We start from the raw sequence: 55,837 nt of genomic DNA on the forward strand, positions 1-55,837 counted from the left end.
CCATTATTGATTTTATTCCAAATCACGTTGCCCGCCAGTATCATTCAGAAGTAAAACCGAATGGGATCAGGGATTTCGGAGAGGATGATGACGTTTGTGTTTCGTTCAAACCTGACAACAATTTTTATTACATACCTAACCACGATTTTATTGTTCCGGAAGGTCATAAGCCTCCGGTAAATGTTGTCGCTCCCTATTACGAAAGTCCGGCCAAGGCTACGGGAAATGACGTTTTTAAGGCGCAGCCAAGTCAATATGACTGGTATGAAACCATTAAACTCAATTATGGTGTCGATTATCTGAATGGCCGGAAAACGTATTTTGATCCGATTCCATCCACCTGGGTCAAAATGTATGACATACTTCGTTACTGGACTAAAAAAGGTGTTGACGGTTTCCGATGCGACATGGCAGAAATGGTACCGGTTGAATTTTGGGGCTGGGTTATACCGGAAATCCAAAAAGTAAATCCGGATATAATTTTCATAGCTGAAATTTACAATCCGGCTGAGTATCACAATTATATAAAAAACGGAAAATTCAGTTATCTGTACGACAAGGTAGGTCTGTATAATTCGCTCAGACATTTGATGGAAGGTAACGGGAGCGTGGAAGATATTACCAGAATCTGGCTGCGGGAATCCGGTGATATCGCTGAAAATATGCTGCGTTTCCTTGAAAATCATGACGAACAACGGATTGCTTCCAGATATTTTGCGGGAGATCCTTGGATTGCTGTGCCTGCGATGACCTTGAGTGCGACCTTACATACGGGACCGCTAATGATTTACTTCGGACAAGAACTAGGCGTGAATCCTGTAACTTCCGAGGGATTTCAGGGAGAAGACGGACGGACTACTATTTTCGATTACTGGGGCGTTACTGAATTTCAGCAATATGTGAACGGCGGTAAATATAATCTGGAGAAACTGAATACAGACCAGCAGAAACTCCGGTCATTCTATGAAAGCCTGAACAAGTTTGTGATGCAGAATGAAGCTGTTTATGCCGGTGGTTTTTATGATTTGCAGTATATCAACATTGACGGACAAAGTGCCGGATATGATAAAACAAGGGTTTACAGTTATCTGCGCTATACGGATAATCAAAAACTGCTTTTCTTTTACAATTTTGATCTGGAACGTACAATCCATACGAACATTCGTGTTCCTGAGAATGCATGGACCGATACTTTGCAATTAAATGCAACTAGTTCATATACCATGAAACAGGTTTTCCCGATGTTAATTTTAACACCCAACATCAGACCTTCCGAGATTACGTCGACGGGTATTCCTGTAACGCTGCCGCCTAATTCAGTGTATGTGTACGAGATAGTAGAAAAGTAGACGAAAATATTATAGCTGAGGCAAAGCCGTGACAAAAGTTCGCGACTTTGCCTCTTCTTATGTCAACCCATGTGATAACTTATTTGAACTATGCGAATACAATATTGCACTATTGGTTAGCATTACCGGTCTGTTGCGAAAGAATGTCTAAATTTACTTTGTGGGTATACCAATTTTAGTTGGGCCACGCACTCACCAACACAGTAATTATTGAAATCAGGAAAAGGAAAGTACGGTTTATATTTCCGGAAGCTAATTTGGCAGAAAAGTGTCTCACTCAATGTAAACGCTTAACTTTTAATATAATATGAACAGCGTTTCTACACAAAGCCGTCTTAATTATTTCGGGAAATTTATAGAGATTATCCGAAGTTCATTCAAAACAAATACTAAGAATAAGCCTTTTGAAGATATCCTGGAAAACATTCTTACGGATCGAAGGGAAAAAGATCTTTTAGCCGAGCAAATCTATTCGATTCTATTATCTACCAAATTCGTATCACTTCTGACCGAAGCTGAAATTGGTTCTAACAGAGGTTTTTTTTCGGACGCCTCCACAAGATTAAGTTTTAAATTTCTTCCCCCAGTAGATGACCCCGTTGAATTACGTACACAGTTCGATAATTTCTTCAATGACAAAAAAGATTATCACTGGGTCCAGGCAATTCCGGACGAAAATTGGAGTAATTTCTTTGCAGATATTTTCAATGACATAAGCCCGGCATTACCCGAATATATAGAACGTGAGCTGTTAAACTCCATTCTTGTACTTGCACAGCGCGCTGCCAATTTGGGAATTGAACCGGAAGTTGTGTCTAAAATACCAAGAATTGACGATCTCGATTCTCCATTTCTGGGTTTGAACCGGGAGGTGATGCTGTATGTAGAAAAGACTTTAAACCAATATAATTACGACGAAGAAGGCCGCGACAGCGACTATAAGCATATTTTAGTCATGATCAGCCAGTGTAAAACGCAGGTTAATTACATCTATAAACACAAAGACGTTTTCGGGATCAGTCTTCAGCTGACTTATATGATGCGGCAGCTGGAACAATATCTGAAACGTTTGTCGCAACTGCTGGAACTGCTTCAAACAGAAGAAAAACAGCGGCAATGGGAGATCGTCACAGATCTTTTTAAAGAGTTTGTTTACGCAGAAAATACCAAGTATAGTCTTCGGAAACATTTCTCGATCAATCTGCAATTACTGACTTTTAAAGTAATTGAAAATACGTCGAAAACTGGTGAACATTACATTTCCTCGGACAGGTCAGGCTATTGGAGATTATTCAGAAAAGCACTTGGCGGCGGTGTCGTTGTTGGGTTGCTTTGCTGTAACAAGACGCGGTTATATTTTCAGCATTTGCCCATTTTCTGGGAAGCATTTTTTTATAGTCTGAATTATTCGATTGGTTTCATGATCATCCATATCCTTGGATTTACCATTGCTACCAAGCAGCCAGCGATGACCGCTTCGACAATTGCTGCGAATCTTAGCAATAACGGACAAAATCCAAATTGGCTTGAAACGACTACCCAACTTCTTATAAGACTTGTCAGGAGCCAGTTTATTTCGCTCATAGGTAATGCTTCGATCGCTTTTCCGGTTGCTTACGGACTGGATTGGCTTTACTTTTATTTCAATGGTTTTCATATTGCAGACCCAGCCAAAGCGCATAAATTAATCGGCGAACTGAATGCCTGGGAAAGCCTGGCCATTCCACATGCTGCCCTTGCCGGTGTATACCTGATGATCTCAGGACTAATTGCCGGGTATTATGAAAACAAATGGATCTACAATAAGTTTTCTCTGAGACTGGTTAACCACCCGGGATTAATCCGCTTGTTGGGACAAAAAAGATTGAACCGGGCGGCAAATTATTTCGAACATAATTTTGGGGCACTTACGGGAAATTTTGCACTCGGAGTCTTCCTTGGTTCCACAAGCGCGATCGGATTTACCTTCGGCCTACCGCTCGACATTCGCCATATCACCTTTGCATCCGGAAATTTTGGCATTGCTTTTGCTGGCTTAAATAGTGAGATTTCGACTGATCTCTGGATAAATTCTGTGATCGGAATTACCTGTATCGGTATCATGAATGTACTGGTAAGCTTTGGGCTTTCCATTGCATTTGCGTTGAAATCCAGAAACGCGAGATTTAGTGAGGTAAAAAGTTTGTTGGGAAATCTATCCTGGCAATTTTTCCACCATGGTTCCGCTTTCTTTTTCCCGGTGCAGGAAACAGTTAAAGAAAATGACGAATTGCCAGAAGCTTTTATTCAAAAATGAGAAGTTGTAAAATGGCGACCTATGATCAAATAAGTGATGTTATTTATAAAATGTGAATAAATTTGTCCTCACAGTTATAAAAAATACCATTTTGGCTTTCCAATGCATGAAATGGCACACATTTTAATATCTTGTTTTTAATTCACTCTATTATAAAGGTTATCACGTTATGAACAGCGGTAAATTATTACCTGCAATGAAAATAAATATCGCCCTTTTAACCGTAGCGGCGTTTTCTTTTTTAATATTTTCGACGAAAAAGTCAGCGGCACAATCAACGCCGCAGAGGGTTTTTGCACAGAAAATGGAGCTTCCTGGTAATGGCGACTTAGGCACGCAGGTTTTACGCATGGCTGAATCTTTTCTTGGAACGCCTTACGTCGCGAGCACGCTGGAAGGCAATCCGACTGAAAAACTTGTCTGCAGATTTGACGGGTTGGATTGTACCACACTCGTGGAAAATTCTCTGGCGCTGGCTATTTCCAAAAACGAAAATCTTAACTACGAAGGTTATAAAACGGAGCTTACCAAAATCCGCTATCGAAATGGTGTGATCGACGGGTATCCATCCCGTTTGCATTATGTTTTTGACTGGATGTATGAAAATGAAAAACGTGGCTTACTGGAAGATATAACAGAGAAGGTTGGCGGTGTACCTTTAAAAAAGACAATAAATTTCATGAGCACGCATGCGAATTTTTACCCGGCGCTGGATGCGACAGAGGTTTGGGAAAAAATAAAAGAACAGGAAAATATTATCAATAGCAGAGAACATTCCTATATTCCAAAAGCAGCTTTACAAAAAACCGAACCGCTTCTGAGAGATGGCGATATAGTCGCTTTCACTTCTTCGGTAGAGGGCCTCGACTGCAACCATATGGGTATCATTACAAAAATTGGCAGCCGTGCATACCTGCTTCATGCATCTCTTGCCGGCAAAAAAGTTATTTTATCATCCTTGCCGCTTGCTGAATATGTTGCTTCCGTTCCCAAGCACACGGGAATGATCGTGGCACGCATGACTGAACAATAAACCATGAATGAATTTCTGGAACTACTGGACTACAAGAACTCTCCATGGCTGATCATCCTGGTCGCGGGTTTGGCAGGTTTGGTATTGAGTGCTATCGTAATTAAAACGATTTCTATCACAGCAAGAAAAAAAGACTGGCCGGTTATCAAGGCTATTCATGAGAATCAAACAAGCGTTCTCTATTTTTTCATACCATTGCTGATCATTACGCTGATCACCAAAACATATATTTTATCCCATCCACAATATGCTTTCACCCATGCCATTAGTAAAATTGCACTGATTGCCGTAAGCACCTGGTTGATGACCCGCGTTGTCATCATTATCGAAAAAATATTGATTAGTAAGCTGGATTTTGATCAGCCTGACAATAACGATGCGCGGAAATTTTTTACAAAAATCAAATTTGTGAAAAGGATGATCATCATCCTGATTATCCTTATTGGGGTTTCTATCTTGCTTTTAAGTTTCGATAGTGTCCGGCAGTATGGTGTCGGGATTCTTACATCGGCGGGTATTTTTAGTGTTATTATTGGTTTTGCGGCGCAAAAGTCCCTGGCGAATTTGCTTGCCGGAATTCAGATTGCATTCACACAGCCTATCAAAATTGATGATGTTGTCATTGTAGAGGGAGAATGGGGAAGGATTGAAGAAATTAACCTTACCTACGTGGTTGTTAATATCTGGGATCTCAGAAGATTGATATTACCTATCACCTATTTTATTGAAAAACCTTTTCAAAACTGGACACGCAACGACAGCACTTTAATTGGCACCGCATTTTTCAATCTGGATTATCATACCCCGGTAGAAAAACTCCGGGAAAAACTTCATGACATCCTGCTGAATACCCCGCTTTGGGATGGAAAATCCTGGGCATTGCAGGTAACAGACACACAGGCACAATTTATGGTCATCCGCGCACTTATGTCCGCCAGAAATTCGTCTCAGGCATTCGATTTACGCTGTCTGGTCAGGGAAAAGATAATTGAATTTATCCGGGAGGAATATCCTGAATCACTACCAGGTTTGCTGATCGAAGATAAGAAAAATCATCAGCCTGGAATGTCAAATAATTCTAATAATTTGTAAAAAAATGCCCCTAGAATTCCGAGGGGCATTTTTTGTCTTACTACTCACCTCTCAATTTAACCTATTACAGTTAAGTATTGATTCTTTCTGGCTGCCAGCGAAAAATCTGACAGCGCTTGATAGTTTTCAAATCCTATCAATTCTGTTTTTCCTCCTGCCTGTTCATAACGGTTAAGAAGGGTTATAATTTCATGATCGTTTGGTCAACCTAATTCACTTTGGAAAAACAGACTATAATATTTTTCCTTGCGATATTCCTTCCAGATTTGTTTTCGGGTAAGGTAATTTTCAAAAACCGCGGCAATCAGAACACAAAATACCTTCCGGGCAATTTTATGGAACAAAAAACCACTGACCTTGTTAAAGGCGCATTAAGGCCGAATTAAAAACAAATTAAAATGAAGTGAGTAGTTAAAACGGAGGAAATTTAAGAATAAAAGTACTTCCCTGCCCAATCTTCGATTCGACCTCGATGCTCGCCCCCTGCATGGTGATAATACGTTTTGTAAGTGCCAGGCCTATACCATAACCGGCCTTGCTCATGGTTTTTGAACTGCGATAAAAAGTATCAAAAACAAATGGTAATTCCGCAGCGGCTATCCCGGTGCCTATGTCCTTGAAAGAAATTTTGATCAGGTCTTTATCAATTTCCAGAAAAACGTTAACCGTGTTATTATCTGAATATTTGCAGGCGTTGTCCATCAAATTCATGAAGGCAGTTTTCAGAAGACTTTCATCTCCATACCGAAGCAGCTCTTCTTCATTTTCCGGTATCTGGCCATAGTTGATATCCACATGATATGCTGGATTTTTTTGCTGGATTGAAGCCTGAGCCTGCCACAAAACTTCATCAATCCTTATCTTTGAAAAAGTTACCCGAAAGGCATGCTCTTCTGTCCGCGCCAGTTCCAGCAATCTGCTCACCAGTTCGTTCATTTCCTTTGCCTCCTGAAGTATACCTTTCAGCGCATCTTCATAATATTCCGTTGTTCGTGCTTTCATCAGCGTTACTTCCACCTCGCTCATGATCAGCGCTAACGGCGTCCGTAATTCGTGCGAGGCATGAGATACAAAATTCTTTTGGGCCACAAACGCAATTTCCAGCCGGTTAAGCATGAGGTTAAATGTTTGCGCAAGCAAAGCCAGTTCATCCTTTTCACGGCCAACAGTCACTTTATCATGTAAATTTCCGGCAGAAATATTATTCACCTGTGCGATTATATCAGAAACAGGTTTAATCGCATCCGTTGAAAACTGCCAACCTGCAACCGCAACAAGAACCAGCGAAAGTAACCAGCCGATTAACAAAATTTCCCTCAACCTTTTCAGCTGATCTGTACCTAAATGGTCGTTCGCAATCGCGACAACAACCCAGGGTCTGCGATGATCCTGCAAAATATGCCTGATGACGATGACCTCTTTTTTCGCATGTTTGGTATGAATTTCCTTACCATTACGCGCATCAAAAAGCATTTGCCGTGTCATCGGGAAGTCATAAGAACCGCTGTTAAAAATAACGGAGTCTGCGCCATCATAGATCGTTATCTCTTCATCGAGCAGGACTGTATTATTTTCCTTTTCAATTTTTGCAATATCCGCCTTACTTATTCCCTTACTCGCCTCTACCAATTGCGCGATCGTCTGACCTCTCTCATTGAGAAAAGAGTAAAATTGTTTCTCCCGGTACTGATCGTAGAAATAGTAGATAGACAAACAGAAAAGTGCCATGATGGAGCCAACCAACATGGTAAAAAGTAGCGTCAGACGGCTTTTGATGTTCATTCTTCCTTGAAAATATAACCCATTCCAACAACCGTATGGATCAACTTGGTATCATAATCCTTATCAACTTTTTTACGTAAAAAGTTAATATACACGTCGATCACATTGGTTCCGGTATCAAAACGAATATCCCATACCTGTTCTGCGATGTCAACGCGGGAAACTACTCTTCCACGGTTTCGCATTAAATATTCAAGCAAGGCAAATTCTTTGGCTGTCAGATCAATACGGTTTCCGCCTCTTCGCGCGACTTTTTCGTCCAGATTCAATTCCAGATCTGCCAGTTTTAGTACTTGACTGGACTGTTCCCGATTACTGTTTCGCTGCGAAAGAACTTTGATGCGGGCAATTAATTCTCTGAATTCAAAAGGTTTTACCAAATAGTCGTCACCACCAGCTTCAAACCCGTCCAACTTATCGTCGATGGTACCCAGGGCCGTTAAAAATAAAATGGGTGTAGTTAATCCGTCGTTGCGTAACTGTTTTGCGAGATCGTAGCCGTTGATAATCGGGAGATTTACATCAAGAACAATGACATCAAATCGATAGTTAGACGCCATTTTTTTCCCAACCTGACCATCATACGCCAACTCAACTTCCCAGGATTGTTCTTCAAGACCACGTTTCAAAAAACCAGCTAACTTTGGCTCATCCTCAACAATTAATATTTTCATATCTTAACGTTATTCTGAATATTTTCATCAAATGTTGCATAGATTTTAGACAATTCATAAAAAAGGCCACTCGATAAACCGAGTGGCCTTTTGACATATATCCACACCATTAAAGAAATTGTATCCAAGCGAATACTACCTTTAATTATTATGCAAACTATTACTTTTTCTTATTATTTAATACTTTAATTACAAGAAATACAAAATTTCCTATAACTCAGATCAATAGTAATCACTATCGCTTCCTGTGCCCGAGCGGTCGTCAAATGCACCAAAATCATCTTCTTCTTCAAGCTGCATTCCTTTCAAAGCCTTCTTGATCAGACCGATTTGACCAGCATGATATACGTCGTGCTGAATTACCCCATGGATCATGGTATAATACGAATAGTCCCTTCCTGGTACAAATTCTTCCAGGAAACTATCATTTTCAATCTTTTCCAGTTCAGAAACCAGTTCCTCCTGCGACAAACTTAATTCCATTTGAATGGCCTCCCACTCGAAATCATCGACAATCGGGATTTTTTTCCAGTCTTTATCCAGTGTTTTGATATCAAATTCCTCATCACCCTGAATTTTCCGTACCGCAAAAATCCGCCATGTGGTCATGTGATAAACGATTTCTGCAATCGAGTGTGTATTTGCGCTTAACCGAAGCTCGGCCATTTTAGGCGTTACATCACGCAAAGCTTCTACGACAGACGGGCCATACCAGGCTTCCTCACTTTCATAAGTATCGTTGAGAACATCTATGATCCTTAAAATTTCTTCTTTTGCTTCCATATATTTTTTGTTCTAAGCTCGAATTACCAGGGGTATTTAAGATTTTTTAATATTACTAAAATAAAGCAACGAACAGGACATTGGCAAATAAAGTTCGTAGTCTGCCAATTCTATTCCTTAAAGATTTCTTTACGACTGCTCCAAGGCTGTTTGTAATTCAAAATATTTTCCGTTTTACAACCAAATGACTTTTCAGATAGTCCCTTATCAACTATAAGGCGTGGAAATATAAAAAATAACCGCGCTAAAATGAGAAAAATAAAATGATTCAAATTTAAAATTCGTTAATCAAATAACTAAAACGCAAAGTAACGCTATGTTAAGAAAAGCATCATATTTAATTATTTCTGCCACGCTTTGGCTGACCTCATGTAGTAATGATCCGGTAAATGACTTATCTGACCTTGACTCACAGGTTTTTATAACCAACCATGATAAAAGTGCCAATTTCAAATCTTTCAAAACATTTAGCATATCAGATTCCGTAACCGTTGTACAGGACAGCAGATCAGGAACTGCACTGACCAGTATTGACCGGGATCTTTTGACCCGCATTATAACCAATATGCAAAATCTTGGATACACTTATGTAGCCGTAGACAAAAAACCTGATGTGGGGCTGACGGCCGCCAGAATTACCAACACTTATTTAAATGTAGCATCCAATCCCTATTCTTCATATTGGGGCGGATATTATGGAGGGTTTTACGGATATCCTGGGTATTATACTTATGAAACCAGCGAGAGTTATTGGGCTATTTCAATGCTGGATCTGAAAAACGCTGATAGTACTGCAGAAAGATTAAACGTTATCTGGGACGCACAAATCCGCGGCGGAGGCCTTGCCAATCCGGATTATATTGATCAAATGGTGGATTCGGCCTTTGGACAATCCACTTATTTGAGTCTTAAATAACTCCGGCGGATTCGCTCAATAAATTTAACTATCGCGGTTTTCCCGTGTATTTTCAATTGAATTTAAAATGAAAAAAATAATCTTAGCAGCACTCCTACTGGCTGCAATACTTCCGGCCTATGCACAGGAACAAGCACCAAAACTGTACACATTAGCCTCTCCTTATGATCGTTACACGCATTATCAGGTAACTGCCAGATATACGGGAGCGATTCCGGTTGGTTCTTTTTCAAGCAATTATATTGACAAAACTTCATTTGAAAATTATTCAATCGCACTGGAATGGGTTTTTCAAAATTCTTTCTCTGTAGGTGGCGAAGTGGGGTATTCTTTTTTCAAAAAAAGAATACCGAGAGCTACTTATCAGCAAAGTGATGGAAGTGAAATTTCTGCGGTTCAGACCAGGACACTTATGCAGTATCCTATTCAGGCGTTTGTAAATTACAGTTTCGCGCCTAAAAATGCGAGGGTGCAGCCTTATGTGCAATTAAGCGCCGGTGCCAGTATTCTGGACTACACATTGTATTATGGAATTCTTGCAGAGCAACAGCAAAAAATTCGCCCAACCTACGGAATTGGAGTGGGGTCTAAATTTCTCTTCAAAAAAGATGGTAACTTCGGCGCCGATATCAGGGTAAAATACCAGGGAACTTCCTACGACTACGACTACGTAGACAACGGAGTTTCGTCAGTAAATGCCTCGGTAGGTTTGTTTTACCGTTGGTGGTAGACAATTTTCAGCCATTACACACTTTGTCTTAATTTTCAGTTTTGCATAAAAAAAAGATTTTGTCGAAAACATCAATTATCTGGATCAGCACCGTTCTTGCCGTTTTTGCGGGAACAGGATTCTGGGCATGGAACCGGTTTGGGCCTTCACAAGGTAAAACATACACTGAGATTTCAACTTTACCCGTTGCGATCACGATTGATTCAGCATCCAATGCCTGTGACCTCACGGTGCGTCGATACAAACAAATTGGCAGGGAAATGCAGTTTGAGCTCGCTGCAAATGCCGGCGGACTCGCTCCATACCGCGTCGAAATTTCGCAAAATGGCAAAATACAAGTATTCGAAAAAGTGCCGCACCGGACATCCATGTGGCTGACACTGGAAAATTTGAACCTCAATGCCGGTAAGACTAAAATAAAAGTGAGCAGTCTGGGACAACCTGGCTGTGAGACAATAGCGGAATTTGAATATAATAAAAGGCAGGACAATGAGATTTTACCTGCTGAAAAGTGGATCAGGCAAGGCAGTAAAGACAACTGGCTGGATATTCGGCCCGTTTCAAAAGACAATAAAGTATTCCTCAAAGATTTCGCTAATTATCAGGATGGCCGGACAAGGGTGATCATGATTGACAATATTGTTGTGACTGGTCTTGAAAACGGTGTTGAAGTGCAGCCCGGTTATCTTTATACCGTCACGGCCAAGTGGATCGATGCGCCATATAACGATTGGTGGAATCCTCTGAAAAACAGATCTCTTCGTCAGCAGAACATCTGGATTTCTCCGCAAGGTTTAAAAAAGGAAAATACAGCACTCACAAAAATCGATATGCCTGGGTGGTTTTCCCCGTCACGTGAAATTAACGTTCATTTCGATACACAATTTCCTGAATTTCAGCCAATTCCTGGAAAGTTGGTGATGCATTACCGTTTGAATAACTGGGTGTCTCCACAGAATTATTTCAAACGAGGAATAACACATTTGTCTGCTTTTGAAAAAGATGTTCCCTATGAAAAGCTTCACTGGACAGTCCCACCAAGTTTTTTCCAGGACAAAGATCAGGCATGGTTTGGAAAGTTGTCGCGCGAGGAAGTTATAAATGCAGCCAATACCGTTCCGGGATATGGCGTATATGCCTTTGATTTTGAATTCTGGAATCAGCATTATCCGCCCGAAGTAAAACAGCGGTTGATCTGGTTTGCTGAACAAATCAAAAAAAATCATCCGAAAATGAATCTGTTTGATTACTGGGGAGGAAGCGCTTACACCAATCAGCATTTTAATACGATGAGTGATAAAAAGCCGGCAAATTTCCTTAAAGAATACACAGATCCGCATCCGAACCATACCAATTTTGATCCATTGAAAAATGGAGATAGCTTTCAGAAATTCTATAATATTTCGCCGACAGATGTTTACCCAAGACCAACTTCCGTTGCTGATGAGCAGGGAAATACCCAGAATAATTTCACCTTACTTTCTGGTATACACGCGTTGCGAATTAATAAGCTGATACCATTCCAGAAAAATAACAAAGCCATATTCTACGCCTGGAACAGGCACATGCCCACTTCAAGTGATCCAATCGTTCCGTGGTTTTTCCATACGACAAATCCGGAAGGCGATTTAATCATGAATCAGTTGGAAATGATGCCGGCAAGTCAGGCGCTCAGTATGTCACTTTTTTCACTGGTTCTATTTGACGGGTATTATTTGTGGCACGATAGCCAGCCCTCCGGCCAAGGAGCGAATGCACATCGATTTGATCCGAAGGATAATGGATGGGGAAAAGAATGGTATCCGGCAGATGGAAAAACGGATGTTTCTGTTTTTTACAAAGAACAGCCAAACGGCGACTCGCCTCGTTACTGGGATTTCCCAACTGAGTTTTATGCTTTGGGCAACTGGATGGCAAAACAGGTTGAAGATGTAATTGTTGGAGGTAAAAACCAGGATCTTGCCTACGAACTAAACGGTACCTGGAAGGAACCTCAAACGGGTCAGGCGGCACTGGCTGCGGATCAAAAAGAGCCGTTTGTCTCTGCAATGATCAAAGGAAATAAGATTGTGGTCATAGGAGTTGATTCATTCCAGTCGCCGGTAGCGACCAGGAAGTTGAATATCCGTCTGCCTGACGGGACGAAAACTACGATAACACTATACGGAAACTGGCCATCGTTGTACCGCGGGGTTTTAAAATAATTTTCAAATAAAAAAAGCGGACGGCAACTCTTTTAAGAATTGCCGTTCGCTTTTTTTTGTTTACAATCAGGATACCCGGACATAACTTCCAAGCCATTTAATATGGCTGCTTCCATATTTTTGCATGATTTCCTGAACCGGTGCGTCGTTTATATGGCCGATAAATTCTACCAGAAACCAGAACCGGAAAGCGGACTCGCCACGAAGCGGGCGGCTTTCTATTTTGGTAAGGTTGATTCCTCTGTCATTAAATTCTTTCAAAAATTCATAAAGTACGCCCGGACGATTGGTATTCGGCAGGTTTACGATTAATGTGGTTTTATCATCATCACTTTTCTGATTGACAACATCTTTTGAAAGGATCAGGAAACGTGTTCTGTTCTGATCATTATCTTCAATATTATCGAACAAGATCGGGACACCAAATAACCGCGCGGAAATGGATGAACAGATCGCGGCCGAGTCCGCCTCTTCGGCTGCCATCTTGGCCGCTTTTGAGGTAGAATCCACAGAGATAAGTTCTACGCCCAAACCTTCAAGATATTCACCTATAAACTTTCCGCATTGCCTGAAAGCAATATCTTTTGAATAAATTCTCTTGATATCTTTCAATGAATCAGACTGCGAAGCGAATGTAAAGTGGATTGGCAGTAATACCTCCGCGACAATTGTTAGTTCTTTTTCACGCAGGAAATCGGCAGTTTCAACAACAATTCCTTCCTGATTATTTTCAATAGGAACAACTCCAAACCTGGCACGACCTGTTTCAACACTTTCAAAAACGGAATGGATTGTTGGCAAAACGAGGTATTCGCTCATACCACCAAAACGGCTTTCTGCGGCCTGATGCGTAAAACTTCCTTCCGGCCCGAGATAAGAAATTCTCTCTGGTAATTCCAGATTTCGGGAAACAGCGAAAATTTCAAAAAAGATAGCGTCGATTGCCTGGCGAGTCAACAACCCGTTGTTTCTTTTTTCGAGACGGTCCAAAATTTGCTTTTCGCGTTCGGGACGATAAATAATAGAATTGGAAGAGCGTTTTAAATCCCCAACACTTTTCACCAATTCCATCCTTTCGTTCAGAATTGTCAGCAACTGATCGTCAAGTGCGTCGATGCGTTCTCTTAATTGTTGTAAATCCACAAATAATCTAATTTTTTGTAATCCGTATTTTGTCTTTTTCAAGCTATTTTACTGCCGTTTAAATGGCAATCGCAAGCTCTTCAATATTCGTCTCAATTTTCAAATTATCAATAATGAACCGCTGACGTTCCGGAGTATTCTTGCCCATATAATAGGTCAGCAATTTCTGAATCGAAGTCTCCTTTTGCAGGATTATCGGTTCCAGGTGCATGTCTTCTCCTATGAATTTCCCGAATTCTTCCGGTGATATTTCTCCCAATCCTTTAAACCTCGTGATCTCAGGCTTGCTTCCCAGCTTGGCTATCGCAGCCTGTTTTTCTTCATCGTTATAGCAATAAAAAGTTTCCTTTTTGTTGCGAACCCGGAAAAGCGGAGTTTCCAGCACGTAAAGGTGCCCATTTCGAACCAGATCAGGAAAGAATTGAAGGAAAAAAGTCATGAGCAGCAATCGGATATGCATACCATCCACATCCGCATCTGTGGCAATAACGATCCGGTTGAAACGTAAGTTTTCTACGCCATTTTCAATGTCCAGCGCGTGTTGAAGAAGATTAAACTCTTCATTCTCGTAGACGATTTTCTTATTTAAACCAAAGCAATTCAGCGGCTTACCTCGCAAACTAAATACTGCCTGAGTCTGTATATTTCTTGATTTTGTAATCGAGCCACTTGCAGAATCCCCCTCAGTAATGAACAAGGTACTCTCATGACGTAATTCATTTTTAAGGTCAGTGAAATGCAATCTGCAGTCACGAAGTTTTTTGTTATGCAGGTTCGCTTTTTTCGCACGGTCATTCGCCAGCTTTTTAATACCTGCCAATTCTTTACGCTCTCTTTCCGACTGCTCGATACGCTTTTTCATTGCATCGCGCGCCTCGGGGTTCATGTGCAGATAATTGTCAAGCCTTTCCTTCACAAAATCGTTTACAAATGTCCTTATCGTGGTACTGTTTGGATCTGGCGTAATGGTATTTGAACCCAGTTTCGTTTTTGTCTGTGACTCAAAAACAGGCTCTTGCACACGGATCGCCACCGCAGCAATAATGGACGAACGAATATCCTCAGGCGCATAATCCTTCCCAAAATGCTCACGAACCGCTTTTACGACCGCCTCCCGGAAAGCGGCTAAATGCGTTCCACCCTGTGTGGTATACTGACCGTTTACAAAGGAATAATATTCTTCTCCATACTGGTTGCCGTGGGTCATGGCGAACTCAATATCCTCGCCTTTCAAGTGAATAATCGGATAACGAATTGATTCTGCGTCAGATTTGCTGACAAGAAGATCCATCAGACCGTTATGTGAAATGTATTTTTGGCCGTTAAAATTAATCGTCAAACCTGCGTTCAGATAGCAGTAATTCCAGATCATATTATCCAGATATTGTGGAATATATCTGAAATTTTTAAAAATTATTCCATCTGGCTCAAAGGCGATATGGGTTCCATTTCGCTGAGAAGTAACAATTTCGCCGGATTCATTGACAAGATTCCCCTGGTGAAATTCAGCATTTTTTGATTTTCCCTCACGAAACGACTGAACCTTGAAATAATGCGACAGTGCGTTTACAGCCTTTGTTCCCACCCCGTTCAAACCCACCGATTTCTGAAAAGCGCCGGAGTCATATTTTCCACCGGTATTGATCTTTGAAACGCAATCCACCACCTTTCCCAGCGGAATTCCCCGTCCATAATCACGCACCTCGACCCGATGCTCGGAAATTTTTATTTCAATATTTTTTCCGTTACCCATCATGTGCTCATCAATCGAATTATCGACGATCTCCTTGACAAGCACATATATACCATCATCAATTGAGGAACCGTCACCTAACTTCCCAATGTACATTCCAGGTCTTAAACGAATGTGTTCTTTCCAATCCAGTGACTTTATGCTATCCTCGTCGTATTGTATGCTGGTACTATTTTCCATAATCTATGAATACTCTAGTTTGGATATTAATGAATTTAATGTTGTATTTTAATATTTTGGGTCATATGTCGTTACCCTATTGTACCTTTGCTCCTGAATAAGTTTGGAGCCGATTAATAGAAATTCTTTAAAAATAAGAAAAATCTAATTTACTTTGTCTTAAACTAGGAAAACTAAAATTCTAATTGAGCTTGATTTTAGTGCAAAAATAAGAGCTCATTTACTTTTTTTTTAATGAAACGGTCGCATTTCATAGTACAATAAACTTCATATGAACACATTCAAGTTGGCTAAAAATTGCAAATTTATCTTACCTTATTTTTTAAGTTTGATTATTTCTTTACCAGGCCTTTCGCAGGTTGTAGCTCCACAATCTGCTCCCACTAGCGCACCTACATCAACCGGAACAAATCAAAGTGGCTCCCAATCCAATGCTCCCCGCTCACAATCAGGCGCGCAGGGAAATCAGGGAGCTCAACAAGGAACACAACAAGGAAACCAGCCTGCAAATTCAAACCAGCAGTCCAACCAGCAAAAAGCAAGCGACGCACAAGCCGCTGAAAAGGCAAAAGCAGCCGCCGCTGATAATAATGATCCTAATGCTCCCAAAGAAGGCGCAGACCAGACAAAGATCAATACGTCTACAACCGGAACGCTTAGTGCTGAGGAGCAGGAGAAACTTGCTTTGCGTCAGAAAATCTATGGATATTCAATTTTCGCAAACAAACAATTCGATCCAATTCCTGATTTACAGATCGCTACACCAACCAACTACGTAGTGGGTCCTGGCGACGAATTGAACATTTACTTATATAACTATGCAGAGGCTACTTACAAGGCAATCGTAAGCCGTGATGGTTTTATAACCATTGAGCGTCTGGGTAATATAAATGTAAGTGGAAGAACCATCGAAGAAGTAAGAAAAATACTTATTGATAAATTTTCAAAATTCACTCCGGGACTTATCGGAACGAATGGTGAGACGGCCAGAACCAAATTGATGGTGACGCTGGGAGCAATCCGGAATGTGAAAGTCTTCGTAACGGGAGAGGTTATCAATCCTGGAACTTATGAAATTACCTCCCTTGCCTCTGCTTTTAATGCACTCTATCAGGCAGGTGGCCCAAATGAAATCGGTTCGTTCCGCGATGTGCGTGTTGTCCGCGCAGGAAAAGTAATTTCCCATCTTGATATTTACGATTATCTCGTTAATGGTAAAATTGACGGAGATATTCGCGTTCAGGATAACGATAACGTCGTTGTAGGTTACTACAAAAAGCGAGTTGAAATCTCCGGAATGGTAAAAAGACCGGGTATATATGAATTGAAAGAAGAGGAAAAACTTTCAGACGTACTTAAATACGCTGGTGGCTTTAATGACAATGCATACAAGGCACGCGTAAAAATTGAAAGAATTACACCAAGAGAAAGAAAAATTGTAGACGTTCCTCAGGAAGACTACGGAACAGCGGAAGTTGTTACTGGTGACCTGATCAACGTTGAGACTATTCTTGACCGTATCGAAAATATCGTAACGATTGAAGGTGCCGTAATGCGCCAGGGAAACTATTCTCTTGACAATAGCGGGACTTTGAAGAAATTGATAGAAAATGCACAGGGACTTCGTGAAGACGCTTTTACAGGCAGAATTTCTGTTTTAAGAACAAAAGCTGATTTGACGATTGAAAGTATCCAGCTTAACCTTGGTGATGTTTTGAACAATAACGTTCCTGACCTTGTGCTGACCCGCCTTGATCAGGTTGTGATACCTTCTAAATTTGATATGGCGCAGTCTGCCATTGTAACCGTTGAAGGCGAAGTAAATAACCCAAGATTCGGAGAAAATGATGGCAAGTATCCTTACGTTGCCAACATGACTCTGGAAGACGTGCTTGTAAAAGCTGGTGGTTTTAAAGAGTCAGCATTTACTACAGAAGTCGAAGTAATAAGAAGAAAAAGGAACAGCATACCTGGCGCCGCCAATGCACAGATCGCTGAAACTTTCAAATTCAATGTAAATCGTGACCTTTCGATCGGAAATAAAGAAAGCAATTTCGTTCTTCTGCCGTTTGACCAGGTTATCGTTAGAAAATCGCCAAACTATGTAGAACAGCAGTCTGTTTTTCTTGAAGGAGAAATTCTGGTTCCGGGTTCTTATACCATTATCAACAAGAGTGACAAAATCAGCGATATCATTAAAAGATCAGGTGGTTTAACTGAACTTGCATATCCGGAAGGAGCAACTTTGCTGCGAAGAACTTTCGTTAAAAATATTGCAGCACCAACTGACTTTTTAGAGGAGGAAGCAACCCAGGAAAGTATCAAAGAAGGGAAGATTACCGGAGACCAGCCCAACGTCAGAGAAGAGTCCATCGGAATCAAACTGAGCAGCATCATGAAGAACCCGGGTTCTTTCGAAGATCTTGTGGTGCAGGAAGGTGATATTATCCGAATTCCTAAAAGACTGGAAACGGTTCAGGTTACTGGTGAAGTTCTTTATCCTACTACTGTTAAATACGGCAAAGGATTATCATTCATTGATTATATCTCACACTCGGGAGGATTCACGACGAGATCGCTTCGTAAGAGCTCTTACATCAAATACCCGAACGGGTCTGTTGATCGTACCAGAAAGTTCATGTTCTTCAATGTATATCCAAAAGTGCAGCCTGGATCAGAGATTTTCGTTCCCGTTAGAGGAGCTCCTTCACTGACTCCTCAACAAGCTATTCAGACAACGATTGGTGTGTTGAGCTCGGTAATGACGCTTATTGTAACTATTCTGGCCTTCCGTACTTTAAATTAAAAATTAGAATATAATGTCGAATACGACTAATCAAGCTGAGGAACAAATTACCCCCAGGGAAGTAATTTTAAAAGTAGTTGAGGCAAAAAATGCGATTTTAAAAAGCTGGAAAGTCATAGTTCTTTTTATCCTGCTAGGGGTAGGTATTGGCTATGCGATGGACCTTTACCTGATTAAACCTAACTCTTACGAAGCCACAGTTGTCTTCAATATGGGTGGGGGCACTACGCCAAATGATATGGGAAATCTGGCCGGACTTTTTGGTATGGGCGGTGGAGCAACGGATGCGAATATTTTCACCGGTGATAACTTCTTTTACTTCGTTGAATCTCGCCCCGTATTAGAAAGGACATTAATGAAGACGGTGGAAGTTCATGGTAAAAAAGTTATTTTAGCCAACTTTGTGATCGATTCCAGTGGCATTAAAGAAGATGAATGGGACGGACGGGCGGATGTACAGGGATTTCACTTTACACAGCAAAATCCAGATTCTTTGAGAGGTCAGGCACGTACAGTTTTAAATGAACTGGTAGTTAAAATGAAAGGTACAACGGAGATTGGCGTTCTTGAACGTAAGTCTTCTTTTATATCCCTGACGGCTACCATTCAAAATGAAACGCTTGCAGCACTTTGGGCGAAAACCTTGCTTAAAACGGTTGAAGAAGTTTATACTGAAAAACAAACAAAAAAATCCTTAACGACGTTAAGATTACTGGAACGCCGCGCAGATTCACTTGCTTATATTTTGGGTAAGAGCGAACACCGATTGGCAAGAGAAATGGATTATAGTACGCAGTTAATCGTTCCGGAAGCAAAAATTTCTGTTAACAAACTGGAAAGAAATAATAGTTTCCTACAACAACTTTATTACGAAGCGGTCGGAAATGCTGAGAAAATGCGGGTATCTCTTGTAAAAGAAGCTCCACTTTTCACATTAATTGAAGATGTTAAAGTTCCCCTGGATCTAAAATCCGAAAGCAAGAAAAGAGCCAAGATCGGAGCACTGGTTGGTTTGATGCTTGCGCTGATCTATGTATATGTTAAAAGTATATACAGAGCTATTTTGGACGACACTACTCAACTGCCTGTAAAAGCGTAAATAATGCAGCACACGACTACAATTAAGGCCGGAGGATCGGAAAAAGATTACTGGAAGGATTTATGGAGGAATAAGCAATTGTTAATAATCCTTTCCAAAAGAGATATATCAGTTCGTTACAAACAAACACTATTGGGAGTTGCCTGGAGTGTGTTGCGGCCTATTATGACCATGACCGTTATGGTCTTCGTTTTTAGTTATGTCGCCAAATTGAAGGGTGATGAAGGAATACCTTATCCGCTTATGGTTTTATGTGGAATCACAATCTGGACGTTTTTTGCCAATACTTTTTCGCAGATCAGCAGCAGTATACTGATCAACTCTAACCTTGTTTCCAAAGTATACTTCCCCAGGTTACTTATGCCGCTCAGTTCGGTGGCAGTCGGTTTTGTCGACTTTTTAATAACACTTGGAATCTTCCTCATCCTAACGGTATTTTTCAATCACCCGCTTAGCTGGAATATCATTTATCTGCCTGCATTTTTATTGCTCGCCTTTATTACCTCGATGGGTTTCGGCCTTTTCTTTGCTGTTTTAAATGTGCGTTTCAGAGATATCGGACAATTAATTCCCTTCATCGTTCAGGTGGGTTTTTATGTTTGTCCGATCGCTTACAGCAGCAGACTTGCACAAGGCACGTGGTATGAAAAATATTACAATTTGAACCCAATGGTTGGGATTATTGATGGCTTTAAATGGTGTCTGTTGGGAGACAAAGCATATTTTAATCCCAATAGTGTTTACTCCACTGCAATAATTTCAGTTGTTATTCTGATATTATCCTTAATTTACTTTCGTAAAAAGGAAAATACCTTCGTAGATCATATTTAGAAACTGTTACTTTTGGCCATGTCTGTAATCACAGCTGAAAATATCAGCAAAAAATATATTATTGACCACAAGCATAAGACTGGTGGTCCGACAACTTTTCGCGACGTTGTGAGTGATTTGTTTTCCCGCAAAAATTCTCATTCTGATTATACCGAAAAAGAAGAATTCTGGGCGCTTAAAGACGTAAATTTTACAATTGACCAGGGGGACCGTATCGGAATCGTTGGCCATAATGGTGCTGGTAAATCGACCCTGCTGAAAATTTTAAGCCGTATCACGGAACCGAGTACCGGACAAATAACCATTGACGGCCGCGTTGCCAGCTTACTTGAAGTAGGTACAGGTTTTCACCCGGAACTTACCGGAAGAGAAAATATTTATCTTAACGGTGCTATTCTTGGAATGGCAAAAAGAGAAATAAAGGAATCATTCGACGCAATCGTTGATTTCGCGGGCGTTGAGAAATTTCTTGATACCCCTGTTAAACGTTATTCTTCCGGTATGTATGTGCGTCTCGGCTTTGCTATTGCTGCGCATTTAAATCCGGAGATATTGATTGTGGATGAAGTTTTGGCCGTGGGTGATACTGAATTCCAGAAGAAATGTCTTGGAAAGATGCGGGATGTTTCAGAAAGTGGAAGAACGCTTCTTTTTGTAAGCCATAACCTGACAGCAATCCAGGCGCTTTGTAACAAATCCTTCTATTTTGAAAAAGGACAATTGATTGACCAGGGTGAAACCACCCATATCGTTACCAATTATTTAAGCAAAGTTTCTCACAAGAGAATGGAGCGCCATTGGGACGATATCAATCAGGCTCCCGGCAATGATCAGGTTCGAATCAAGAGTTTCAGACTGCTTGCGGAATATCAGGACAATCTGATGCACATTGACGTCAGAACGCCGATGAACTTCCAATTTGAATTCTGGAATATGGAAGAAGGTGCGAATCTGAATTTAAGTATGCACCTTTACACCTTCACGGGTGAATGTATCTTCAACGTAGGAACAGAATCCCAGCAATTTGGGAAAGGACTTGTAACGGGAGTTTGTGAAATTCCGGGCCATTTCCTGAATGATGGTTCTTATGTTGTTTCCATGATGATTGTAAAAGATACCAGTACGGTGGTTTACAATATGGAAGAGGCACTTATTTTTGATATCGAGGATTATCGTGAAAACGTGACCTGGTATGGAAAATGGCCTGGCTATATCCGCCCTAAGCTTAATTTTTCTATTAGACAAACTGAACACCTGGTGAATGATTAACGTCACGAAAGCATATTTACCCGACCAGGAACAATACATCAAATACGTTCGTGAGATTTGGGATCGTGGGTACCTGACCAATAACGGTCCTTTGGTACAGGAGCTGGAAGCCAAATTGAAGGAGTATCTCAATGTAGATTATCTTTATTTTTGTGGTAACGGAACCATCGTTCTTCAGATTGCCATGAAGGCTCTTGAGATCAAAGGTGATGTGATCACGACTCCTTTTTCGTATTGCGCAACCACCAATGTAATTATCTGGGAAAACTGCACACCGGTTTTTGTAGATATTGATCCTGAAACTTTCAACATCAATGCCGATCTGATTGAAGCTGCGATCACGCCGGAAACGACAGCAATTCTTGCTACGCACGTTTATGGAAATCCATGTGACGTGGAAAAAATTGAAGAAGTTGCTAAAAAGCATAATCTGAAAGTGATTTACGACGGTGCGCATGCTTTTGGTGTCACGTACAAAGGAAGATCATTGTTTTCTTATGGTGATTTAAGTACATGCAGTTTCCACGCAACCAAGGTATTCCATACCATTGAAGGTGGAGCGCTGATATCCAATCATCCCGAACTTGATAAAGAACTTCATCTTTTGCGCGCCTTCGGCCACAAAGGTGATGAGGAATATTATTTTGCCGGAATCAATGGAAAAAACTCGGAATTCCATGCCGCCATGGGTCTTTGTAACCTGCCAAACGTCCCGGATATCATTGCAGCACGGAAAGAAATTTTCGACGGTTACGACAGTTTCCTGAATTGGCATATCCTTTCAAAACCGAAGATCAGCCCTGATATTGAATATAACTATGCATATTATCCTGTTGTTTTCCCGTCTGAAAAAGTACTGAGAAATGTACAGCAGGCACTTGCAGCGGAAGATATAATTCCTCGAAGATATTTTTATCCATCGCTCAACACCCTGGCTTTCATGCCGAAAAACATATCCTGCCCGGTCTCGGAGGATATGTCCGAAAGAGTGTTAAGTTTGCCACTTTATGTTGGCCTGCCTCTTCCGGACGTAGAGCGAATCAGTAAAATCATCAACGGTCATTTATCACCATAGTCTCATGGCTATTCTCTATCTACTTTCCTTCTTTCTGTTTTTATATAGTGTTGGTTATACTGCAAAAAAAATAACACAACCATCACTTACCGAATGGCTCATCACATCATTTGTTCTTTTCACTGGAAGCATAATCCCAACAGGGTTTGTGCTTTCAGCATTGGACCTTACCGCTAACACGCCCGCCTGGATCGTTGGCACCTTCATTGTAATAACACTGCATTTTGCCCTCTGGACAAGACTTTTCCCTCAGCAGCAGGCATTTTCTGTTCGTCAAATGCTGCGAAACCGGTTCAGCACATTTAAATTATGGATGCGGGAATTATCTCCCTATCTTAAATTTATTTTTCTGGCGATGTTTGGCACAATAGCCATCGTTGGCATTACCAATCTGATTCTTGTTATTTTCACTGTTCCAAACGAATGGGATAGTATGACGGGCCATCTCAACCGGGCAGTTCGTTATATCCAGCGGGGAACAATGGAGCATTTTGGAGGCACGAACTGGAACATGGATACGTATCCAAAAAGTGTTACAGCGATTCAAATCTATTCTTACCTGGTTACCGGAAAAGTTGAAAACGCTTTCAAAATTATCCATCATCTTTCATACTGGATCACGCTAATCTCGGTATTCGGGATTGCACAACGTATCGGCAGAAATCTTTCTGCAAGCTTTTTCTGTGCGTTGGCATACGGAATGTTCCTGGACTTTTTGATGCAGGCTGTCACAACAGAAACGGATATCGTACTGACTGCCTATCTGAGTTGTCTGCTTTATTTTATTTTCACATTCTACAACACACGCGAAAACCGGTATCTGTATTTAATAGGTATGGTCTTCGGAATTGTTTTTGGTCATAAAATAACTTTTGCATTCCTGCTTCCTTCGGTTTTTGTGATCATGATTTACGCCATTTTCATCTCGCCGAATTTTAAAGTATTTTTTGATCGTGTAATCCGCCTGGGCATTGCGATTATTCTGTCTGTATTGATTTACACTTTACCGACAGGTTACATAAAAAACATTCAGGTTTTTGGCCACCCGATTGGCCCTCCTACTGCTTTAAAACATCAATCCGTTGAAAGGTTCGGAACGCCTGCAAATCTTGCCAAACAAGGAACCCGAAATGTGATCCGTTACGGTTATGACTTTTTTAATCTGGACGGTATCCGTAATGCGCAGTGGGGTTATGATTTGAACACACAGATTCGCAAGCCGATTATCCTTTTAGAAGATAAACTGAATTTAAGGCTCGATGAGGAAACCGTATATGCCATCGTTCCTTTCACTTTCCAGAAAAGATTCGACTTTTACAATGCCAATCCTTACTGGGGTGTATTTGGTTTTGCACTGATATTACCTTTAATATTCCTTGTTTTTTTCAGAGTATTCTGGTCCCGGGTTCACTGGTTTCTCGCCCTTGCGTTCATACTGGATTACATAGCCATTTCATACACAGCTGTTTACGATCCCTTTAAAGGAAGATATTTCATAGAACCTGGCTTATTTGGCGTTCTCTTTTTACTGCTGCTTTTCTCAAATCATCGCCTGTCGATCATTAAGCCGCGAAGAAAAATCTGGAAGGGTTATGTGTTAATGATTGTATTGCTGGGATGCACTTCCGCTTTGATGTCTGTATTCCTGAATGTTCGTTGCCTGCCATTTGCTGTATACGGACATGAGTCTGCTTTGAAAATGGACCGCATTCAATTCCAGACTTTCGCAAGACCTGATATCACTAAACCTTATCTGGCCTACGATTCGATTGTTCCGCAAGATGCAACAGTCGCCCTGGCTACGATCAACGATGACTTTGAATATCCTTTATACGGATCGAAACTGTCCAGAAGACTGATATCCATCAATCCATTTAAAAAAGGTTTACAACCAATCCCGGAGGATGCAGATTATTTGTTTTATGCAAGAAGCGTAATAAACGATACGACGAAAATCAAAGCCTTGCCGACAGATCTGAGATTAGGGACAGATACAACCATGAAACATCTGATCGTAAAAGGTGAGGATTATTACCTCAGAAAGTTGAAATAATAAACAGTGATAATCAATCAATTAAATTCATCACACTAATCAATATAATATGACTATTGCCATAATGCAACCTTATATTTTCCCGTATATCGGGTATTTTCAGCTGATCAATGCTGTGGATAAGTTTGTAATTTATGACGATGTCAATTTTATCAATAAAGGCTGGATCAATCGAAACCAGATTCTGGTTTCCGGCAAGCCGCATCTTTTTACGATACCTTTGAAAGATGCCAGCCAGAATAAACTTATCCATGAAGTGGAGCTTGCTATCGATGATCCATGGAAAAAGAAGTTCCTGAAAACCATTCAGCAATCCTACCAGAAAGCACCCAATTACCAAAAGGTTTTTCTGCTAATCGAAGAAATCGTAAATTTCCGGTGTGAAAACATCGCTGAGCTTACCCTGTACGCTCTGAAAAAGGTTTGTGGAAACATGAATATCCATACTGAAATTGTTTCCTCTTCGAGAATTTACAATAATTCAGAATTAAAAGCTCAGGAACGGATTTTGGACATTTGCAAGCAGGAAAATGCTTCCCACTACATCAATCCGATTGGTGGCATGGAGTTATACGAAAAAAATAAGTTTGAAAAGGAGCATATCAGACTGGATTTCATCAAAAGTGTTGCCAGCCCTTATCCTCAATTTAAAAATGCTTTCGTACCTTGGCTATCAATTATTGACATACTAATGTTTAACGATGAAGAAAACATCGCTAAACTTCTTAAAGAATTCGAACTAATATAGAGAATGGCAAAGGTTATTATTTTTGGAGTTTTGGATACGGCTGAATTGGCCCACTATTATCTTGAAAACGATTCAGAACATGAAGTAGTAGCTTTTTCGGTGAATCGGGAATACATTACGGAACAATCATTTCGCGGGCTTCCTTTGGTAGCTTTTGAAGATGTTGAAACGGTATTTCCTCCATCAGAATATTCATTTTTCGCTCCTATGACGGGCAGGAACATGAACAGAAACCGGGAAGCGATTTACAATCAGGTGAAAGCAAAGGGTTACCAGTTCATATCTTATATCAGTTCTTATGCGACAATTCTTGACAGAAAAGTTATCGGTGAAAATTGTTTCATACTGGAAGATAATACGATCCAACCCTTTACAACGGTTGGAAATAATGTAGTAATGTGGAGTGGAAACCATATCGGTCATCACGGACAGATTAAAGATCACGTGTTTTTTACGTCTCATGTCGTCATGTCCGGGCATTGTGTTATCGAATCCTATTCCTTTTTTGGTGTAAATAGTACGATTCGTGACTATATGACAATCGCACAGGGAACATTGGTTGGCATGGCTTCTGCCATTACGAAGGACACAGAAGAATGGGGCATTTATGTAGGAAACCCTGCAAAAAAAGTTCCAGGAAAGCTAAGTTACGAAGCTTATTAAGAGCGTCTTAATTAATTTAAGATCTCAATTCGATATCAACGAACTTACCTTAATGACTCCGCAAAAAATACTATTTATAAGTCACGACGCAAACCGGGCAGGAAGCCAACTTCTCTTGCTTCAGCTTCTTCGGTTGCTGAAAGAGAAAGGCGTTCCCATGCACCTGCTGCTTTGTAACGGAGGCGTATTAGAGCAAGAATTTGCTGAGGTGGTAACGATTACAAGGTTATACAGTAATAAAAATTCCGTTTCAAATCTTTCCGACAAGGTTTTACATAAAGTAAGATTGCACAAATTGTATGAAAAACATGCAACTGAAAAGGAGAACGAACGCGCCATAGCCGAGTTAAAAAGCCAGAATATTGGATTAGTCTTCGTGAACTCAGTGGCAAATGCCGAAGTTTATTACAACTTTCTCAAATTTTTGCATGATTTACCTGTTGTCCTTTTCGTTCACGAACTGGGCATGTCTGTTAAAATATATACCTATCAGGAACATCTTTCTTTATTACTAAAAAAGACAAATCATCTGATTGCGGTTTCTAACGCCGTTGCCAGTCATTACATAAACGATTATGATTTCCCGGTAGATCGCGTAAGTATTTTTACACTGATCGACCATGATCATATTGATAAGAAATTAGAAGCCGCACAGCCTGAACTTCTTGAAAAAACATACGGAATCCCAAAAGATGCTGTAGTGATCGGTGGATGCGGCAATGCCGAGTGGCGGAAAGGCAATGACATTTTCAACTGGATTGCGAGGAGAGTTCTTCAAAAAACCAATCCGCTGGATGTGTATTTTGTCTGGGTTGGTGCTGGTCCGCAGCATGAAATTTTCGAACTGATCAGAAGTGATATTCATTTGATGGGCCTGGAAAACAGAATTATTCTGATACCTCCTACGCCGCAGGCCCTTGATTATATCAGCCGTTTCGATGTTTTGTTATTGAGCTCACGGGAAGATCCATATCCGCTCGTTGTTCTTGAAGCAGCGCTGAACGAAACGCCTGTTGTATGTTTCGATGGAGCAGGCGGCGCGCCCGAACTGATCGAATCTGACGCTGGGTTTGTGGTTCCTTATCTGGACATTTCAGCGGCCTCAGAAGCGTTGATTCAACTTATTCTGGATCCTTCCCTTAGGGAAACCATGGGCCAAAAAGGTCGTACAAAAGTTTTGGAACGTCACAATACTGTGAAGAGTGTTGCAAAAATTGAAGCGATAATTCAAAAGTATCTACCTTTGCAGGTTTCCGAAAAACACAATCAATGACCATTGCCTTTACCATTTGTTCTATAAATTACCTGGCTCAGGCGCGCACACTCGGCGATTCGCTGGCTGTTACAAACCCCGAAATTCTTTTCGTCATCGGTCTGGTGGATAATCAGGAAGGTGTCAGTTTCGAGCAATCTTACACCCCGAAGTATCCGATGATCGAAATTGACAAAATCGGAATTGTGGGTTTTGAAGATATGTGCAGCCGCTACAATATCACAGAGCTGAACACTGCAGTAAAGCCATTTTACTTTACCTATTTTTTTAAAAATTATCCGGAGGCAAAAAATGTAATTTACTTTGACCCGGATATCATTATATACCAGCCTTTGACTGGCTTGCTCGATTCGTTGAAAAAACATGAGGCCGTTTTAACGCCGCATGTAAACACGCCGATTGAAGACAGACTTACGCCGAATGAGCTACATCACTTAAATACCGGAATCTATAATCTTGGTTTTGTCGCTTTCAGGAGAAGCGAGCCAAATACCGAATTTATCAAATGGTGGGAAGAAAAGTTGCGCTATGAGTGTTTGATTGATTTGTGTAACGGGCTATTTGTGGATCAGAACTGGATGAATTTTCTACCGGTTTTTGTCCCGAATACGCATATAGAGCGAAATCCTGGTTATAATGCCGCCTACTGGAATTTGCATGAACGCTTTTTTTCAAAAAAAGAAAACACCTTTTATGTAAATGAAAACAACCCGCTGATATTTTTTCATTATAGCGGATATGATCCGGAAAAACCGGAAGTATTATCCAAATACCAGGACAGGTTCCAGCTTTCTGAGCGAAAAGATGTGACTGAACTTTTTGATATTTATCGCAACAGCCTGATCAATAATGGCAACGCATATTATCGAAAATTCCCCTGCTCCTATATAAAACCGGCGAAAGTTAAAAGATATGTTCGTGTCAGAAAATACCTTAACATGCCTGTTAAATATTTAATCGATCAGATTGATACCTTATAATGAAAGAGCTGGTATCTATACTGATTCCGATATTAAATGCCGATTTGACTGTCCACGAAGAAACGGTTTTACGACATAGTCTGAAAGCGTTATCAAAATATCCGGTCATTCTGTTCACCTATGAAGGAGCTGATCTATCGGCCTTTGAGTCAGAGGACAAACGGGTGGAAGTACTGACCTTTAAGTCAAAATATTTTGAATCAAGACAGGCTTTATCAAACCTGTTATTGATGGAAGATTTTTACGCACGGTTTACGTGGAGCGATTTTGTTCTGATTCACGAACTGAACAGCTGGATCGTTAAAGATGAAATACACTACTGGTGCAAGCAGGGATATGATTATCTACACGCAAATCCAATTGAAAATCCTGGCTCAAAAAACAGTATTGCAAATGACTTTTCAAGAATCTGGGGTCTGAATGAAAACGAGAAACAGGAATTAGGCAAAAGTTTTGAAAGTGACGGATTGAAGTTATGCAACGTGCAGCGGATGATCAAAACGCTGTCTGCCAGGAAAAAGGAGGCGCATGAATATCGTCAAAGTGATAAATTTGAAAACAAAGATTCTCTGTTTTGGGAAATCGAAGCGAATCGTTTCTGGCCGCAATTAAGAAAACCAACCCCAATCGTACAAAGCAGGTTTTCTAAAAATGTCAGAAATATTTCCGGATACGCCGATAACCGGGACGCCTGGCCAACAGGAATTTGTGGAATAGATATGAATAACCTGGATAGTCTTCCATTTTTTAAATAGGACAGAGAAACGCACAGCATGAATATAATTTTTACCGTCTGTAACAGATTACAATTACCGAATGCTTTGGCTTTGGGAGCTTCTGTGTTGCAGTTTCATCCCGATTCTCTCTTTTACATTGGCTGGGCAGATACCTTTCCGTTGCCAAAAGTTCAGAATGGAATTAAGGTGATCCCAATTGAAGATATTGATGTGCCGGAATGGGGACAAATGTGTTCAACTTATTTTGACTTTGAAATTGTTGCTGCTTCCCGGCCCTGGTTTGCAAAAGGTATTTTAAAAAAACAGAAGGATTGCAAACAGCTAACATTTCTGGCACCGACAACTTTGCTTTTCAGTTCTATACAGGAAATTACCAATAACACTGCGGAATTGCTTTTAACACCGCATATAACAAAACCGCTTGGTAAGTCCAATATGCTGGATGACAAGCGGATTCTTAATATTGGAATGTTTCATTCAGGAAGCTGGGTTATAAAACCAGGCGAAGCAACTTCTGAATTATTAGACTGGTGGTCGCATCGGACCATTGACAGAGCAAAATTTGATCTTTGTAACGGGATGTGTATGGATCAGCTATGGCTTAATTATGCGCCGGTTTGGGTTAAAAACACGATTCAAGTGCAGCATGCAGGCTGGCATTACGGTTTACACAGCGTTTTGAATAAAAATCTGAAAGAAGAGAACGGATTTTTTTTTATCGACGACGAAAAACTCATTTCAATAGACTTCGCCGGACTTGGAAATTATCATCCGGTTTGGTCAGAACATATTGGCCTGGTTAATCAGAACAGTATCTTTAAAAGGTTGTTTGACCAATATCAGCATTCGCTAAAAAAGTACGAAAGTTTAAAAATAAGTGGTGAACCAGCATTTGGCAAACCTTCTAATATCAGCAGTCAGAGAGCACTACGCAAAAATATTGCTGGTAAGCTGAAAGCTATAACAAAATTCGTTGATCAGTTTTAAGGTCAATAAACAGGAATTAATCAAGTATGAAACCTCTTCAGGAAAGTACAGCAGAACTTCGTGAATTTACATCAAAATTGACGATCAATAATTTAGCTGATAAGACCAGCAAGGCATTCCCAAAGCTGACGATCATTACACCTTCCTACAATCAGGCAGATTTTCTGGAACGCACTATTTTAAGCGTTTTGAACCAGAACTATCCGAACCTGGAATATATTATTGTCGATGGAGGATCTACTGACAGAAGTGTTGAGGTAATAAAAAAGTATGAAAAATATCTGGCCTACTGGGTATCTGAAAAAGACAAGGGTCAGGTTCATGCCATTAATAAAGGACTTGAAAGAGCTACGGGTGAATGGATAAGTTTTCAAAATTCGGACGACGTATATTTTCCCGGCACTTTTCAGCGTTTTGGAAAAGCGGCTTTGGACCATGCAGCTGATATTTTGTATGGCGACCTGTTCATGATTACAACGGATGACGAAGTGACGGAGATATTGAAAACAACGTCTTACAGCCTGACTTGCCAGATCCTGGAAGGTATGCAGATCCATAACCAATCGTTGTTTTTCAAAAAATCGCTGGTTGAAAAATATGGCAATTTCGATGAATCGTTCCGATTTGCATTTGACTATGAATTTATCACACGTTACACGCTGCACGATTCGACGAAAATTATAAAGATCGACGGGCTTGGCGGCGCTTTAAGAGTTCATGCAGACGCTAAGTCGTCAACCATTGCCTCCGTAGGTTCAGAGGAGCATCTCAGAATACAAAAATTGTACAATTCTGCGATATCATTCCCTGCTCTTAACAAAATACGGTATCTTTGGTGCAGGATTCGAAAAGTGTCCTATTTTTTATTGCGATTTGATTTCAAATACATACGTTTCAGATTATCAAGATGAATTTGAGTCTAACAACTTTAATAAGAAACTTTAATTTTTTGAGGTATTCCGTAGGCATCGCAATGATGTTTAACGGATTTCCTTTGATATTCTTTTTTCGTGATACCCTTGGGATTGGTCCCGCAAGTAGTACGTTTACAGCCGGTTTCTTTGTTCTGGCGCTTCTTTTAATGACGCCGACAAACCTGTTTTTAAGGTTTTACAAGCCAAACGAAATACTCTTTTATTTAGGTTTCGGGTTCCTGGCAATTTCAATGTATTATTTTGTGTTTTTCAATCCGGTCGGTACTGGTGTCACAGATATTGGTAATTACGTTTTTATTTTTGCGTTCCTGATTTTATTGCTAAGTATTCCGAGTGATGTCCAGGAGACAGTGGTGCCTGTCCTTTTTTTCTTCTCACTTTTCTCAAATATAACGCTCGTTTACTCGCTCATGACAGATCCGAGCTGGACGGTCGGTATGCGTGCAGCAGTCAGTTTTTCGAATGAAGGAGCGCAAGCAGGAGGGAATCCTCACATTACTGCCCGGAATGGCGTAATTTGTTTGCTCACTGCACTTGTGTTGATACCTCGATATAAAAGCGTTCTCGGACGGTTATTTTTATACTTTTCAGTCCTTTTCAGTCTTGGTGTAATTGTAATTTCTCTGGCAAAATCCAGTTATCTTGGTGTCGGAATTATGGTAGCATTGTATGTTTTTTATAATTTTAAGGTAACAAGAATCTTCTCGGCGATCGGCAGCATTTTTAATTTCAAGAACCTGATTGTGCTAATCGTTATCATCTTTGGTATCAACTATTTCCTGAAAGTTTACAGTAACGTGTATTACAGTCTCATGAATTACTGGAGCGTTTTCGAGGACAGGATCATGGACGTAATTTTCACATCACTGGGTGTCAAGCTCACTGAAACAGCCGATATTGATGCCTCTGCTATGGGACGGGTTAGTGGTTTTGCAGACTTTCTGGAAACTTTCTATTCCTGGGACGTATTCCTTGGTAAGGGATATAAATTCGGTTTTCTTGACATTCCGATTCTTGAAGCCTGGGTTAACCATGGAATTCTTGGCTTCTTGTTTTTCAACGGCTTTAATTTATTTCTCTTTATCTATTCTTTGCAGGAAATTAAGAGAAATACCAGTCCGCTATCGACATTTCTTGCCTATTTCTTCTTGTCGCTTATCGTATTATTAATTTCCGGCGGACGGCCCTATGACATTGCCTATTGGTTCCCCTATGCTGTAATGATCCGCTTTCTGGGCATAAAATACTTTGACAAGTTCAACGCAAAACCGGCACAGGAGCAATTGGTCACTGCCAATTCCTAGTTAAATTACAGCACTATATTGAGAAAGAAGCCTCAGATTATTTTCATATTTTGAGGCTCATTAAATCTGCACATGAGACAAAGAGTTGAACAATTGGATGGATTACGTGGGATTTTCTCCATTCTTGTGGTCGCCCACCATCATAATGCATTTCGGGATTCAATTTTTTACAACAACTTCTTTGTCATCAATTCCAGCCTTTTTGTAGACTTTTTCTTCGTTCTGAGCGGTTTTGTCATTGCGATGAACTATATCGAAAAAATCCAGACAGGAGAAGATTTCGGCACTTTCATCAAAAAACGATTTATAAGGCTTTATCCCCTGCTCTTTTACACGGAAGTATTGTTCATCATCGCCAACCTGATTGGTGATCAAAGTGCGCTCAAAAATGTGGGTGATATGGAATTATCGTATTATTTGCAGGCAGGACTTGATACACTGACTTTCATGGGTTCAACGCCTGTCTTGGGTGACTGGATGGGGATTAATTATCCGGCGTGGTCGATATCCTCTGAAATGATCTCCTATATCGTTTTTGGTCTGGTACTGCTGTTCGTCCCAGCTAAAAAATACTGGGCGTTTTTTATCCTAAGCATCTCGTGTGTCGCTTTTATCATTTACAAGGGCGAATATATGCTCGTATATGACTACGGTTTTATTCGCGGTCTGCTGTGTTTTTGCATGGGAATTTTTACTTTCGCCTTTCTTCGCGACAGAACGCTGCATCTTAATATTTTCGAAATCCCTTTTCTGATCGTTATGATAGCGGCGATGTATATGACCCATCATTATGAATGGAATTTGATCAAACTGATTTTCCCCGTTTTATTTTCTGTCGGAATTATTATTTTTGCATCTTCCACCGGTATCATCACGCAGCTTCTTTCAAGCAAGCCATTTCAGTATCTGGGGCGAATTTCTTATTCTCTATACCTGAATCATGCCATCGTATTGATTTTTGTAAATATCTGCCTTTTTCGGATCCTCAAATGGACTCCATCAGAAACCCATATCTTCTTTTCGCTGATTATTTCGATTTCTTTAACAATCCTGTATTCGCATTTTACTTACGAATTCATAGAAAAACGCTTTGGGAAGTTTTTAAAAACAAAGCTTGGCTAAGGGGTACTCGTACGATTTTTGATCGCTGAAAATCATATCAGATTTGTTAAACCATTCCTTACCGGGATTGGTTATTATGTCGTACTAAATCATTAGAACATATGTCAGCATTTTCAGATTTAATAAATAGCAACAAGCCCGTTTTGGTTGATTTTTCCGCAGAATGGTGTGGCCCATGTAAACTGATGAAACCTATTCTGGAAGAATTGAAAGCTGGTTTGGGAGATAAAGCAACGATTGTAAAAATTGATGTGGATAAAAATCCATCCGCCGCACAGGCATATAAAATTCAGGGCGTTCCTACTTTGATCGTCTTCAAGCATGGCAAAGTGATGTGGCGTCAGTCGGGCGTGGTGCAGGCCAATCAATTGAAAAGCGTTATTAGTAAATATTTGTAGAATTTATAAGTCTAATTTTAATGTACAATAAAAGAAACGTCGAGTCAATCAGTCATATCGATTTCACAGGTCAGTATCTGCCTCAGCAAAGTTTTGAACAGGTTGAATTTTCCAACTGCACTTTCACTGATATTTCCGGGACTGATTTCACCGACTGCTCTTTTATTGGCTGTAATTTGAGTAATGCGGTCATCACGAATTGCAAAATGTATGACGTCGAGTTCGTCGATTGCAAGATGATCGGTGTAAATTTCTCTGATACCAAAGATTTTGGTTTCTCTGTCCGTTTCGAGAAATGTATGCTGGACTACGCGAATTTTGACAATAAAAAACTGAATAAAAGCTTCTTCATCGATTGCAAAATCAACGGAGCTGATTTTACGCAGGCCGATTTGTCAAAGTCGAAGTTTACATACTGTGATTTGTTCGGAGCAGTTTTTTTATCCACCAATCTGAGCGGGGTTGACTTCACGACGAGCCAAAATTTTTCTATTGATCCTGCGAGTAATAATGTAAAAAAAGCCAAGTTCCTGTCTACCGATTTGGCAGGTCTTCTGACTAAGTTTGATATTGTCATCAAGTGATTTATATATTTTAATTCCTAAACCGTCATTTTAAGTATTTAACTTATGTCCAATCAGATATTTGCAGAAAAGGTGTATACCGGCCACGAGGTATTGCACAATCAGATTATTACCATCGAAAACGGAGTGATTGCTGGCTTTGAAGCTTCTTCAAACAATCCTGGCTTAAAACATTTTCAAAATATCAGCGCCGGTCTTTTCGACATACATATCAACGGCGGTGAGCAATTCCACTTTACTGAAAAGGCTGACGAAGAGACGATTGATGACATTTATCAGTCAAGTCTGCTACAAGGAACAGCCTATGTTTTTCCAACTTTGATTACTTCTTCACTGGAAAATATTTTAAAGGGGATTACTGCGATGAGAACTTATCAACGCAAAAATCCAGATTCCGGAGTTCTGGGAATGCATCTGGAAGGGCCCTTTTTAAATCCTGTCAAACGTGGCGCTCATCTTACTGAGTATGTAAGAAAACCGACGGATACAGAACTGGAAGCGATCATCAGCCATGGCCGGGATGTAATTAAGTTAATCACGATTGCCCCTGAAATATTCACGCCTGAACAGATCGACCGACTTTTAGCATCCGGTATCACGGTATCAGCCGGTCATTCCAATGCAACTTATCAGGAGGCCACAGAGGCATTCGGGCAAGGAATTAAGTTGGTTACGCATTTGTATAATGCTATGTCGCCGTTCGGGCATCGCCAGCCTGGGCTGGTTGGGGCAACTTTTGATACGGATTCCGTTTACGCTCCTATTATTGTCGATGGTGTCCATTGTGACTATGCCGCAGCACGAATTGCCTATCAGGCTAAAAAAGATAAATTGTTCCTCATTTCCGACGCTTTGTTTGTTGGTGAAAAAGTGACAGAGTTTAAATGGGGAGAGTTTGATGCTTTTTTACAAAATGGTCAGTATATGAATTCAGAGGGAAATCTGGCTGGTGCGACAATTTCTTTGGGTGACGGGGTAAGAAATGCGGTGAAAGAAATGGGTATTCCGGTTCAGGAGGCGATTGAAATGGCGACTATTCGTCCTGCACTGGCGGTTGGTCTATCGGATAAGGTTGGCAGCATTGCGGTTGGGTATCCGGCTGTTTTTACTGCTTTTGATGATGAATTGATGAAGTTTGAGGTTGTTCGGTAAGTTTTTTATTAACCGCAATGGACGCAATGGGTTTCGCAATGGACGCGATAATCCATTGCGTTTGTTTTATACGATCAATAGGCCGCCGCTTTTCAGTTCTTCCCATTCTTTTGATTTAATGAAAAGGTCGAAGTCTCCCAGGCCAAGCTTTTCGTAGTCTTTTTTTAGCTGTTCAAATGGGTATGGATCGTGTTTTCCGATTAGCAATTCCGGCATTTTATCTTCAAGCCACGCTCCTATTGCGGGCGATGTTTCCAATGCCCATTCCTGTTTTTTATTGTAGAATACCAGTTCTGCAATTTCTATAACCCGTTTTCCTTGTTTTTCCTGAAAAACTGAAAGTGTCGGCAAACTTCCCATCCAGATTACCATGGCGTTGGTGCGCGGAATTGCATCGGGGAAGTGGCTGATACTTTTTTCGATGTATCTCGGAGGAATTGTGGTTGCCGGGATTTTGAAATCAAACCATTTTGATAAGGGAAAATCAAAACATACGCCATGCATATAATTGAATAATGACTTTCTGAGACCTTCGGCGAAGAGGTCGTGGTTTGCACCTGACGGATCGTTATGTTCAAGATCATTATTGGCAAATTCACCCAGAGCCGGGCCAATCCGCATTACGTCAAATTCCTCAGGATGAAGTCCGACGGGGCTGTGGGCTGTCATTGCAAACCTGTGCCAAAATCCTGACTGAACAATTCCCTGCTGAAATAACTGGCGCACCATTTCCAAAGCGTCAACCGTCTCCTGCATCGTTTGTGTAGGAAACCCGTACATCAAATAGGCATGAACCATGATGCCGGCTTGTGTGAATGCATCAGCAACGCGCGCAACCTGTGCGACAGTTACTCCTTTTTTCATCCGTTCGAGCAAACGATCAGAAGCTACTTCCAGTCCACCGGAAATGGCGATACATCCCGAAGCTTTTAACAGCAGACAAAGGTCATGCGTGAAATTTTTCTCAAAACGGATATTGGTCCACCAGACAACCGTTAATTTTCTCCTGATAATTTCCAGTGCAAGGTCACGAAGCAACGCCGGAGGAGCAGCCTCATCAACAAAATGGAATCCATTCTGCTGCGTTTGTCCTATTATTTCTTCGATGCGATCGCAAAGTAAGGCTGCCGTCATCGGTTCGTAACGTTTGATATAATCAAGCGAAATATCGCAGAATGAGCATTTCCCCCAATAACAGCCATGCGCAAGCGTCAGCTTGTTCCAACGGCCATCGCTCCAGAGCCTATGCATCGGATTGACGATCTCAATGACCGACAAATAATCATGCAGCGGAAGATCGCTGTAATCCGGCGTTCCAGTGTCGCGTTGCGGGACGTCTCTTTCTTTTGCTCCGTTATAATAAATAACCTTTCCGTCTGTGCGCGCATAAACCCGTTTTAGCTGGTCAATATCTCGCTCGCCATCCAGATATTCAAGCAGAGAAAGCAGAGGTGCCTCGCCATCGTCCAGACAAACGAAATCGATGTAATCGAAAACCCTTGGCTCTTTTAGTGAACGTAATTCAGTATTCGCGAAACCACCGCCCATCACGACGCTCATTTCGGGATGAAATTTTTTGACGTATTGTCCACATTTCATACCGCCATATAAATTCCCGGGAAAAGGCACAGTAATGCAAAGAATATCAGGCTGGTAGGTTTTGATTTTCTCTTCCAGTATATCAACCAGCAAAGTGGTTAACAAAGTATTGGGCATTTCCAGCGCTTCGCACATTTCATCAAAATGCGTCGCAGATCTTCCCAGACGTTCAGCATAACGGCTAAATCCAAAATGCGGGTCCACAGCTTCCTGTATCAAATCGCCAAGATCTTCAAGGTATAAAGTTGCCAGGTGCCGGGCCTTATCATGGATCCCCATCGTCCCGAAAGCCCAGTCCATATCTTCCAGCTGCTGAAAACGTGATGCTTCAGGCAAATAGGTCCGGTCGCAGATACTATGCGCCAGCGTTGGATTTCTATTTTTCAGAAAACGAATGACCGGGTCAATCGTACTGATATATTCATCCCGAAGTGAATAAATCCTGAAACTGTTATCTGTCAGTTCCGCGTCCGAATTGTCCAGATCTTCGAATAATTTCTTTAATCCTTTTGAAGAAAAAAGTGCGAGAATAACCTCAATACCCAAATCTGCCTGACGAGATTCTCTTCCCAGCGTATTCAGAAAACCTTTCAGGTAAGCCGTTGCGGGATAAGGCGTATTCAGTTGCGTAAAAGGCGGGGTAATAAATAAGGTTTTCTTTTTCAAAGCACTTCGGATCTCGATTTTCACGACACAAAGGTACGGAGAGTTTTGGATCGGATAATCATTAAACGCATCGATTTGAATAGCAGGAAATCAATATTTCTGGTAACTTGACATCCGATCAGACTGATTTATTCGTTAACAAAACCAGTCTTGCTAATTTTAACCAACCGATATTGATTTACACACTTTCTTTGTATAGAAAAATTAAATTTTTTCCGGTCGTTGTTTTTTTCTTTTTATTTCAATCTGGTTTTTCACAGACGAATAAATCCTATCCGCCATCAAACTTCCCAGACAGGATCATTATGGGTTTGAAAGGCGACCCTGCGCATTCCAGGGCGGTTAATTGGCGAACGGACATATCTGTTAAAAAAGCGGTTGCAGAAATTCACGAGGCCGATCCGTCACCGGATTTTAAGAAAAACACTAAACGTCTGGACGCAAAAAGCCAGTCGCTTGTACTTGACAAAAAAGAGGTTCAGTATCATGAGGTCAACTTTACAGCTTTAAAACCTTCAACCCAATACATGTATCGCGTCGGTGACGGAAAAAGATGGAGCGAATGGTTTCATTTTACAACCGCTTCGGATCAGCAGGTGCCTTTGTCGTTTCTTTATTTTGGAGATGCGCAAAGTAATGTCCGGTCCTTGTGGTCGCGTGCAATTCGCGGTGCCTATTCGGCTTTTCCAAAAGTCGATTTTATCCTTCATGCCGGCGACCTTATCAACAACGCAAACGAAGATTATCAATGGGGTGAGTGGTTTGAGGCAGGCGGGTGGCTGAACGGCATGATACCAAGTTTGTCGACGCCGGGAAATCATGAATATTTTCAGGGTAAGGATAAAAAAGCCCAGCTTTCGATGCACTGGCGGCCGCAGTTTGTTTTACCGGAAAACGGGCCAGAGGGGCTGTCTGAAACGACTTATTATATCGATTATCAGGGAACACGGTTTATTACCATGGACTCAGAAGCAGCATTTTCAGATTCGCTGGTCATGCAGCATCAAACTGCCTGGTTTGAAAAAGTCGCCCAGAATCATGGATTGCGTTGGACCATCGTCATTCATCACCATCCGATTTATTCGACAAAACTGAGCCGCGACAATCAGAAATGGCGAGAAAAAATGGAGCCGTTGTATAAGAAATATAAAGTTGATATGGTTTTGCAGGGCCATGATCATTCCTATGCGCGGGGAATTAATATGCCCTCAGGTGAGAGCCGAAAAAAACCGGATGGACCCGTTTACGTCGTGTCGGTAAGCGGACCAAAAATGTATGATATCGGTTTGCAAAGCTGGATGGACCGCGCTGCTTCCAACACGCAGCTCTATCAGCACATCAATATCACCGATTCATTACTTACCTTCAAAGCGTTCACGGTCAATGGCGATTTATATGATTCATTTGATTTGCAAAAAGATATCAACGGAGAAAATACATTAGCCGAATATTCAAATTCCCTGCAAATACAAGAAAGATTGAAACTCCCGGAGCGGCTGCAAAAGCGATTCAACAAAAAGGAAATGAAAGAATATAACCAGCGGTTTCTCGATTATAAGGCACGGAAAAACAAGCCTGAATAAAAGTTTCACGCAAAGGTCGCAGAGATAAAAAAGCAAAAATCGCAAAGGTTTTATTCTTTGCGACCTTTGCGCACAGCCTTTTCTGCTTTGCGTGAAAGGTTAGTTTGTTGATGAAATGTCTTAACTTCTTCAGTGGTGCTCGTAAAGAAGTGCTATCGCTAAAACTTCAAAATGCAATGAGAAGCGCTCAAAATTGAAAAGTGAACTGCCAATCCAAAGGCATCGGTAGCGGCAAAAAGTAAATGGGAAATGGAGCGGGTACAGATTGGAGACGGAGCATTAGCAGGATTGATTAAGCAAAGTCCATATTTTCAGCGGAATTTTATTTTTTGATGATTATCAAAATCGTCACCACCGGCTTCTTTAAAGTCAGTTTTTTGATAATTATCAAAAGATTTTTTTTCAAAGAGCCTCAAATTTGAGCGTTAAATTATTTCACACTCAAATTTTTTTTCTATGACTATCTACTTTAAAAGATTGGTAGGAATTTGCTTATTATTCTTAACACTATTGTCTTGTGAGAAAAACGAGCTACATACAGCGAACGAGAAAGTAAGAGATCTGGGATTGGGCCTATATGGACAAAATGTCAAATGGGCAAGATTATATTTATTGTTCCTGTTGAACATCATGAGCCTGAAAACAAGCTAACGCATACACCTATCTGTGGGTATTCGTCGATGGCACCAACAGGTTATCGGCAAAATATTAAGGCCCATGTAACTAAATAATACAATTATGGAATTTATAATCCCTATAACAATTTACCTGGTTGTCGTTGGCTATTTAATTGTAAGAATGCTAACTGGTTTATTCAATAGCAAAAATGATAATTTAAGGAGAAGCACGCTTGTAATTACTTCCCTCTTTCTTGGATATCAAATTTGGAACTTAATCCCATTCCTCCAAAATAGAAATGGGAAGTCTTTTACAGTGGGGTGGTTTGCCTTAGGCTATTCTTTTGTGATATTCTTTACCATTTTTGCCATTATTTGCTTGATATTACGGACAATTGATAAGAGATTATAAATTCATCATCTGGGAGATGACGGATCAATAAGTGCCAAGAAGCTCTCCAAAACAAACAGATTTGATTAAAAAACAAACCTATAAAAATCCTATCTGCTCCACAAGTTTATGACTTGATCCGTTTTTGACTTGATCAGAGAAGCACGTAAATCCAAAAATTTACCCACAAAAAAAAGACGCTCTAAATTTTCATTTAGAGCGTCTTAAATTTTTCACACTAGGCCGAAACGGCCAATCATGTGACCCATAGGGTTATACGCCAATAATTGCATATCAAGCTCCTATTCAGTCACTTGTATCAACCAAAACTCCTACCCCTGAAACAGCCCTGAAACATTATCAGTTATTTTTCAGCAATCTGAACCATGCTGCCCTAATTTTAAATTGTCAAGAATTGTACTGTTCTGTATAATTAATGCTGAAAAACTTACTAACCTCTAAACGTTTTTCATGAGGGCAAGAAAAAAGAATTAGATTATTTTCTCCATCTACATTCAACGAAATAGAAAGTAACAGCTCAGGCATTTTTGCTTTTACTTCTTTTGATCCGATTCCGGACATTCCCCCGACAACGGCCCCTAACGGACCAAGTAATAATCCACCAATTAAAGCCCGACCGACAACAGATTTTTCTTCTCTCTCAAATATTTGTTCCCTCTCTTCTAATTGAATACTTACAATATTCTTATTCAGAATACCGACTCTGAAAGTTTTAAAACCTATAATCATCTGAATTTCAAGACCAATAGGGTATTTAACTAGCAAAATCTTTGGAACTACTATTGGCTTTGGTAATTCGTCAAAACCTGAAACACCTGAAAAATACGTAAGGGATTGTAGAACGGGTTTTGATTTCCAAAAGCTAACGGCACCCATTTGCTCGTGAAGCTCTTCCTTTGACAGGATAGTTATATTCATAAAAAATTTAAGTGTGTTATAAAGATTAGGATACCTAAAACTCTAATGAAAAGTCATTTATCATAATACACCCTAAATGGGTTATTATCCAGGACGAACTTTAATTGCAATTGCATTCACTTCTATCAACATACACTTTGTTTCTATTGCTATTAATGTAATAGCACCCACCCTTTTTACCAGTAATTAATTGATTTCCGTTGTGTTGTCCGCATGGCCACTCTTCTGGTTCATGGGTCGAAAGAGAGGATATACCAACTGAATTAGAATAATAGCTACTTATTCTGCTGAATGGAGCCGAAGTTGATTTTGTAGTGCTAGTACCCTTAGTGGTGGTCGTGATCGTCAAATTGCCTATTACGTTTCGTTTTTCCACCACAATTGTCAGATCTTTTGTAAGCTTTTTATAAACTATTTTTTGAGGCGGCGACACAAGTGCCATCGTATCTGGTAAACCTGTGTCCGGATTTTGAAAATAAATATCGATTAGTGCGACATTACCAGAAACTTCAATTTCAAGATCATTGCTTGCTTGAACAGGATTATCGCTTGATTTGGAACATCCAAGAAATAACAAAAAAACGGCAAGAAATACAGCAGTAGAGTTTTTCTTCATTAAAAATAAATTGGGTGTTATAAAAAAAATAATTGTTACTAATATTCTAACCTACAACAGCTTAGAACTATGTCTACAAAAACCCTGACAGGGGTCATCAAATTTTCTCGTTACTTCTATCAAATATCACGTCTACTGCCGACAAAGTTGGGCGAAAACACGAACCAACTAATCATTTTTGAGCTGAGAAACTTGCTTCTCGGTTTTCTTAATCTCCTTCTCTTTCACTTTCAATAATTCATCTTGGATTTTAAGTAATTGTCTTTGAAGACGAATAATTTCTTCATTCTTGTCATCATTTTTTTGCAAGTCATTTACTTCAAAAAAATCGTTAGGTGTAACTGACGTAAACACCTCACAGAATTTCTGAATAAATTCAGTAGTCACCCCCTGCCTTTTTCCTATTATTTCTGAAATAGTTGACGCCTTGACGTCTAATAATGTGGCTAATTCACCCTTGCCATTAATTTTTTTTTCAGAAACTAATTTATTGTAAATTCTTATAAACGAATCATTTATGGCGTATTTATCTTTCATTCAAAAATTTAATTTCATTATTTCTGTATTATTTCAGATTTTCTGAATTACATTTGCATATACAATTTAAGGTATACGCAAATTACAAATTCATGAAGCATTTATCAAGACAAATTGAGGCAACGGCTCCAACCATAAAAGAGCGGTTACTTATCAGGTTTGGACGGGCGAAAGATAAGGTAGGTGTTAATTGGCGAGATGCACTGGCTAAATCGGATCCCTTTTTTAATACCAAAATCGGATCCGATTACATGCGGTCGGTTGGGCAGGCAACCTCTAACAATAAACGTGGTAATGTGGATCGTATTGAACGTGTTACCATCGCCCTTGAAAAATTAGCAGGTATTAAATCCAGACCCATAGTATGAGCCCGACAACGATTTCACTAAGTCTACCAAATGACCAACTGGAACTATTGGAAACAGTGAAGTTTCAGAACGACAAAATCATAGCATTGGTAAATAACACCGCCTATCTAACCGAACAAGAGGCTTGCAAAAGACTGCGAATATCATTAACAACGATACGGCTTTGGAGAAAAGAAGGCTGGCTACGATACTTTGCAGAAGGCGCAAACATCCGGTATAGAATTGATTATTTAGATGCCGATTTTGAATCCAGAGCCTTAGTAAAAGCACCTTTACAATCCCTTAACCAAAAGAAGAGCAAATGAAACACTCTGATACCCTTTCGTCTATTATCGGCCAGGCTATTTTTGGCGGCAAAGTCACTGAATTTTGCCTAAAATACCCTGCCTACGTTACTGCCGCTGTCTGCTTTGTTTTTACCATGTTGCTTGTGTGTTCCGTTCAACGCAGCAACCGGCGTCGATTATGATCATGGAAATAATCCTGTGGATCCTGCTGGTTGTGAAAATGCTGGCCACTGCGATCGTGCTAATCAAAGAACTTAGTAAATCTTATGTCGATGAAAACCATGAAACCAACGAAAACGTCCACCGTAGTAGCCGATTTTGAGCATGTTCCATTTGAGCTGGATCATATCATTTGTCCGAACTGTGGGAACGTTCAAAGTGCTAAGATCATACTGACACACCCTAAGAAAAAATACTTACACCGCTGCACAACGTGCGATTTTGTAATCAATAAAGAAAACTGGAATTCAATTCTATAACTACCCTAATACCTCCAATATGAACCTGATCACCATCATCCAGGCCTGGGAAAATAATGCCCTGCCGAAAGACATCCGTGTGCTGGAAGCATACAAAAAAGAGATTGACGCCTGCGAAAATATCACCTTCCAAACCTGGCGAACGACTACAAACCGGAAGCTGGCTTGTATGCTGATGAATGAGCAAATCCAGTACGCTGAAATTTCGCTGGACATTCAATTGGCGATTGCTTCTCTAAGCCATCGCCGCTTCATGGAGACCGTCATCAATAAACCATTTACCTCTAAATCAACCTACTAATGCAGCCAACTATTAAAGAAGTCGTATTAAATCGGAATGAATGGATACTGGCTTACACGATCATTTTGGTGAGCGAGGTGGTGGATCCTTACATAGACAAAACGGATCCGGTGCATACTTCATTGGCCGATAAGATGGAGTTTGCCAGGTACCACGTTTCGGAATCCGTAATTACTTCCCAAGCCTTCACAGAACAGGAACGTATATATATGAGACGTTATAAAATTACTTACTGCGCCAATCTTGTCGATAATATGAAAAGGTTACCCGATAGCTTGTTAAAGCCGTTTCAGGAACTCGAAATATTGTCCCTTTATGAAATGGCAAATAAGGTTCAATTCGCTTTTTCATCTATTTAAAAATATAACTCCCTGCTTTCTGATCTTGATTATTGGAGGGTAGTAATACGTTTCTCTGGCCGGTTTTACTGGTTCAGAGAGCAGGGAGAAAAATCTTACTTTTATGCAGTCCACTGAATACCCGTTTAGACTAGAAAGATCCCCTAAAAAGAAAGGCACTTGTCCGGAGTGCCAGACCAAAGGCGCTTTCCGCTTTTACGAAGATCTGGAAGGTAATCGCCTGGAAGAATTCGGCATTTGTGACCGGCAAAATAATTGTGGTGCGCACCTTACACCGAAAGGTGTAAAACATTCCGGAAAGGCACGAGAACCCCAACCACAGCCGGTTTTGATATTTCCGGACGCCGGACAGCTGGCAACACTGGAAAAGGTCAGAAAGACCTTGAATACGCCTTTGCACATTTTCTTAGCCACCAAACTAGGGATCACGGCAGAACATTTTGAAAAGTGGGGATTGGGCGGAAACCGGGATAAGACGGTTTTTATTTTCCGGAACCGTGAAGGCCGCATTGTTAACGCCAAAACCATGCTATACAAAGAGGATGGGCACCGTAATAAAGAATTCGTCGCCGTTAGCTTTAAGCAGCCTGACGATGAATTAAAACGATACTCGATGTGCCTTTATGGCGAACACCTGCTGGCACCACTGGAACCAGAAAATAATAGGCTGGTGATGTTGGTAGAGTCGGAAAAATCCGCGGTCATCGCTTCGTTTTTCTACCCGCAATTCGATTGGCTTTCGTGCGCAGCAAACACTGGTTTGACTGATGCGAAAATACCGGCGCTTTTTGGCCGGCAAGTGGTTTGGTTATGCGATGCTGACAAAGCTGGCCGCCCTGGCAAGTACAACAGCAGCGTGAGGAAATTACAAGCGTACCAGGTTAATTTTCATGTTGTTGATCTTTTCCCAGACCGGACTGATGGATATGATATTGCTGATTATATCATCGACAATAAAGATGACTTGATGGATCTTGCACTTGTTATGCCTTCGTACTTTGTCGATCCGGATCCGGCATTGTATCCAGTGGAAGAAAAGCCCGAAAAAGTAAAAAATACGCCCGAAGCCGCTACCGTTGAGAAGGAGATTTTAACTAGAAAAGTAGTTGAAAGTAAAGAGCTGACTAACAAGGAGAAAACAAAAAAGAAAAGAGTTATTACTGAGGAAGAATACAGTAATACGGTTTGGTACGTCAACCAGGGAATGCGGATTAAGTCTGGCAAAAACTTTGAGGAAGTGGCCCCAAACTTTCAGGTATACATCAAATACCGCACGGAAGACGAGCAGGAAAACGTCAGCTGGATTCTGGAAATCCGGAAAGCGATCGGGGATCCGGTTTACATTGAAGTATTACACGACGAATTTTGTAGCGCGCGAAAGCTTAAAAGCATGCTTGCAGCCAAACGGTTGGGTTTCAAAATAAAGGACGGCCACCTGGACGAACTTCACAGCTATCTTTTTACCAGGACAGAATTTAACACGGCCAATAAAGTTGTTCGTTACGGCTACCATCCAGAAAGCGCTGTCTACTTCTTTTCAAACAAGGCATTTAATGTAAAAACCGGTGAAATGCTTACACCGGATGACTTTGGAATCATCCAGGCTTCGAACCTTCATTTGTCAATTCCAAAGCAACCAAAGGCAAAACAGGCCAGATATGCATTGACAGATCAACAAGTCCCTTTCAGTAAATTTTGGAATTTATATGCGACTGCCCACGGCCGGGAAAATGCGTTTGTACCTGTTTGCTTTTACATATTCAGTTTGTTCAGAGACATCGGCATCAAATACAAAGCTTTCTCCCCTATCCTTTATTTGAAGGGTGGAGCTGGGACTGGTAAGTCATCTATGATTCGCGTTTTGACAGCCGCTTTTGGAAGAAAACAGGAAGGTGTCAACCTCAAAGGAAAAAATACCGATAGCAGTTTGGTAAAACTTATGAGTCAGGCAGCTAACACAATTATATGGTTTGACGAATTTCATAACGAGCTGCCAAATGAAGGGCTTTTACAGGCTGCTTACGACAACGACGGCTATCACAAGTCTGCTGCTGATTTTAACAGTATCGACACCGCCACCGTTGAAATCCATAGCGCCCTGGGCTTGACAAGTAACTATATTCCATCAAACCCGATATTCTTTTCCAGGTGTCTGTTTGTGCCCATTACCGAAGCCGACAAATCGGACGTACAAAAAGAAGCTTATGACGCGCTGAAAGAGTTGGAAGAAGCTGGACTCGGCTGCATGACTGTGGAGCTACTGAAATACCGGCAGCTGCTTACAGCAAACGATAATTACAATGTGTCTTACAACCGGCTTTATAATGGTTTTCGTACCCGGTTTAAAGGCCAGAAAGTACCCGAACGTCTGTTTTCCAACATGTCACAGGTTTTTGCAGCTCCATTGGTTTTCCAGAGTATGGCAAAAATCAACCTGTTCGATTATGAGACTATGGACGAAGCTGAAATCCTGAAAGAATACCTCGATTTAGGTGAAGACTTTATCATGAGACAATTCAGGATCCAGAACGATAGTAAAGCAGCAGCTGAATTCTTTGAAATCATTCAACAGCTGTTTGACAGCCACCAGATCCACGAAGAAGTACACTTTCGTTTCACCGGTGACAATATCATGATCAATTTCCGGAAATTATACAATTTGTTTGCCCAGAAATATAGGCAGATAAATTACAAATCTCCACCCGATCGGGATACTATTCAATCAGAGCTTGCTACACTTTCAGGAAAAAGCGACTGGGATGCCATATCAAAGAACATAAGATTTATCAACGATGGCACCTCAAATTCACAAGCAAAGTCCATACCACAAAGTGGGTCATGTGAGCTCAACTACAAACAGTTACAACATACCTACGGCATAGACTTCCTTAATAGAACAGGTGGAAATTTATGATTTTTTTAAAATAAAAACTCAGCATTTTGAAACTACAAGACTACAAAAGAAGATAAGTAATTGATAATCAAATATTAAAGTGTAGTAAAAGTGTAGTAAATGTGTAGTAAAAGTGTAGTAGTGTAGTATATGTAGTAAGTGTAGTACGGACCGTACTACAAAAAAGCAACACTAACAAGCTCACTATCAATTACTTGATCACATGTAGTAGTGTAGTAAAAATACACCCCCTTAAAACTCACAGTTTTTTTTCTCAAAACATCATGGAACAATCTCTGGAAAGTACAAAAGTCGAAGTCCAAAAAGTGGATGCAAACACATTCAATATCACCAAGGGGAGCCGGTGGATGGACAAGGATCGCAGGCTGTTTTCAATTATCAGCATTTACCATGGCCACGACTGGTCAAAACCCTTCTCCACCGGCTTTGACCGTACCGCGGTGGATTTGCTCAATGTCCACGCCGAAACCATTGAATACATCGAAATCGGGCGCTTTATGAAATACGTCATCGATCGTAAGCTGATGCCCTGGAAGGCCGAACGAGCAAATTTTTAATCATACACCTTAATAGATTCGAACATATGAAATCATTCAGCTGCAAATGCGCAGAAAGAGCCAAACCAGTTTTGGAGAGAAATTGGGTCATTGTCCAATACCGTTCCCGGTGCTCTGCTTTTGATGGATACAAGATAATGAACTCTGCATACTCAGCTCTGGAATGCCGATCGTGTAAGGCGGCTGGAAGATCGAAAGCTGAGTATGTCGACATCATTTATCGAAAGTCTCCCAATTAACAGATTTGAACCTATGCAATCTCCTTTTACGCCGAGTGAGTACGGAAATGTAACGCTTCACCTGAAAACCAAAACCGAGCGCAATCCTACAATTGCCAAATTGTGCATGGATGTAAATGAGAATATCTGGACCTGGAAGCGGCATCTAAAACATACCGGTGTAGATCAGTCCCCTGAACTTCGTAGGAAAATGACCATAGAAGAATATGAAAGGGAGCGCAAATACACCCGATTGCATTCCTATGGATACCGGTCGTGGTTTGCTCTGGTCAGGGACGAATGGGTGAATACGGAAAATGTTGAATGGTGTAACAAAATCATCCAGCTGGCAAAAATCAAATTGACACTAACCGAAATTTTAAGCAAGAATCATGAACAAAAAACGCTTGAAGGAATTGCAAAAAGCAATTCCTGAACTCGAATCCGTCATCGAAAAGATCCAGGGAATTTTAGACCAGGAACAGGAATCTTTTGACAACATGCCCGAATCATTCCAAACATCGGAAAGGGGCGAAACAGTTGAAAGCAACATCGGTGTGTTAGAGGACCAAATCAGCTCCCTGGAAGATGTCGTAAACTCAATTAATGATCATTTCGAATTAGCATAATCATGAGACAATATTTCAAAGTTTTAAAAGGATCAGACACCTTCGAGAATATCCAAAATCTCTTTGCTCGAATAAATAAAACCAATAAAGAAATTGCTGGTTTTGCTGAAAGCCTGGGAGCCATCGAAGGTGGGACAATGACAAGCGGTTTTCATGCAGCTGGTGGAGTTATCGGCTTCCTGATGGAATCGCAGCCAGAAAACTGGAAGAAAGCACCTACTAAATACCATCGTGGCTATTATTTCCCGAAAGCCGTTGCGAAAAATAAAGAACTGCACGAAAAAATTCACGATTTGCCTAAAATATCAAGGAGCGAATATAACACTGTCATCAATATGCCAGTAATGCATTTTTCACCTGGTCTTGCCTTGCATGACGATTACATCCTGATCCAGGTACCACTTAAATGGGTAGGCACTTACCAACCGTTTCCGGATATGATCGAAATAACTGTTTCAGAATACATGAAACTGGATGTCAAAATCGAAAATCCACAAACAGTATGAGCGAAGAAATCAAGCCAGGTCAGACCTGGCAGACTCGAAACGGGCTTTCTGTCACCATCGACGAAACAGGCCTCGATAATGGCGCATTCCCAGTGAGATCCGGTGACTGGTATTGGCAGGCAAACGGGAGGTATTGGGCAGATAACTACGATCACGGAAAAGATTTAATCACACTCATAAATTAATACAAATGGAAAATCTACATAAAGACAAAGTTTCGAACATCACAGACGCCATTACCTTTATCAAAACGTACAGAATTTTTGAAAAGTCCTCGCTGAAATTTGGTAAGGATACCATCAAAACAGTCATAAAAGACGATTACACGGCTAAGCACCTTTGTAATTCATGGGCTGGCCGCGAGAAGAGTTTCGGCAGTTTCTTTTTAAACCTGGATCACTCCACCCAGGGCGATTTTATCGAATTCTTTGGAATCAGCGTTCCGGGCCTCAAAGAGTACACAGCAAAGAAAGAAGAAAATCCGGTAGCTGCATTATGGCTGTCAGCACCGCCGACCGTCGAATGGCTTCATGAACTGCTAAAATATTTTTACAACCACAGCGTCGATTCCTTCGAAAACCTGCTTCTACCGGATACCAACTACCAAGGCGATAGGTACGGAAACTCAACCAACTGGGGTATTTACATTCTTTCCCTTCAAATGGAGAATAAATACAGGGTGCTTAGCCAGCTGCATGACATACTGATCAAGTCGGAAGAAAAAAACTAAAACCAATCTGTGGAACAGTAAAATATCACTGTTCCACAGATACCGTACAGCTGGGCACTTTTTCTGAAAATATACGAACACATGAATCATTTCGAACCTTTTCTACTCAATGATGCACCCGCCATTTGGGGCGTCCCAGAACTGAAACCGGAAGACTGCTATGGATTAAAGCCTGGTACTTTGATCTGCAAATTAGGAGCACCAGGAAGAAACGGGATAGAAACGTCCGACAACAGGGTTATGCGATTTGATCCGCCAGTAACTTACCGAGGCATGATAAATGCAAATGCCATTAAACCAGGGGAATATGATGAAACGGACATTTTTGCAGCTTTTGAAGTTCCGGAACAAGTGACACCAAAACGGCTTTTCTCTCCATTAGGTTGTCTGTACATGCTTTTCCTGGTCATGGATCACGGGTATTTATGGCAGCAGAGAATCAAGCTTCGAAATACTATGACCTACCAGGCAGTTTTTCAAACAGTTAATCCACTTCAAAAATGAGCTCAATTATTTCAAAACTCGCAGACGAAATAAAGCTGCATGGATCCTACGAGGCGTATTGCGCTTTCCGGGACAAGGATCAGGTTGAAAGAGAAGATCCGGACGACGTCGCGGAGCGCCCTACTCCTGAGCAGTGCAAACCATTATCTTAGACCTAGAAACAAAAACCCTCCTAGCGCCAACTGGGAGGGTAAAGTATCGAATCCTGATTAAGTGTCCGACAGAGGTAAAAGGTATCTCAAATATACGCTTAATCATTATAACTTCTATGAAGCTGGATATCCCTGTTGAACAACATGTTTATCAATTTTTCACAAGCCCTGAAATGTTTGGTGGCGAACTTCCAATAAAAGCGCGCAAGGATACTTTGCTGGGTATGCTGCTGATCATGATCGCAAAGAAAGGGCCATTCGATATGGACGATTTCTATGCGTCGCGGTTTGTGCCTGACATGCCTCCATCGGATAAGCTTAAAAATTTGTCAGTCGATACCTCTTTCCCGATGCGAAAGGAATTTATTGAAGAAAGCAATCTGCTTTACATCGGCGCATTGCTGGGCAATATGTTTGAAATGTTCATCATTTTTTATTCGATGGGATACACCGCCAGGGCGGGATCCGAACGCGGAGCAATTGCTAGGGTATACGAACAATTTATGATCGATGATGACCCGATTAAACAGGAAGCGCTACGGGCAATTTGCAAAAGGTACAGACATAAGGTTCGGGAAAATTACAAGCGTGTGACGGTTAAAAAATCGTCCCATTCTGCACAAAAATCGTCCCAATACGCTTAAAAGTTGTACCCAAATATTAAAAAGTTGTCCCACTAATAAAGACTTTAAAAATGACCATCACCGAACAGAAAATCGGGGGGCATTCCCGTTCAAATGCACCCGGTGTACTGAACTTATATGTCATCGACCGAAAAGAAGTTTTGTCTGTCCTGGATCCGGTTCGTCACCGGATTCCTGGCGGCTCAGTATCGGTAGTGCCTGCCGGTGGCCTGGTGCTCAACCGGGGCGCGCTGATCACTAAAATGAAATTTCCACCGCTGCAATGTTCATATATACAAACAATGGAGCGCACAGACGGCGGCCTGGTCAGCAAGGTTGTTATTGAATTCCAGATCCCGGCCAGCCGCAAAGATGTTATTGACTTTTATAACGAAAACTTTCAAAAGCAGTTTGTCTGCCTGGTGGAAGATGCAAACCGCCAGGCCTATATCGTGGGCAATGAAGAACGTGGTTTAAGGATGCAGATCGGGCAAAGTGTTAACACCATCAATACCAATACGGTCAGCTTTGCAGGCAGTTTTGCAGTTCCCGCCTTCCTTTTAGAAACTTCGCCGGCCGGTCTCGTCCTTGCCGATCACTTCCGGGATACTGATTTTAGTATTGATTTTTCACTTGACTTTAATGCCTGATGGCCTATTTCAGCAGTATTCAAAATTTTATCGACACTATCACAGCTAAGTTTAATAAGCCTAAACGAAGCCTTTTAAATGACGGGATCTGTAAGCAGGATGTCATTGACGTGCTCACCGATGCTGTTAAGTATGCGGACGACGTAAAACAGGCAGGCGAATTATTAAATGCCAATTTCATTCAACGAAGCTTAAACCTTTCGGCTACTGTTTACGTCGACGGAGTGAACGGGAGCGATACTAAAACAGGCTCAGTGCCCGACGACACACCTGGTATCGGTGCCGTAAAAACGCTGGCAAGAGTAGCAGAGCTTTATTCCGGAAAAACCCAGAATCTTGAAATTATTATCAGCGGTAATACGCAAGTAAGCAGCAACATAGATTTTAAGGTTCCGTTTGTAACGATTATGGTAAATCAAAACGTTACGCTCACATTTAAAAAAGCAACGGGCATTCCTGATGCTAACAACGTAGTAGTTGGCGAAGGCACTTGGAAAATCTACATGCACGGCTACGACCTAAATATCTATAACAGAGGCATTATTCAAGTAGAAGCACATAACGGAAGTACTGGTATGGGTGACCAATACTTTTACCGTATGAGGCAGGGAGCAGTTGTATTTATAAGGCAGAACATGGCAGATGCAGACAGATTTTCTACGCTCAATGTAGTCGGGCCCGGTACTCTTAACGTGGGTAACAACGCCACTTTCGCCATGGGCGGCTCATCCGGCACCAATTCCGATTCTTTCAACCGTCTGGCTCGCTATCGTAGATCCGGCGTTCTTGGTGGAACGCTCGTTTTAGGCAGCAACGCTACTGAATCCTACTTTACGGGCGATCAAACCCTTATTCGTTCATATACCCCTGCAAGTTCAACAGATATCAAAGTTGGTGAATTGGAATTAGTGACGGACTCAACTTATCTCTACAGAAAGCAAGGTGGAATCATCAAAAAAATTGCTTGGACAACTTTTTAAACATGGAAAATATTCAACGCGTTGAAATCTCTCCTTTCCCGGGTTATCCGGATGTGGCCAGAAAAATTGCCATTGTAGGCAAAAACGAAGATTATAAAAGTGGTTCTGTTACACTTATCTGCCAGATTGAGCACTATGATAAGGAAGGCAAACGCCTGTATGGCTTTGCAGCTATCGAACGAGATCCGTTTTTATTGGTGGCCGACGACAGCAGTATGGTAAACCCGGCCACGGGCGCCCTCGTGTTCAAAGACGAAACCGGGCATTATCCAACCGGATCCGTTGGTCAATATACTTGGTTAAAAGCGGCTGTTGAATCCGGTGTTAACCCCTTCGATATCTCACGCGGTGCAGTCCTGGAAGCGTCAGCCCTGGGTAGATTTAATTAGCCATGACAGAATTTCCAGACATCCGATTTAAAAAGCGAACCGGTATGGACGCCAAAAACGATTGGTTTGAAGTGACCGAAGATTGCAAATGCCGCGGCGGTGTTGTAATCCCCAAGGGATACAATACTGATTTTGCGTCAGTTCCCCGTTTGCTTTGGTCGATTTTTCCACCTCACGGATTTATGGCCAATGCCGCTGTCTTACATGATTATATGTATGATAACAAGGTTGGGCAAAATATTTGGGGTGAATGGCAAGCGCGAAAGATAGCCGACGAGCTTTTTCTGGTCAACTGTATTGAAGATAACGTACCCGTTTGGCAATCGACATTAATGTATTACATCATTCGCCTTTTTGGCCGAAACTGGTGGATTAAGTAATTTTGTTAAAAATAGTGTGTGTATAATATAAACACCCTGGCGGATCTTCTGCCAGGGTGTTTTTTTGTCCTACTTCATTTAAGAAAACCCTCAGAAGTTAGCATCGAAATATTGTAACTACTGCTGATGCTGCATCAACTTCTTACCGAAAAATGGGCACTTGAACCCCGCTTCCATGAACGCATGGCCATGTTGGCTTTGTCGGATAAACTCGATTTTAAGTCTTTCAAAATAAACCGGAAGCAACCGTATTTCGAATCGACATCCGGCAACGAATCCTACTACGATTATTTGCCCAAAATGTCCACCAAAAAGGGCATGGTTGCGATTATTCCGCTCATGGGCACGATGACACGTAACGGGGATCTATGCAGCTGGGGGACCGAAGACGTAGGGGCCTGGCTCCTGGAAGCGTATGCCGATACTTCGGTGATCGGGGTAGTGATGGAAATCAATTCCGGCGGCGGATCCGTGGACGGGACTGAGCTACTGGCGGAAATTATCAGACAACGTAATAAGCCAGTTGTAGCCTATGTTTTGGGCGTTTGTGCCAGTGCAGCCTACTGGGTAGCAAGCCAATGCGACGAAATCGTCATGGAAAGTGCTGCCAGTTCAGAAGTAGGATCTATCGGTGTGCTTGCTATGCACGTCGATTCTTCCAAAGCGTATGAAAAAGAAGGATTTAAGGTCACGATTATTCGGGCTGACGGCTCTGAAGGAAAGGCCTTGTTTAATTCTGTTGAACCGCTGACCGAAGAAATCCAGGCGACTGTAAAGGCTGAAATGATGCCGATCAGAGACGAATTTATCCGCCAGGTGAAAGCAGGACGCCCAATGATCACGGACGAAAACATTTTCAAAGGTGGAATGTATCCTGGAAAAGTGGCCGTCAAAAACGGTATGGCTGATTCTATCGGCTTCCTGGGCGATGCAGTAACAAGAGTGATTAAGCTTGATATCCAATTAAACGCGGCGGCGTAACGCACCATAATTATGAACATGAACAGAAAATCATTGGGACAGCTTAAAGCTGTTTTTAATGCCTTTATCGGTGCTGATGACAAGAAAATCACCACTGACGTTACGCCCGACAAAACGGATGATTCTGACGATTCAGGAGACGACGCGGACGATGATAAATCCGACGATTCTGAGAAAAAACAGGAAAAGAAAGTTGAAACCGATACAGGAAAAGACCCGCAAGGATCTGCCACTGTTGTGCAGGGGAACGTTGTTAATCTCAGCACTGAAGACTACGATATGCTGATGACAATGGCAAATTCTGCTGTTTCAATTAAAGAAGAAAACAAGGCTTTAAAGGCAAAGGCTGACCGTTGGGACGCTTACCAGGCGGCACTGGGTGGTGGAAAACCTTCATCCGATAGTGCAGGTGCCAAAGCAGACAATACCAAAGCGGATGACTCGGTTACGGACGAAAACGCAGACCTACGCAAGAAATACGGTAAACTGATGGAGGGAATCTAACCATCCTGGATCGATTTAATTATTATTTTTTATACTATCTATTAGCTATGGCAGGAGTTGTTGACGTATCGGCACTGGCCGAAAATTTAACCAGAGACAAGAAAGATTACGAAAAAATCTTTGGTCTTAAAATGGCTTCCGGGTTTGCCGCAAAACCCGATTTTGTTACCATGGGAATCACCCAGGATATGGACCTGGTTCGTGATGAATTGAGCAACATTACCCAGCCGGGTCGTACGGGAACACTGGATTACACGACATCAGTGCTGCAACAAAAGTATAGACGTGCGACGCTGAAACCAGCAAAAGGAGACATCAAATTCACCGAAGTGGATCTGTATAATCTTCGCACTTCTTATCTGGGGCGCCGTGAACCGGGTGATCCGAAGGACATTCATTCTTTGGCCGGCCGTACCTATATTATGGG

At 41.2% G+C, this 55,837-nt stretch carries 58 protein-coding genes (1 of these 58 cut by a window edge); 49 read left to right on the forward strand and 9 right to left on the reverse strand.

Translation table 11 applies throughout. From position 1 onward, the window contains the following. The 4 genes from AC1XUO_RS13495 to AC1XUO_RS13510 form a co-directional block, all read left to right on the forward strand. Nucleotides 1–1,349, forward strand: the 3' portion of a protein-coding gene (locus AC1XUO_RS13495) for an alpha-amylase family protein (protein WP_483330407.1). Its footprint begins 388 nt before the window's first position; only the last 1,349 of its 1,737 coding nucleotides appear in the window; its start codon lies off the left edge, out of view; the stop codon is at nt 1,347–1,349. Between the two features lie 307 nt (nt 1,350–1,656). After that, a complete protein-coding gene (locus tag AC1XUO_RS13500) occupies nt 1,657–3,645 on the forward strand; it encodes a site-specific recombinase (protein WP_483330339.1) in 1,989 nt (662 codons plus the stop codon). A 196-nt stretch (nt 3,646–3,841) separates the two neighbouring features. Continuing rightward, on the forward strand, nt 3,842–4,678 hold the full coding sequence (locus AC1XUO_RS13505; protein WP_483330340.1) for an N-acetylmuramoyl-L-alanine amidase-like domain-containing protein: 837 nt from the start codon (nt 3,842–3,844) through the stop codon (nt 4,676–4,678). 3 nt (nt 4,679–4,681) lie between these two features. After that, entirely contained in the window at nt 4,682–5,770 is a 1,089-nt protein-coding gene (locus tag AC1XUO_RS13510; RefSeq protein ID WP_483330341.1) for a mechanosensitive ion channel family protein, read from the forward strand. Between the two features lie 411 nt (nt 5,771–6,181). Here AC1XUO_RS13510 and AC1XUO_RS13515 read toward each other — a convergent pair whose 3' ends face one another. The 3 genes from AC1XUO_RS13515 to AC1XUO_RS13525 all read right to left on the reverse strand — a co-directional run bounded on the left by AC1XUO_RS13515 (nt 6,182) and on the right by AC1XUO_RS13525 (nt 9,009). After that, a complete protein-coding gene (locus AC1XUO_RS13515) occupies nt 6,182–7,552 on the reverse strand; it encodes a sensor histidine kinase (RefSeq protein WP_483330342.1) in 1,371 nt (456 codons plus the stop codon). Further along, nucleotides 7,549–8,226: a response regulator gene (locus AC1XUO_RS13520; RefSeq protein WP_483330343.1), complete on the reverse strand. Its 678-nt coding sequence runs from the start codon at nt 8,224–8,226 to the stop codon at nt 7,549–7,551. The genes AC1XUO_RS13515 and AC1XUO_RS13520 overlap by 4 nt, the downstream gene beginning before the upstream one ends. Nucleotides 8,227–8,448: 222 nt before the next feature. Next, nucleotides 8,449–9,009 carry a DinB family protein gene (locus AC1XUO_RS13525; RefSeq protein ID WP_483330344.1) on the reverse strand — a complete coding sequence of 187 codons (561 nt, stop codon included), beginning with the start codon at nt 9,007–9,009 and terminating at the stop codon, nt 8,449–8,451. A 316-nt stretch (nt 9,010–9,325) separates the two neighbouring features. Here AC1XUO_RS13525 and AC1XUO_RS13530 point away from each other — a divergent pair, with 316 nt between their 5' ends. The 3 genes from AC1XUO_RS13530 (at nt 9,326) to AC1XUO_RS13540 (ending at nt 12,859) form a co-directional block, all read left to right on the forward strand. Then, the gene (locus AC1XUO_RS13530; protein WP_483330345.1) at nt 9,326–9,925 is read left to right on the forward strand and encodes a DUF4136 domain-containing protein; all 600 of its coding nucleotides are present in this window, start codon (nt 9,326–9,328) and stop codon (nt 9,923–9,925) included. A gap of 67 nt (nt 9,926–9,992) precedes the next feature. Then, complete coding sequence (locus AC1XUO_RS13535; protein WP_483330346.1) at nt 9,993–10,655, forward strand: hypothetical protein; 663 nt, start codon at nt 9,993–9,995, stop codon at nt 10,653–10,655. 59 nt (nt 10,656–10,714) lie between these two features. After that, nucleotides 10,715–12,859 (forward strand): hypothetical protein, encoded by a 2,145-nt coding sequence (locus tag AC1XUO_RS13540; protein ID WP_483330347.1) that lies wholly within the window; start codon nt 10,715–10,717, stop codon nt 12,857–12,859. Nucleotides 12,860–12,925: 66 nt separating this feature from the next. Here the strand turns inward: AC1XUO_RS13540 and pheA are convergent, their stop codons facing one another. Beyond that, the gene (pheA, locus tag AC1XUO_RS13545; RefSeq protein WP_483330348.1) at nt 12,926–14,002 is read right to left on the reverse strand and encodes a prephenate dehydratase; all 1,077 of its coding nucleotides are present in this window, start codon (nt 14,000–14,002) and stop codon (nt 12,926–12,928) included. A gap of 58 nt (nt 14,003–14,060) precedes the next feature. After that, on the reverse strand, nt 14,061–15,935 hold the full coding sequence (locus AC1XUO_RS13550) for a DNA topoisomerase IV subunit B (protein ID WP_483330349.1): 1,875 nt from the start codon (nt 15,933–15,935) through the stop codon (nt 14,061–14,063). Nucleotides 15,936–16,206: 271 nt separating this feature from the next. Here AC1XUO_RS13550 and AC1XUO_RS13555 point away from each other — a divergent pair, with 271 nt between their 5' ends. The 18 genes from AC1XUO_RS13555 (at nt 16,207) to nagA (ending at nt 35,951) form a co-directional block, all read left to right on the forward strand. Next, nucleotides 16,207–18,741, forward strand: coding sequence for an SLBB domain-containing protein (locus AC1XUO_RS13555; RefSeq protein WP_483330350.1), 2,535 nt, complete (start codon nt 16,207–16,209; stop codon nt 18,739–18,741). A gap of 13 nt (nt 18,742–18,754) precedes the next feature. After that, on the forward strand, nt 18,755–19,840 hold the full coding sequence (locus tag AC1XUO_RS13560) for a hypothetical protein (protein ID WP_483330351.1): 1,086 nt from the start codon (nt 18,755–18,757) through the stop codon (nt 19,838–19,840). Nucleotides 19,841–19,843: 3 nt separating this feature from the next. Next, nucleotides 19,844–20,671: an ABC transporter permease gene (locus AC1XUO_RS13565; RefSeq protein ID WP_483330352.1), complete on the forward strand. Its 828-nt coding sequence runs from the start codon at nt 19,844–19,846 to the stop codon at nt 20,669–20,671. An 18-nt stretch (nt 20,672–20,689) separates the two neighbouring features. Further along, a complete protein-coding gene (locus AC1XUO_RS13570; RefSeq protein ID WP_483330353.1) occupies nt 20,690–21,940 on the forward strand; it encodes an ABC transporter ATP-binding protein in 1,251 nt (416 codons plus the stop codon). Then, nucleotides 21,933–23,015, forward strand: coding sequence for a DegT/DnrJ/EryC1/StrS family aminotransferase (locus tag AC1XUO_RS13575; RefSeq protein WP_483330354.1), 1,083 nt, complete (start codon nt 21,933–21,935; stop codon nt 23,013–23,015). The genes AC1XUO_RS13570 and AC1XUO_RS13575 overlap by 8 nt, the downstream gene beginning before the upstream one ends. Before the next feature lie 4 nt (nt 23,016–23,019). Beyond that, nucleotides 23,020–25,068 carry an ArnT family glycosyltransferase gene (locus AC1XUO_RS13580; RefSeq protein WP_483330355.1) on the forward strand — a complete coding sequence of 683 codons (2,049 nt, stop codon included), beginning with the start codon at nt 23,020–23,022 and terminating at the stop codon, nt 25,066–25,068. 49 nt (nt 25,069–25,117) lie between these two features. Then, a complete protein-coding gene (locus AC1XUO_RS13585) occupies nt 25,118–25,816 on the forward strand; it encodes a WbqC family protein (protein ID WP_483330356.1) in 699 nt (232 codons plus the stop codon). Nucleotides 25,817–25,819: 3 nt separating this feature from the next. Continuing rightward, nucleotides 25,820–26,479, forward strand: a complete 660-nt coding sequence (locus tag AC1XUO_RS13590) for an acetyltransferase (protein ID WP_483330357.1) — start codon at nt 25,820–25,822, stop codon at nt 26,477–26,479. 52 nt (nt 26,480–26,531) lie between these two features. Next, nucleotides 26,532–27,752 (forward strand): glycosyltransferase family 4 protein, encoded by a 1,221-nt coding sequence (locus tag AC1XUO_RS13595; protein WP_483330358.1) that lies wholly within the window; start codon nt 26,532–26,534, stop codon nt 27,750–27,752. Then, a complete protein-coding gene (locus AC1XUO_RS13600; protein ID WP_483330359.1) occupies nt 27,749–28,732 on the forward strand; it encodes a glycosyl transferase in 984 nt (327 codons plus the stop codon). Before AC1XUO_RS13595 ends, AC1XUO_RS13600 begins: the two co-directional genes overlap by 4 nt. Beyond that, a complete protein-coding gene (locus tag AC1XUO_RS13605) occupies nt 28,732–29,487 on the forward strand; it encodes a DUF5672 family protein (RefSeq protein WP_483330360.1) in 756 nt (251 codons plus the stop codon). The genes AC1XUO_RS13600 and AC1XUO_RS13605 overlap by 1 nt, the downstream gene beginning before the upstream one ends. Before the next feature lie 18 nt (nt 29,488–29,505). Next, nucleotides 29,506–30,456 (forward strand): hypothetical protein, encoded by a 951-nt coding sequence (locus AC1XUO_RS13610; RefSeq protein ID WP_483330361.1) that lies wholly within the window; start codon nt 29,506–29,508, stop codon nt 30,454–30,456. 26 nt (nt 30,457–30,482) lie between these two features. Beyond that, nucleotides 30,483–31,367, forward strand: a complete 885-nt coding sequence (locus AC1XUO_RS13615; protein ID WP_483330362.1) for a glycosyltransferase family 2 protein — start codon at nt 30,483–30,485, stop codon at nt 31,365–31,367. Between the two features lie 38 nt (nt 31,368–31,405). Then, complete coding sequence (locus AC1XUO_RS13620; protein WP_483330363.1) at nt 31,406–32,695, forward strand: hypothetical protein; 1,290 nt, start codon at nt 31,406–31,408, stop codon at nt 32,693–32,695. 72 nt (nt 32,696–32,767) lie between these two features. Next, entirely contained in the window at nt 32,768–33,817 is a 1,050-nt protein-coding gene (locus AC1XUO_RS13625) for an acyltransferase family protein (RefSeq protein ID WP_483330364.1), read from the forward strand. A gap of 101 nt (nt 33,818–33,918) precedes the next feature. Further along, nucleotides 33,919–34,215 carry a thioredoxin gene (trxA, locus tag AC1XUO_RS13630; RefSeq protein WP_235150930.1) on the forward strand — a complete coding sequence of 99 codons (297 nt, stop codon included), beginning with the start codon at nt 33,919–33,921 and terminating at the stop codon, nt 34,213–34,215. Between the two features lie 20 nt (nt 34,216–34,235). Then, nucleotides 34,236–34,799 carry a pentapeptide repeat-containing protein gene (locus AC1XUO_RS13635; RefSeq protein WP_483330365.1) on the forward strand — a complete coding sequence of 188 codons (564 nt, stop codon included), beginning with the start codon at nt 34,236–34,238 and terminating at the stop codon, nt 34,797–34,799. 45 nt (nt 34,800–34,844) lie between these two features. Further along, on the forward strand, nt 34,845–35,951 hold the full coding sequence (gene nagA / locus AC1XUO_RS13640; RefSeq protein ID WP_483330366.1) for an N-acetylglucosamine-6-phosphate deacetylase: 1,107 nt from the start codon (nt 34,845–34,847) through the stop codon (nt 35,949–35,951). A gap of 66 nt (nt 35,952–36,017) precedes the next feature. On the opposite strand, the gene AC1XUO_RS13645 is transcribed toward nagA, so the two are convergent. Further along, entirely contained in the window at nt 36,018–38,216 is a 2,199-nt protein-coding gene (locus AC1XUO_RS13645) for a B12-binding domain-containing radical SAM protein (protein WP_483330408.1), read from the reverse strand. A gap of 191 nt (nt 38,217–38,407) precedes the next feature. On the opposite strand from AC1XUO_RS13645, the gene AC1XUO_RS13650 reads away from it, so the two are divergent. Both AC1XUO_RS13650 and AC1XUO_RS13655 read left to right on the forward strand, forming a co-directional pair. After that, complete coding sequence (locus tag AC1XUO_RS13650) at nt 38,408–39,799, forward strand: purple acid phosphatase family protein (protein ID WP_483330367.1); 1,392 nt, start codon at nt 38,408–38,410, stop codon at nt 39,797–39,799. A gap of 456 nt (nt 39,800–40,255) precedes the next feature. Continuing rightward, a complete protein-coding gene (locus tag AC1XUO_RS13655; protein WP_483330368.1) occupies nt 40,256–40,450 on the forward strand; it encodes a hypothetical protein in 195 nt (64 codons plus the stop codon). A gap of 765 nt (nt 40,451–41,215) precedes the next feature. Here AC1XUO_RS13655 and AC1XUO_RS13660 read toward each other — a convergent pair. From AC1XUO_RS13660 to AC1XUO_RS13670, 3 genes are all read right to left on the reverse strand, one after another. Continuing rightward, nucleotides 41,216–41,746, reverse strand: a complete 531-nt coding sequence (locus tag AC1XUO_RS13660; protein WP_483330369.1) for a hypothetical protein — start codon at nt 41,744–41,746, stop codon at nt 41,216–41,218. A 100-nt stretch (nt 41,747–41,846) separates the two neighbouring features. Then, a complete protein-coding gene (locus tag AC1XUO_RS13665; protein ID WP_483330370.1) occupies nt 41,847–42,362 on the reverse strand; it encodes a hypothetical protein in 516 nt (171 codons plus the stop codon). Between the two features lie 168 nt (nt 42,363–42,530). After that, complete coding sequence (locus AC1XUO_RS13670) at nt 42,531–42,899, reverse strand: hypothetical protein (RefSeq protein ID WP_483330371.1); 369 nt, start codon at nt 42,897–42,899, stop codon at nt 42,531–42,533. Nucleotides 42,900–42,991: 92 nt separating this feature from the next. Between AC1XUO_RS13670 and AC1XUO_RS13675 the strand changes: the two genes are divergently transcribed. The 22 genes from AC1XUO_RS13675 to AC1XUO_RS13780 all read left to right on the forward strand — a co-directional run. Continuing rightward, on the forward strand, nt 42,992–43,267 hold the full coding sequence (locus tag AC1XUO_RS13675) for a hypothetical protein (RefSeq protein ID WP_483330372.1): 276 nt from the start codon (nt 42,992–42,994) through the stop codon (nt 43,265–43,267). Then, on the forward strand, nt 43,264–43,572 hold the full coding sequence (locus tag AC1XUO_RS13680) for a helix-turn-helix domain-containing protein (protein WP_483330373.1): 309 nt from the start codon (nt 43,264–43,266) through the stop codon (nt 43,570–43,572). Before AC1XUO_RS13675 ends, AC1XUO_RS13680 begins: the two co-directional genes overlap by 4 nt. A 166-nt stretch (nt 43,573–43,738) precedes the next feature. Beyond that, complete coding sequence (locus AC1XUO_RS13685) at nt 43,739–43,876, forward strand: hypothetical protein (protein WP_483330374.1); 138 nt, start codon at nt 43,739–43,741, stop codon at nt 43,874–43,876. Nucleotides 43,877–44,052: 176 nt separating this feature from the next. Continuing rightward, on the forward strand, nt 44,053–44,334 hold the full coding sequence (locus tag AC1XUO_RS13690) for a hypothetical protein (RefSeq protein WP_483330375.1): 282 nt from the start codon (nt 44,053–44,055) through the stop codon (nt 44,332–44,334). Further along, on the forward strand, nt 44,334–44,693 hold the full coding sequence (locus tag AC1XUO_RS13695) for a hypothetical protein (RefSeq protein WP_483330376.1): 360 nt from the start codon (nt 44,334–44,336) through the stop codon (nt 44,691–44,693). Before AC1XUO_RS13690 ends, AC1XUO_RS13695 begins: the two co-directional genes overlap by 1 nt. 103 nt (nt 44,694–44,796) lie before the next feature. After that, a complete protein-coding gene (locus AC1XUO_RS13700; RefSeq protein WP_483330377.1) occupies nt 44,797–47,607 on the forward strand; it encodes a DUF6371 domain-containing protein in 2,811 nt (936 codons plus the stop codon). 263 nt (nt 47,608–47,870) lie between these two features. Continuing rightward, nucleotides 47,871–48,164, forward strand: a complete 294-nt coding sequence (locus AC1XUO_RS13705; protein ID WP_483330378.1) for a hypothetical protein — start codon at nt 47,871–47,873, stop codon at nt 48,162–48,164. Nucleotides 48,165–48,416: 252 nt separating this feature from the next. Continuing rightward, nucleotides 48,417–48,818 carry a hypothetical protein gene (locus tag AC1XUO_RS13710; RefSeq protein WP_483330379.1) on the forward strand — a complete coding sequence of 134 codons (402 nt, stop codon included), beginning with the start codon at nt 48,417–48,419 and terminating at the stop codon, nt 48,816–48,818. Then, nucleotides 48,775–49,011 (forward strand): hypothetical protein, encoded by a 237-nt coding sequence (locus AC1XUO_RS13715; protein WP_483330380.1) that lies wholly within the window; start codon nt 48,775–48,777, stop codon nt 49,009–49,011. The genes AC1XUO_RS13710 and AC1XUO_RS13715 overlap by 44 nt, the downstream gene beginning before the upstream one ends. 2 nt (nt 49,012–49,013) lie before the next feature. Next, a complete protein-coding gene (locus AC1XUO_RS13720) occupies nt 49,014–49,517 on the forward strand; it encodes a hypothetical protein (RefSeq protein WP_483330381.1) in 504 nt (167 codons plus the stop codon). Next, nucleotides 49,514–49,702, forward strand: a complete 189-nt coding sequence (locus AC1XUO_RS13725; protein ID WP_483330382.1) for a hypothetical protein — start codon at nt 49,514–49,516, stop codon at nt 49,700–49,702. The genes AC1XUO_RS13720 and AC1XUO_RS13725 overlap by 4 nt, the downstream gene beginning before the upstream one ends. 5 nt (nt 49,703–49,707) lie before the next feature. Next, nucleotides 49,708–50,247, forward strand: coding sequence for a hypothetical protein (locus AC1XUO_RS13730; protein ID WP_483330383.1), 540 nt, complete (start codon nt 49,708–49,710; stop codon nt 50,245–50,247). Between the two features lie 81 nt (nt 50,248–50,328). Further along, nucleotides 50,329–50,751 (forward strand): hypothetical protein, encoded by a 423-nt coding sequence (locus AC1XUO_RS13735; RefSeq protein WP_483330384.1) that lies wholly within the window; start codon nt 50,329–50,331, stop codon nt 50,749–50,751. Next, nucleotides 50,748–50,903: a hypothetical protein gene (locus tag AC1XUO_RS13740; RefSeq protein WP_483330385.1), complete on the forward strand. Its 156-nt coding sequence runs from the start codon at nt 50,748–50,750 to the stop codon at nt 50,901–50,903. The genes AC1XUO_RS13735 and AC1XUO_RS13740 overlap by 4 nt, the downstream gene beginning before the upstream one ends. A gap of 116 nt (nt 50,904–51,019) precedes the next feature. Then, a complete protein-coding gene (locus AC1XUO_RS13745; RefSeq protein ID WP_483330386.1) occupies nt 51,020–51,547 on the forward strand; it encodes a hypothetical protein in 528 nt (175 codons plus the stop codon). Nucleotides 51,548–51,597: 50 nt separating this feature from the next. Next, on the forward strand, nt 51,598–52,176 hold the full coding sequence (locus AC1XUO_RS13750; protein ID WP_483330387.1) for a hypothetical protein: 579 nt from the start codon (nt 51,598–51,600) through the stop codon (nt 52,174–52,176). Then, the gene (locus AC1XUO_RS13755) at nt 52,176–53,156 is read left to right on the forward strand and encodes a hypothetical protein (RefSeq protein ID WP_483330388.1); all 981 of its coding nucleotides are present in this window, start codon (nt 52,176–52,178) and stop codon (nt 53,154–53,156) included. Before AC1XUO_RS13750 ends, AC1XUO_RS13755 begins: the two co-directional genes overlap by 1 nt. A gap of 2 nt (nt 53,157–53,158) precedes the next feature. Then, nucleotides 53,159–53,545, forward strand: a complete 387-nt coding sequence (locus AC1XUO_RS13760; RefSeq protein WP_483330389.1) for a hypothetical protein — start codon at nt 53,159–53,161, stop codon at nt 53,543–53,545. A gap of 2 nt (nt 53,546–53,547) precedes the next feature. Next, the gene (locus AC1XUO_RS13765; RefSeq protein WP_483330390.1) at nt 53,548–53,925 is read left to right on the forward strand and encodes a DUF1353 domain-containing protein; all 378 of its coding nucleotides are present in this window, start codon (nt 53,548–53,550) and stop codon (nt 53,923–53,925) included. Between the two features lie 126 nt (nt 53,926–54,051). Then, nucleotides 54,052–54,906 carry a S49 family peptidase gene (locus tag AC1XUO_RS13770; RefSeq protein WP_483330391.1) on the forward strand — a complete coding sequence of 285 codons (855 nt, stop codon included), beginning with the start codon at nt 54,052–54,054 and terminating at the stop codon, nt 54,904–54,906. Between the two features lie 12 nt (nt 54,907–54,918). Further along, a complete protein-coding gene (locus tag AC1XUO_RS13775) occupies nt 54,919–55,410 on the forward strand; it encodes a hypothetical protein (RefSeq protein WP_483330392.1) in 492 nt (163 codons plus the stop codon). Nucleotides 55,411–55,457: 47 nt separating this feature from the next. Beyond that, nucleotides 55,458–55,837, forward strand: a 380-nt coding sequence (locus AC1XUO_RS13780) for a hypothetical protein (protein ID WP_483330393.1), incomplete at its 3' end; no start/stop codon positions are given.

The organism is Dyadobacter sp. HNCC25DJ186, assembly GCF_056895235.1.

Coding starts and splice junctions, on each gene's coding strand:
- AC1XUO_RS13615 (WP_483330362.1), top strand. CDS start 30,483: ATGAAACCTCTTCAGGAAAGTACAGCAGAACTTCGTGAATTTACATCA.
- AC1XUO_RS13680 (WP_483330373.1), top strand. CDS start 43,264: ATGAGCCCGACAACGATTTCACTAAGTCTACCAAATGACCAACTGGAA.
- AC1XUO_RS13600 (WP_483330359.1), top strand. CDS start 27,749: ATGACCATTGCCTTTACCATTTGTTCTATAAATTACCTGGCTCAGGCG.
- AC1XUO_RS13720 (WP_483330381.1), top strand. CDS start 49,014: ATGAGACAATATTTCAAAGTTTTAAAAGGATCAGACACCTTCGAGAAT.
- AC1XUO_RS13525 (WP_483330344.1), bottom strand. CDS start 9,009: ATGGAAGCAAAAGAAGAAATTTTAAGGATCATAGATGTTCTCAACGAT.
- AC1XUO_RS13685 (WP_483330374.1), top strand. CDS start 43,739: ATGGAAATAATCCTGTGGATCCTGCTGGTTGTGAAAATGCTGGCCACT.
- AC1XUO_RS13555 (WP_483330350.1), top strand. CDS start 16,207: ATGAACACATTCAAGTTGGCTAAAAATTGCAAATTTATCTTACCTTAT.
- AC1XUO_RS13730 (WP_483330383.1), top strand. CDS start 49,708: ATGGAAAATCTACATAAAGACAAAGTTTCGAACATCACAGACGCCATT.
- AC1XUO_RS13765 (WP_483330390.1), top strand. CDS start 53,548: ATGACAGAATTTCCAGACATCCGATTTAAAAAGCGAACCGGTATGGAC.
- AC1XUO_RS13580 (WP_483330355.1), top strand. CDS start 23,020: ATGGCTATTCTCTATCTACTTTCCTTCTTTCTGTTTTTATATAGTGTT.
- AC1XUO_RS13585 (WP_483330356.1), top strand. CDS start 25,118: ATGACTATTGCCATAATGCAACCTTATATTTTCCCGTATATCGGGTAT.
- AC1XUO_RS13760 (WP_483330389.1), top strand. CDS start 53,159: ATGGAAAATATTCAACGCGTTGAAATCTCTCCTTTCCCGGGTTATCCG.
- AC1XUO_RS13575 (WP_483330354.1), top strand. CDS start 21,933: ATGATTAACGTCACGAAAGCATATTTACCCGACCAGGAACAATACATC.
- AC1XUO_RS13690 (WP_483330375.1), top strand. CDS start 44,053: ATGAACCTGATCACCATCATCCAGGCCTGGGAAAATAATGCCCTGCCG.
- AC1XUO_RS13660 (WP_483330369.1), bottom strand. CDS start 41,746: ATGAATATAACTATCCTGTCAAAGGAAGAGCTTCACGAGCAAATGGGT.
- AC1XUO_RS13570 (WP_483330353.1), top strand. CDS start 20,690: ATGTCTGTAATCACAGCTGAAAATATCAGCAAAAAATATATTATTGAC.
- AC1XUO_RS13675 (WP_483330372.1), top strand. CDS start 42,992: ATGAAGCATTTATCAAGACAAATTGAGGCAACGGCTCCAACCATAAAA.
- AC1XUO_RS13510 (WP_483330341.1), top strand. CDS start 4,682: ATGAATGAATTTCTGGAACTACTGGACTACAAGAACTCTCCATGGCTG.
- AC1XUO_RS13775 (WP_483330392.1), top strand. CDS start 54,919: ATGAACATGAACAGAAAATCATTGGGACAGCTTAAAGCTGTTTTTAAT.
- AC1XUO_RS13530 (WP_483330345.1), top strand. CDS start 9,326: ATGTTAAGAAAAGCATCATATTTAATTATTTCTGCCACGCTTTGGCTG.
- AC1XUO_RS13515 (WP_483330342.1), bottom strand. CDS start 7,552: ATGAACATCAAAAGCCGTCTGACGCTACTTTTTACCATGTTGGTTGGC.
- AC1XUO_RS13535 (WP_483330346.1), top strand. CDS start 9,993: ATGAAAAAAATAATCTTAGCAGCACTCCTACTGGCTGCAATACTTCCG.
- AC1XUO_RS13605 (WP_483330360.1), top strand. CDS start 28,732: ATGAAAGAGCTGGTATCTATACTGATTCCGATATTAAATGCCGATTTG.
- AC1XUO_RS13725 (WP_483330382.1), top strand. CDS start 49,514: ATGAGCGAAGAAATCAAGCCAGGTCAGACCTGGCAGACTCGAAACGGG.
- AC1XUO_RS13740 (WP_483330385.1), top strand. CDS start 50,748: ATGAGCTCAATTATTTCAAAACTCGCAGACGAAATAAAGCTGCATGGA.
- AC1XUO_RS13635 (WP_483330365.1), top strand. CDS start 34,236: ATGTACAATAAAAGAAACGTCGAGTCAATCAGTCATATCGATTTCACA.
- AC1XUO_RS13715 (WP_483330380.1), top strand. CDS start 48,775: ATGAACAAAAAACGCTTGAAGGAATTGCAAAAAGCAATTCCTGAACTC.
- AC1XUO_RS13500 (WP_483330339.1), top strand. CDS start 1,657: ATGAACAGCGTTTCTACACAAAGCCGTCTTAATTATTTCGGGAAATTT.
- AC1XUO_RS13520 (WP_483330343.1), bottom strand. CDS start 8,226: ATGAAAATATTAATTGTTGAGGATGAGCCAAAGTTAGCTGGTTTTTTG.
- AC1XUO_RS13735 (WP_483330384.1), top strand. CDS start 50,329: ATGAATCATTTCGAACCTTTTCTACTCAATGATGCACCCGCCATTTGG.
- AC1XUO_RS13610 (WP_483330361.1), top strand. CDS start 29,506: ATGAATATAATTTTTACCGTCTGTAACAGATTACAATTACCGAATGCT.
- AC1XUO_RS13550 (WP_483330349.1), bottom strand. CDS start 15,935: ATGGAAAATAGTACCAGCATACAATACGACGAGGATAGCATAAAGTCA.
- AC1XUO_RS13695 (WP_483330376.1), top strand. CDS start 44,334: ATGCAGCCAACTATTAAAGAAGTCGTATTAAATCGGAATGAATGGATA.
- AC1XUO_RS13625 (WP_483330364.1), top strand. CDS start 32,768: ATGAGACAAAGAGTTGAACAATTGGATGGATTACGTGGGATTTTCTCC.
- AC1XUO_RS13655 (WP_483330368.1), top strand. CDS start 40,256: ATGACTATCTACTTTAAAAGATTGGTAGGAATTTGCTTATTATTCTTA.
- AC1XUO_RS13505 (WP_483330340.1), top strand. CDS start 3,842: ATGAAAATAAATATCGCCCTTTTAACCGTAGCGGCGTTTTCTTTTTTA.
- AC1XUO_RS13670 (WP_483330371.1), bottom strand. CDS start 42,899: ATGAAAGATAAATACGCCATAAATGATTCGTTTATAAGAATTTACAAT.
- AC1XUO_RS13665 (WP_483330370.1), bottom strand. CDS start 42,362: ATGAAGAAAAACTCTACTGCTGTATTTCTTGCCGTTTTTTTGTTATTT.
- AC1XUO_RS13770 (WP_483330391.1), top strand. CDS start 54,052: ATGCTGCATCAACTTCTTACCGAAAAATGGGCACTTGAACCCCGCTTC.
- AC1XUO_RS13755 (WP_483330388.1), top strand. CDS start 52,176: ATGGCCTATTTCAGCAGTATTCAAAATTTTATCGACACTATCACAGCT.
- trxA (WP_235150930.1), top strand. CDS start 33,919: ATGTCAGCATTTTCAGATTTAATAAATAGCAACAAGCCCGTTTTGGTT.
- AC1XUO_RS13710 (WP_483330379.1), top strand. CDS start 48,417: ATGCAATCTCCTTTTACGCCGAGTGAGTACGGAAATGTAACGCTTCAC.
- AC1XUO_RS13700 (WP_483330377.1), top strand. CDS start 44,797: ATGCAGTCCACTGAATACCCGTTTAGACTAGAAAGATCCCCTAAAAAG.
- AC1XUO_RS13595 (WP_483330358.1), top strand. CDS start 26,532: ATGACTCCGCAAAAAATACTATTTATAAGTCACGACGCAAACCGGGCA.
- AC1XUO_RS13705 (WP_483330378.1), top strand. CDS start 47,871: ATGGAACAATCTCTGGAAAGTACAAAAGTCGAAGTCCAAAAAGTGGAT.
- AC1XUO_RS13565 (WP_483330352.1), top strand. CDS start 19,844: ATGCAGCACACGACTACAATTAAGGCCGGAGGATCGGAAAAAGATTAC.
- AC1XUO_RS13560 (WP_483330351.1), top strand. CDS start 18,755: ATGTCGAATACGACTAATCAAGCTGAGGAACAAATTACCCCCAGGGAA.
- AC1XUO_RS13750 (WP_483330387.1), top strand. CDS start 51,598: ATGACCATCACCGAACAGAAAATCGGGGGGCATTCCCGTTCAAATGCA.
- AC1XUO_RS13590 (WP_483330357.1), top strand. CDS start 25,820: ATGGCAAAGGTTATTATTTTTGGAGTTTTGGATACGGCTGAATTGGCC.
- AC1XUO_RS13745 (WP_483330386.1), top strand. CDS start 51,020: ATGAAGCTGGATATCCCTGTTGAACAACATGTTTATCAATTTTTCACA.
- nagA (WP_483330366.1), top strand. CDS start 34,845: ATGTCCAATCAGATATTTGCAGAAAAGGTGTATACCGGCCACGAGGTA.